Annotated in this window: 56 protein-coding genes and 4 pseudogenes (2 of these 60 only partly in view); 31 read left to right on the top strand and 29 right to left on the bottom strand. The window is 70.5% G+C overall.

The genetic code is table 11. The annotated features are described in order from the left end of the window. Positions 1-1325: the 3' portion of a relaxase/mobilization nuclease domain-containing protein gene (locus tag ABS735_RS08945; protein WP_016325349.1), read on the top strand. It extends 418 nt beyond the left edge of the window; only the last 1325 of its 1743 coding nucleotides appear in the window; its start codon lies off the left edge, out of view; it ends in the stop codon at positions 1323-1325. 32 nt (positions 1326-1357) lie between these two features. Here the strand turns inward: ABS735_RS08945 and ABS735_RS08940 are convergent. Further along, positions 1358-2172 (bottom strand): annotated as a pseudogene (locus ABS735_RS08940) (SDR family oxidoreductase). A 151-nt stretch (positions 2173-2323) separates the two neighbouring features. Here ABS735_RS08940 and ABS735_RS08935 point away from each other — a divergent pair. Together ABS735_RS08935 and ABS735_RS08930 are read left to right on the top strand one after the other, a co-directional pair. Next, on the top strand, positions 2324-2806 hold the full coding sequence (locus ABS735_RS08935) for a hypothetical protein (protein WP_016325353.1): 483 nt from the start codon (positions 2324-2326) through the stop codon (positions 2804-2806). Between the two features lie 79 nt (positions 2807-2885). Continuing rightward, positions 2886-3557, top strand: coding sequence for a hypothetical protein (locus tag ABS735_RS08930; protein ID WP_016325354.1), 672 nt, complete (start codon positions 2886-2888; stop codon positions 3555-3557). A 553-nt stretch (positions 3558-4110) separates the two neighbouring features. Here ABS735_RS08930 and ABS735_RS08925 read toward each other — a convergent pair. The 6 genes from ABS735_RS08925 to ABS735_RS08900 form a co-directional block, all read right to left on the bottom strand. Then, complete coding sequence (locus ABS735_RS08925) at positions 4111-4674, bottom strand: transposase (protein ID WP_159025378.1); 564 nt, start codon at positions 4672-4674, stop codon at positions 4111-4113. A 76-nt stretch (positions 4675-4750) separates the two neighbouring features. After that, on the bottom strand, positions 4751-4906 hold the full coding sequence (locus ABS735_RS08920; RefSeq protein ID WP_159025379.1) for a hypothetical protein: 156 nt from the start codon (positions 4904-4906) through the stop codon (positions 4751-4753). Between the two features lie 44 nt (positions 4907-4950). Further along, positions 4951-5772: an SPDY domain-containing protein gene (locus tag ABS735_RS08915; protein ID WP_016325356.1), complete on the bottom strand. Its 822-nt coding sequence runs from the start codon at positions 5770-5772 to the stop codon at positions 4951-4953. Between the two features lie 15 nt (positions 5773-5787). Further along, a complete protein-coding gene (locus tag ABS735_RS08910) occupies positions 5788-6078 on the bottom strand; it encodes a hypothetical protein (protein ID WP_042799363.1) in 291 nt (96 codons plus the stop codon). 106 nt (positions 6079-6184) lie between these two features. Beyond that, complete coding sequence (locus ABS735_RS08905; RefSeq protein WP_042799364.1) at positions 6185-6538, bottom strand: SPDY domain-containing protein; 354 nt, start codon at positions 6536-6538, stop codon at positions 6185-6187. Between the two features lie 322 nt (positions 6539-6860). After that, positions 6861-7199, bottom strand: a complete 339-nt coding sequence (locus tag ABS735_RS08900; RefSeq protein WP_042799365.1) for a hypothetical protein — start codon at positions 7197-7199, stop codon at positions 6861-6863. 50 nt (positions 7200-7249) lie between these two features. Between ABS735_RS08900 and ABS735_RS08895 the strand changes: the two genes are divergently transcribed. From ABS735_RS08895 to ABS735_RS08870, 6 genes are all read left to right on the top strand, one after another. After that, entirely contained in the window at positions 7250-8230 is a 981-nt protein-coding gene (locus ABS735_RS08895; protein WP_042799366.1) for a hypothetical protein, read from the top strand. A gap of 373 nt (positions 8231-8603) precedes the next feature. Next, positions 8604-8771: a hypothetical protein gene (locus ABS735_RS08890; RefSeq protein WP_186009680.1), complete on the top strand. Its 168-nt coding sequence runs from the start codon at positions 8604-8606 to the stop codon at positions 8769-8771. A gap of 656 nt (positions 8772-9427) precedes the next feature. Beyond that, the gene (locus ABS735_RS08885; RefSeq protein WP_016325358.1) at positions 9428-10540 is read left to right on the top strand and encodes a tyrosine-type recombinase/integrase; all 1113 of its coding nucleotides are present in this window, start codon (positions 9428-9430) and stop codon (positions 10538-10540) included. Continuing rightward, positions 10537-10863 carry a helix-turn-helix domain-containing protein gene (locus ABS735_RS08880; protein ID WP_016325359.1) on the top strand — a complete coding sequence of 109 codons (327 nt, stop codon included), beginning with the start codon at positions 10537-10539 and terminating at the stop codon, positions 10861-10863. Before ABS735_RS08885 ends, ABS735_RS08880 begins: the two co-directional genes overlap by 4 nt. Next, positions 10860-13148, top strand: coding sequence for a hypothetical protein (locus tag ABS735_RS08875; RefSeq protein ID WP_016325360.1), 2289 nt, complete (start codon positions 10860-10862; stop codon positions 13146-13148). Before ABS735_RS08880 ends, ABS735_RS08875 begins: the two co-directional genes overlap by 4 nt. 161 nt (positions 13149-13309) lie before the next feature. Next, positions 13310-13435, top strand: a complete 126-nt coding sequence (locus ABS735_RS08870; protein ID WP_019709288.1) for a hypothetical protein — start codon at positions 13310-13312, stop codon at positions 13433-13435. 423 nt (positions 13436-13858) lie between these two features. Here the strand turns inward: ABS735_RS08870 and merB are convergent, their stop codons facing one another. Both merB and merA read right to left on the bottom strand, forming a co-directional pair. Further along, on the bottom strand, positions 13859-14506 hold the full coding sequence (gene merB / locus ABS735_RS08865; protein WP_016325361.1) for an organomercurial lyase MerB: 648 nt from the start codon (positions 14504-14506) through the stop codon (positions 13859-13861). Between the two features lie 35 nt (positions 14507-14541). Beyond that, positions 14542-15966 (bottom strand): mercury(II) reductase, encoded by a 1425-nt coding sequence (merA, locus tag ABS735_RS08860; protein ID WP_016325362.1) that lies wholly within the window; start codon positions 15964-15966, stop codon positions 14542-14544. Between the two features lie 126 nt (positions 15967-16092). Here merA and ABS735_RS08855 point away from each other — a divergent pair, with 126 nt between their 5' ends. The 6 genes from ABS735_RS08855 to ABS735_RS08830 all read left to right on the top strand — a co-directional run bounded on the left by ABS735_RS08855 (position 16093) and on the right by ABS735_RS08830 (position 21062). Then, positions 16093-16470, top strand: a complete 378-nt coding sequence (locus tag ABS735_RS08855; RefSeq protein WP_016325363.1) for an ArsR/SmtB family transcription factor — start codon at positions 16093-16095, stop codon at positions 16468-16470. Continuing rightward, positions 16467-16769 (top strand): mercuric transporter, encoded by a 303-nt coding sequence (locus ABS735_RS08850; RefSeq protein ID WP_016325364.1) that lies wholly within the window; start codon positions 16467-16469, stop codon positions 16767-16769. The genes ABS735_RS08855 and ABS735_RS08850 overlap by 4 nt, the downstream gene beginning before the upstream one ends. A 126-nt stretch (positions 16770-16895) precedes the next feature. Then, the gene (locus ABS735_RS08845) at positions 16896-17465 is read left to right on the top strand and encodes a TlpA family protein disulfide reductase (protein ID WP_016325365.1); all 570 of its coding nucleotides are present in this window, start codon (positions 16896-16898) and stop codon (positions 17463-17465) included. Then, positions 17465-18424 carry a cytochrome c biogenesis CcdA family protein gene (locus ABS735_RS08840; RefSeq protein ID WP_019709287.1) on the top strand — a complete coding sequence of 320 codons (960 nt, stop codon included), beginning with the start codon at positions 17465-17467 and terminating at the stop codon, positions 18422-18424. Before ABS735_RS08845 ends, ABS735_RS08840 begins: the two co-directional genes overlap by 1 nt. A gap of 79 nt (positions 18425-18503) precedes the next feature. Next, the gene (locus ABS735_RS08835) at positions 18504-19139 is read left to right on the top strand and encodes a vitamin K epoxide reductase family protein (protein WP_016325367.1); all 636 of its coding nucleotides are present in this window, start codon (positions 18504-18506) and stop codon (positions 19137-19139) included. Between the two features lie 546 nt (positions 19140-19685). Continuing rightward, on the top strand, positions 19686-21062 hold the full coding sequence (locus tag ABS735_RS08830; RefSeq protein WP_016325368.1) for a dihydrolipoyl dehydrogenase family protein: 1377 nt from the start codon (positions 19686-19688) through the stop codon (positions 21060-21062). Between the two features lie 38 nt (positions 21063-21100). On the opposite strand, the pseudogene ABS735_RS08825 reads toward ABS735_RS08830, so the two are convergent. Then, positions 21101-21554: pseudogene (locus ABS735_RS08825) on the bottom strand (winged helix-turn-helix domain-containing protein); the annotation flags it as partial. Between the two features lie 140 nt (positions 21555-21694). On the opposite strand from ABS735_RS08825, the gene ABS735_RS08820 reads away from it, so the two are divergent. Beyond that, entirely contained in the window at positions 21695-21994 is a 300-nt protein-coding gene (locus ABS735_RS08820; protein WP_016325370.1) for a DUF6233 domain-containing protein, read from the top strand. Positions 21995-22210: 216 nt separating this feature from the next. Here the strand turns inward: ABS735_RS08820 and ABS735_RS08815 are convergent, their stop codons facing one another. The 3 genes and pseudogenes from ABS735_RS08815 to ABS735_RS08805 all read right to left on the bottom strand — a co-directional run bounded on the left by ABS735_RS08815 (position 22211) and on the right by ABS735_RS08805 (position 24170). Then, complete coding sequence (locus ABS735_RS08815) at positions 22211-22645, bottom strand: GFA family protein (RefSeq protein WP_042799368.1); 435 nt, start codon at positions 22643-22645, stop codon at positions 22211-22213. Positions 22646-23039: 394 nt separating this feature from the next. After that, a pseudogene (locus ABS735_RS08810) lies at positions 23040-23135 on the bottom strand (IS5/IS1182 family transposase); the annotation flags it as partial. Positions 23136-23528: 393 nt separating this feature from the next. After that, positions 23529-24170, bottom strand: a complete 642-nt coding sequence (locus tag ABS735_RS08805) for a DNA-3-methyladenine glycosylase (protein ID WP_373902314.1) — start codon at positions 24168-24170, stop codon at positions 23529-23531. A 147-nt stretch (positions 24171-24317) separates the two neighbouring features. On the opposite strand from ABS735_RS08805, the gene ABS735_RS08800 reads away from it, so the two are divergent. The 3 genes from ABS735_RS08800 (at position 24318) to ABS735_RS08790 (ending at position 26411) form a co-directional block, all read left to right on the top strand. Continuing rightward, positions 24318-25100: a sporulation protein gene (locus tag ABS735_RS08800; protein ID WP_373902313.1), complete on the top strand. Its 783-nt coding sequence runs from the start codon at positions 24318-24320 to the stop codon at positions 25098-25100. A 64-nt stretch (positions 25101-25164) separates the two neighbouring features. After that, positions 25165-25704, top strand: coding sequence for a YbhB/YbcL family Raf kinase inhibitor-like protein (locus ABS735_RS08795; protein ID WP_373902312.1), 540 nt, complete (start codon positions 25165-25167; stop codon positions 25702-25704). 200 nt (positions 25705-25904) lie between these two features. Continuing rightward, entirely contained in the window at positions 25905-26411 is a 507-nt protein-coding gene (locus ABS735_RS08790; RefSeq protein WP_007388340.1) for an HNH endonuclease, read from the top strand. A gap of 115 nt (positions 26412-26526) precedes the next feature. Here the strand turns inward: ABS735_RS08790 and ABS735_RS08785 are convergent, their stop codons facing one another. From ABS735_RS08785 to ABS735_RS08775, 3 genes and pseudogenes are all read right to left on the bottom strand, one after another. Continuing rightward, positions 26527-27486: an SPFH domain-containing protein gene (locus tag ABS735_RS08785; RefSeq protein ID WP_355565879.1), complete on the bottom strand. Its 960-nt coding sequence runs from the start codon at positions 27484-27486 to the stop codon at positions 26527-26529. 207 nt (positions 27487-27693) lie between these two features. Beyond that, entirely contained in the window at positions 27694-28125 is a 432-nt protein-coding gene (locus tag ABS735_RS08780) for an NfeD family protein (protein WP_373902311.1), read from the bottom strand. 321 nt (positions 28126-28446) lie between these two features. Then, positions 28447-28977: pseudogene (locus ABS735_RS08775) on the bottom strand (ABC transporter ATP-binding protein); the annotation flags it as partial. A 153-nt stretch (positions 28978-29130) separates the two neighbouring features. Between ABS735_RS08775 and ABS735_RS08770 the strand changes: the two are divergent. Continuing rightward, positions 29131-29919 (top strand): hypothetical protein, encoded by a 789-nt coding sequence (locus ABS735_RS08770; RefSeq protein ID WP_373902309.1) that lies wholly within the window; start codon positions 29131-29133, stop codon positions 29917-29919. Between the two features lie 170 nt (positions 29920-30089). Here the strand turns inward: ABS735_RS08770 and chpE are convergent, their stop codons facing one another. The 3 genes from chpE to ABS735_RS08755 form a co-directional block, all read right to left on the bottom strand. Next, a complete protein-coding gene (chpE, locus tag ABS735_RS08765) occupies positions 30090-30338 on the bottom strand; it encodes a chaplin ChpE (protein ID WP_328559682.1) in 249 nt (82 codons plus the stop codon). A gap of 155 nt (positions 30339-30493) precedes the next feature. Then, entirely contained in the window at positions 30494-31135 is a 642-nt protein-coding gene (locus ABS735_RS08760) for a response regulator (RefSeq protein WP_373902308.1), read from the bottom strand. Continuing rightward, positions 31128-32273: a GAF domain-containing sensor histidine kinase gene (locus tag ABS735_RS08755; RefSeq protein WP_373902307.1), complete on the bottom strand. Its 1146-nt coding sequence runs from the start codon at positions 32271-32273 to the stop codon at positions 31128-31130. Before ABS735_RS08755 ends, ABS735_RS08760 begins: the two co-directional genes overlap by 8 nt. Positions 32274-32491: 218 nt before the next feature. On the opposite strand from ABS735_RS08755, the gene ABS735_RS08750 reads away from it, so the two are divergent. The 3 genes from ABS735_RS08750 to ABS735_RS08740 all read left to right on the top strand — a co-directional run bounded on the left by ABS735_RS08750 (position 32492) and on the right by ABS735_RS08740 (position 35381). Continuing rightward, a complete protein-coding gene (locus ABS735_RS08750; RefSeq protein WP_373902306.1) occupies positions 32492-33187 on the top strand; it encodes an SDR family NAD(P)-dependent oxidoreductase in 696 nt (231 codons plus the stop codon). Then, entirely contained in the window at positions 33187-34311 is a 1125-nt protein-coding gene (locus ABS735_RS08745; protein ID WP_373902305.1) for an S-adenosylmethionine:tRNA ribosyltransferase-isomerase, read from the top strand. Before ABS735_RS08750 ends, ABS735_RS08745 begins: the two co-directional genes overlap by 1 nt. 353 nt (positions 34312-34664) lie before the next feature. Continuing rightward, positions 34665-35381 (top strand): transglycosylase SLT domain-containing protein, encoded by a 717-nt coding sequence (locus ABS735_RS08740; protein WP_373902304.1) that lies wholly within the window; start codon positions 34665-34667, stop codon positions 35379-35381. A 124-nt stretch (positions 35382-35505) separates the two neighbouring features. Here ABS735_RS08740 and ABS735_RS08735 read toward each other — a convergent pair whose 3' ends face one another. Next, positions 35506-38127, bottom strand: coding sequence for an ABC transporter ATP-binding protein/permease (locus tag ABS735_RS08735; RefSeq protein ID WP_373902303.1), 2622 nt, complete (start codon positions 38125-38127; stop codon positions 35506-35508). Positions 38128-38367: 240 nt separating this feature from the next. Between ABS735_RS08735 and ABS735_RS08730 the strand changes: the two genes are divergently transcribed. Next, the gene (locus ABS735_RS08730; RefSeq protein WP_373902302.1) at positions 38368-40413 is read left to right on the top strand and encodes a streptophobe family protein; all 2046 of its coding nucleotides are present in this window, start codon (positions 38368-38370) and stop codon (positions 40411-40413) included. A gap of 380 nt (positions 40414-40793) precedes the next feature. After that, complete coding sequence (gene serB / locus ABS735_RS08725) at positions 40794-42038, top strand: phosphoserine phosphatase SerB (protein WP_373902301.1); 1245 nt, start codon at positions 40794-40796, stop codon at positions 42036-42038. Positions 42039-42203: 165 nt separating this feature from the next. Here serB and ABS735_RS08720 read toward each other — a convergent pair whose 3' ends face one another. The 4 genes from ABS735_RS08720 to ABS735_RS08705 all read right to left on the bottom strand — a co-directional run bounded on the left by ABS735_RS08720 (position 42204) and on the right by ABS735_RS08705 (position 44711). Further along, positions 42204-42722, bottom strand: coding sequence for a SixA phosphatase family protein (locus ABS735_RS08720; protein ID WP_373902299.1), 519 nt, complete (start codon positions 42720-42722; stop codon positions 42204-42206). A gap of 93 nt (positions 42723-42815) precedes the next feature. After that, on the bottom strand, positions 42816-43022 hold the full coding sequence (locus ABS735_RS08715) for a hypothetical protein (protein ID WP_373902297.1): 207 nt from the start codon (positions 43020-43022) through the stop codon (positions 42816-42818). 179 nt (positions 43023-43201) lie between these two features. After that, positions 43202-43318, bottom strand: a complete 117-nt coding sequence (locus ABS735_RS08710) for an SGM_5486 family transporter-associated protein (protein WP_373902296.1) — start codon at positions 43316-43318, stop codon at positions 43202-43204. Positions 43319-43439: 121 nt separating this feature from the next. Beyond that, positions 43440-44711: a CynX/NimT family MFS transporter gene (locus tag ABS735_RS08705; RefSeq protein ID WP_373902336.1), complete on the bottom strand. Its 1272-nt coding sequence runs from the start codon at positions 44709-44711 to the stop codon at positions 43440-43442. A gap of 163 nt (positions 44712-44874) precedes the next feature. Here ABS735_RS08705 and ABS735_RS08700 point away from each other — a divergent pair, with 163 nt between their 5' ends. Then, positions 44875-45546 carry a FadR/GntR family transcriptional regulator gene (locus tag ABS735_RS08700; RefSeq protein WP_373902295.1) on the top strand — a complete coding sequence of 224 codons (672 nt, stop codon included), beginning with the start codon at positions 44875-44877 and terminating at the stop codon, positions 45544-45546. Positions 45547-45690: 144 nt separating this feature from the next. Here the strand turns inward: ABS735_RS08700 and fabI are convergent, their stop codons facing one another. Both fabI and fabG read right to left on the bottom strand, forming a co-directional pair. Next, entirely contained in the window at positions 45691-46458 is a 768-nt protein-coding gene (fabI, locus tag ABS735_RS08695; RefSeq protein ID WP_373902294.1) for an enoyl-ACP reductase FabI, read from the bottom strand. Positions 46459-46463: 5 nt separating this feature from the next. Continuing rightward, complete coding sequence (gene fabG / locus ABS735_RS08690) at positions 46464-47168, bottom strand: 3-oxoacyl-[acyl-carrier-protein] reductase (protein ID WP_052841913.1); 705 nt, start codon at positions 47166-47168, stop codon at positions 46464-46466. Between the two features lie 276 nt (positions 47169-47444). Between fabG and ABS735_RS08685 the strand changes: the two genes are divergently transcribed. The 3 genes from ABS735_RS08685 to tyrS all read left to right on the top strand — a co-directional run bounded on the left by ABS735_RS08685 (position 47445) and on the right by tyrS (position 51701). Continuing rightward, positions 47445-48968, top strand: a complete 1524-nt coding sequence (locus ABS735_RS08685) for a TldD/PmbA family protein (protein ID WP_373902293.1) — start codon at positions 47445-47447, stop codon at positions 48966-48968. Beyond that, positions 48965-50359 carry a metallopeptidase TldD-related protein gene (locus tag ABS735_RS08680; RefSeq protein ID WP_373902292.1) on the top strand — a complete coding sequence of 465 codons (1395 nt, stop codon included), beginning with the start codon at positions 48965-48967 and terminating at the stop codon, positions 50357-50359. The genes ABS735_RS08685 and ABS735_RS08680 overlap by 4 nt, the downstream gene beginning before the upstream one ends. A 73-nt stretch (positions 50360-50432) precedes the next feature. Continuing rightward, positions 50433-51701: a tyrosine--tRNA ligase gene (tyrS, locus tag ABS735_RS08675; protein ID WP_373902291.1), complete on the top strand. Its 1269-nt coding sequence runs from the start codon at positions 50433-50435 to the stop codon at positions 51699-51701. Between the two features lie 91 nt (positions 51702-51792). Here the strand turns inward: tyrS and ABS735_RS08670 are convergent, their stop codons facing one another. Continuing rightward, positions 51793-52074 (bottom strand): GlsB/YeaQ/YmgE family stress response membrane protein, encoded by a 282-nt coding sequence (locus tag ABS735_RS08670; RefSeq protein WP_373902290.1) that lies wholly within the window; start codon positions 52072-52074, stop codon positions 51793-51795. 263 nt (positions 52075-52337) lie between these two features. Here ABS735_RS08670 and ABS735_RS08665 point away from each other — a divergent pair, with 263 nt between their 5' ends. Together ABS735_RS08665 and ABS735_RS08660 are read left to right on the top strand one after the other, a co-directional pair. Continuing rightward, entirely contained in the window at positions 52338-52736 is a 399-nt protein-coding gene (locus tag ABS735_RS08665) for a DUF3099 domain-containing protein (RefSeq protein WP_373902289.1), read from the top strand. Positions 52737-52947: 211 nt separating this feature from the next. Continuing rightward, complete coding sequence (locus ABS735_RS08660) at positions 52948-53175, top strand: hypothetical protein (RefSeq protein WP_373902288.1); 228 nt, start codon at positions 52948-52950, stop codon at positions 53173-53175. Positions 53176-53185: 10 nt separating this feature from the next. Here the strand turns inward: ABS735_RS08660 and moaA are convergent, their stop codons facing one another. Both moaA and ABS735_RS08650 read right to left on the bottom strand, forming a co-directional pair. Next, entirely contained in the window at positions 53186-54175 is a 990-nt protein-coding gene (gene moaA, locus ABS735_RS08655; protein ID WP_373902287.1) for a GTP 3',8-cyclase MoaA, read from the bottom strand. A gap of 167 nt (positions 54176-54342) precedes the next feature. Then, positions 54343-55530, bottom strand: partial view of a solute symporter family protein gene (locus ABS735_RS08650; protein ID WP_373902286.1) — the 3' portion only. The gene runs 447 nt beyond the window's last position; 1188 of the gene's 1635 nt are visible here — the last part of the coding sequence; its start codon lies off the right edge, out of view; the stop codon is at positions 54343-54345.

The raw sequence follows: 55530 nt of genomic DNA, 5'->3' as shown, positions 1-55530 counted from the left end.
GCCGCCGCCCCGACGACTACCGCTCCGGCACCCGCGCCCAGGCCGAAGCCCGGCTCATCGAGAAGGAACTCGGCCTCCACCAGGTCGCGTCCGGCGACGGCACCGCCGCACAGCGGCCCACCAGCGCCGAACGCCACAAGGCCGAACGCCAGGGCCGCGAGCGCACCGCCCGCGAGGAGTTGCGCGAAACGGTACGGCGCGCGGTAACCGGCGCGAGCAGCGACGAGGAATTCTTCGACCGGCTCGCCGCCGCTGGCCTCCTGATCCGCACGCGCGCCGCGCCCTCCGGAGACCTCCTCGGATACAAGGTCGCCCTGCCCGATGACCTGAACAAGGACGGCGAGCCGGTGTTTTACCCCGGCGCGCGCCTGGCTCCCGACTTGTCGCTGCCCCGCATCCGCGAGCGCTGGTCCGGCAAGGGTGCCCAGGACGATCCGGCCCCCCGGCAGGAGGATGCGGTCCGTTGGGGGCCGGGCTCTCCGTCCGGTGCCCGCCGGGAGACGGCGTCAGCCGCGTGGCAGGCCGTGCTGCTTGTCGAGCTGGGCGACGACGCGGTGGCCGCCGCCCACATCGCCGCCGCCGGTGAGGTCCTGGACGCCCTTGCGAAGACGTCCGCCGCCCACACCCGCCGCGAACTACGAAACGCGGCGACGGTGTTCGAGCGGGCCTCACGTTCCCAGGTCCGCGCCGCACGCGGGCACGACCGCGCGCTGCGGCAGGCCGCCCGCGAACTCGTTCACGGTGGCACCGCCCTCGGCCGCGGCGAGGACGGTGCCACCACTGCGATGGCAATCGACATGCTGTTCTTCCTCATCACCGCTGCCGCGCACTGGCACGCGAAGAAGGGACACGCCCAGCAGGCCGAAGCCGCCGCGCGATCCGCCGAGCTGCTGCGCACTGCCTACCGGGTCGCCGCCGCCCAGCCCCTTGGCGTGCTCTACCAGCGGGGCCGGCGTCTGAGCCGGCCAATGCTCCAGCGGCAGAGCATGGTGCTGCGCGAGGCACTTCCGGGGCTGGCCGAACAGATTCTCGCCGAGTCTGGTTGGTACGCCCTGGCCGCCACCATCACCGACTCCGAAGCCGCCGGCCACGACCCAGCGGCTCTCCTGGCCCACGCGGTGGAGCGCCGCGAACTCGACACCGCGGACTCGGTCAGCGACGTCCTGGTGTGGCGACTGCGGCGCCTGGCCGATCTGCCAGCCGACGCTACCGGGATGCCGGAGAACAGCACCGCAGGACGCCCGACGACCGCCCGCCCGGCGGCGGCCCGCACCACCGCCTCGGGCCGCCGTTTCGGTGAAGAGGCGCCAGCCAATACACGATGAGCCCCCACCACAGGTCCGGCTGCGCTCGCACGTCAGAGGAACTCGTGGACGCCGCACAATCTGGTGCGCAGCTTGACCTGGGTTGCACGGCAGTCGAGCCGGACGTTGAGTGCCCCGGGCAGTGCGGCGGCTGCCCGAAGGCCCTCCGGCAGACGGGAAGCGTCGAGCCCGTCGCGCTGGGCGATGAGAACACCAAGGCCGTGACGACTCACGGCGTCGGGGCCTGCAAGGTGGTGGACGCCGCGCGCGTCAGTGGAGGCCAGCTCCAACAGGGCGGCGGCCCCTCACCGACATGCACCGGGCAGCGGATGTCGTCGGTGAACAGGGATCCGGTTCGGCAACCGGTCGCCAGATCATGTACAAGGCGTACATGCTCGGACTGGATGCCGCCGATGATCAGTGAGGTAAGGGCAATGGCGGCGTCCGGAGCCAACAACCGGATGCCGGTCTCCGCCGCCGCTTTCGCTGCGCCGTACGGGGAGAGCGGGTCGGGGAGACAGGACTCGTCGTAGTGGACGCGCGTGCCGGAGAACACGGCGTCACTGCTCACGTGAACGAGGCGGCAGTTGTGCTTCGCCGCAGTTACCGCCAGGCGGATGGGGCCTTCGGCCGTGACTGCCCAGTCGGCACTGCCGCTGCTCGCGTTGATGATCAGGCAGGGGGCGAGCTAAGCAACGACCTCTTCGACACGGCGTTCGTCCCGTAGGTCCAGGTCGTACCACGTGGCCTCCGCAACGCTGCCCGGCCTGGTCGCGTAGGTCGCGGCGGTGACATACCCGGCGGCAGACGCCTGGCGGACCAACTCGGTGCCCAGGAACCCGCTGCCGCCGACGATGAGGACAGTCATGACATGCCACGGTAGGCGGTCCTCATGCAGCTGCAAGGGCTTTACCCGGATATGGCCCGTGGCTCCAGATGACGGTTCAACGCCTCGTGACCTGCCGGAAAGTGACTGTAGCCCTTGTGAATTGAAACCACCGGAAGCGTCGGGCACGATCATGAAACGTGCAGGACGAGGTGCCGAGGTTGAGGAGGACGCCAGGGTGTTTCACCGGATACGCCGCCGGGCCAAGGAGCCGAGCGAGGCTCACAGGCAGATTACCGAGTGGCACGCGCAGATGCGAGGCCAGGTCCCGCACGCCATCGGAGTGCCTGAGCCGGAGCCCGTCGCGCCGGCCGGCGTCGTGGAGGGCTTCCTCCCGCCGGAACTGCGGCTGCCGAGCCACGATGAGGTCGAAGGCAAGATGATGCCGTGGAAGCAGCCTCTCGTCCTCGACGGCGAGATGGCTACCTGCGCCGAGTGCGGCGCGTACCGGGACTGGCTCATCCTCTCCACCCGCGGTGAGATCTGGCTACGCTGCCGGGCCGGACACCAGCAGCAGGAGACCTGCATCGACACCGCCTGGTACAACCGGCACTCCGGGCCGGCCGACGCGACCCACACCACGTTCGAGGACTGCCTGCGCCACCTCGGGCACTGACCACCACTCCTACGTCCCCACCGGGCCCCGCGGGCCCGCACTGACCACCCGTCGCCCAGATCAAGGGGTCAGTTCCGTCATGCGCGTTCGCATCGCCACCACCGCCCTCGGCATCACCGCCGCCCTCCTCGCCGTACCCGCCTGCTCCACCGACACCACCGGGTCCACGCACCAGACCTCCTCCTCCCGGACGGGACAGCCGACCGGCGCCGCCCACGAGCCGGCCGCGCTCACCTCGGCCGGGCTCGAGTCCCGCCTGCTCGACCCGAGTGACCTCGGCCGCGGCTACCTTCCCAAGCCGGCGCGCACGGCCCAGCACGAACACGTCACCGTCATCGGCTGCCCGGCCCTGAGCGCACTGGGCGGCGCGGCGACCGGCGGCACGCTCACCTTCCCGAACAACGCGAAGGCGGACTTTACCTACGGCAACAGCTCCTCGGATGTCTCCGAGGAGCTGTACAGCGACAGCGTGGAGCAGCTCTCCCGCGGCATCGACCGGATCTTCGACGCGATGACCGGCTGCCCGAACTATCAGGTCGTCGCGGGCGGCACCCCGGTCGAGGTGACCTCGCAGAAGCTGCCCGCCCCCCACGTCGGTGGTGACCAGCAGTGGAGCCAGCTCCTGACGTTCACCGCCCAGGGGCGGAGCAGCGTCGTGAAGCAGACCGCGGTCCGCGACGGCAACCTGCTGCTGATCGTCTCCGGCGCACCGGTCCTCGTCGACCGCCGCCTCGGCAGGGCCCTCGCCTAGGCCACCGCAGCCGGCTGATCCACGTACGACGCACTGCTGCCCCGGCCCTGGTGGTCGGGGCAGCCGTCATGGCCGGTCAGTGCAGTACAGACTGACGCAGAGAGGACCCCGATGCACCAGCTCTGTCGACCTGTGTGTCCACGTCATACCGTTTGCTGTCCCCCTGCTGTCCACGCGGCATGCCGGGATAGCCCCTCAGCCCCGCCGCGTCCCGTGCATTGCCGCGCACAGCCCTCGCTCGCGGGCTCGGACGTGCACAGCCTGCCTCATCCGGATGCTGCACGTCTGCCTTCTCCCCGAGTTAAGGACGGAAGACGGGCAACACGTCCGATGCCCGGCCTCCCTCGTGCGGGAGGCCGGGCATCGGACGTCGTGTCCAGCGAGGCGGGCGGGGTCTGTGGGCGCCATTCCCACGTCGGGGCTCAAGAGCCCGGGGACAGTTTCGGGCGTCCCACGGCCCGCCTGCCTCTCCCGCACTGGCCGAGAGCGGGGGTCTTCACCGCCGGGCGGTGAACACCTCCGCCCTCGGACGAAGCGGGTGCTACTGGCAAGGTCATCGGGTCCAGGGGCGGCTGAGGACGTGCCGGTAGATCGTCTGCGTGCTCACCCCGAGGGTTTGTGCCGTAGCGGTGACGGTGGCCCCGGGCGCGGCGAGCATGTCGCGGGCCTCTGCGATCTGCGCCTCGTCGAGCGGTATCCGCCGGGGACGGGCGGGAGCATCGTGGCTGGCGGGGTCGTAGCCAAAGACGATGGCGCCCTCGTAGGGCCGACCGGATGCCATGCAGCGGTAGAGACACAGGACGATCTTGCGTCCCAGCTTCCTCAACGCCGTGGCGTGGCTGTCGCCGTGGGAGCGCCGGACGGTGTAGTAGGCGTGGGCGCCGGGCGAGTGGCTGACCATGGAGAACGCCACTGCGTGCAGCGTGCTCCGCAGGTACGTGGAGGAGGCCCGTCGAAAGGCGACCCGCACGGTCTGGCCGGATGCCCAGGTGACCGGGGCAACGCCCGCGTAAGCGGCCAGGGAACGCCCACTGCCGAAACGCTCGACGGGCCGGTCCCCGATCTCCGCCAGGAGGTAGGAGCCGAGGACGGCGCCGACTCCTGGAATGCCGCGCACCAGGAGGTGAAACGGATGAGCGGTGTAGTGCCGCACCAAGGCCCGCTGCAGGTCATCAGCCCTCCGCACGGCATGGTCAAGGCCCCAGAGGGGCGAGGAACTCCCGGTAGCGGGCCACGGGATCAGGGGTCTTGGCGTAGACGATCCGGGTCTCACCGAGGACCGTGCCCGACCGGTCGACCACGGCGACGTCCAGCCACTGGTCCGACCAGTCGCATCCCGCGAACAGCAAGCAACCACCTCCGGTTGTCAAAGGAACAGGGACGCTCTCGGTGCCTAGCCGGCCGGAGCGCGCAGGAGGCGCTCGCGGGTGGCCTCGGGCAGCACCCGGCGCAAAACCGGCTCGGTCGAGCTGAGCGAGGCGACGAAAGCGGCGACGAGATCATGGGGGACGCTGGCGGCAAAGGAAGCCGCCCACAAGCACGGCGCACCGGGTTCCGGGTCGGCCCACGCCTGCCATCCGGCCGGTCCTGTCTCGTCCGCGCCGGTTACCAGGACCTGCGGGTCCCCGTCCTGGATGAGCGCCGGGACCTCGCCGAGGCTGATGTACGAGGTGAACGTCGGATCGGTGGCTGCCGCCTGGGGCTGGTCGACGTCGCGAAGCCAGCCGTGGGCGGCGACAGCGTCGAGAACTGGCCCGGGGCCGGCGAGCGTCGCGGTGGGCTGGTCGCGGGCATCGAGCGCGATGAGGAAGTCGGCCACCGCCTCCCCGGGGACATCGCGGGTGAAGTAGGCCGACCATCCAGCGAACGGACTGCCAGCCTCGGCGCGGGCGGAGATCTGCCAGGCGATCGGCAAGTCGCCCAAGTGGAACGGCTCGTCGGGCATAGTCCACTGCGCCCAGCGCAGGGCGTCGGGACTGATGTGCACAACGGTGCTGCGCAAGACCTGGCGCTCCTCCGAAGGCTCATCCGGCTCGCGCCGCCCGCGCACGATCGTCAGGCTCGTCCAGCCCAGGCCGCCGAGGGTGTCGGCGACGGCGTCGTAAAGGCGTCCGTCGTCACCGGCCAGATGGCGGGGGCCGACCCAGAACGCCGGCTGGGCGCCGCGCGGAGTGGGCGGGTCGGAAGGGAAGTCGGGGTACAGGGGCGCCTCCAAGGGCTCGGTGAGTCTCTAATTGCCGCCGGCGCGGCGGCGCGGGCGGCGCGGGGGTGCCTGAACGGGGCCCTGCCACGTCAGCGCGATGGCAACCTCCGGCGGCAGGTGGCCGAGCTGGGCACCGTCGTCCCGCCCTTCGGCGAGGTAGACGACGGTCCGACCGGTCTCGTCGACCGACTGCAAGACCTGCGCCATACGGTGCGCCATCGGGAAGAACGGGTTCACGGCCTGACGGACCAGAGCATTCGGGTCGCATCCGGACAGCGAGTCGATGAGATCGTGGACGGTCATCTCCGGGAACGTCACGAACAGCCTCCTGGCGGGCGGGTGAAATGACGAGCAGCGGAGCGAGCCGTCATTCGGACTACCGGATCGCCCACACGACGGGCACGATCTGACGGCGTCCGCGCCGTCAGAGGCGGCGCGACGTCTCCAGCACGCGTGCCACGACGGCGGCAACGATGTCGGCCGGCGTCTCGGTGTCGAACGACGCCTGGTAGCCGCGGACCGTGGCGGTGCCGGTGACGGCGATCTTCCATCCCTCGCCGTCCGTGCCGGGGCGTCCGAGCGGGAACCAGCCGAGGTAGAAGCACCCGTCCTTGCTGCTGACATGTACGTCCGCGCGGTCATCCACAACCATGTGGAAGTCCTCGGTGGAGAACTGGTCCATGACCTGGGTCGGCTGGCCGGGACCGAGCTGCCACTCCCGCAGACGCAGCGCTTCGACGGTGGTGGAGAAACCGGGGCCCACAGGGGCTACGGTCACAGGCAATCACCTCTCTGACCTGATGTTTCTTGCAAGGTCGTCTACGTTGACATGCCCTGGCGCACGTTGGCCAGTCTTTCCGTCGTCTTTCCTGTCTGCCCCCGGCGAACTACTTCCTTGTCATCCTGTGGGATCTCAGATCCCGTTGCCGGATCTCGTGAACCGTGGCCACTCGAAGACCACTTGGCTGGCACCGTTCGAGGCACTGACCGGTTGCGTGGGGGCCTGTGGATGGGCTGCCACGCGCCCGGATGCTGAAGGCGGCTCTCGCGAAATGGCCTGCCTGCTCGGGGCCAGGGTGGGCGACGCTCTACGGGCTGACTTACGGAAACACGTCGCCGCCGGTGATCGCTGCCGGTATGGTCACCCGGCACAGAGAGGGTTGCAGATGAGCAAGAAGGTCGTGAAGCTGCCGGACATCCCCGGGGCCGGCGAGGAGCTTGAGGACTACATCGCCGCCTTGTTCCAGGCGTCGGGCCACTTCGCGGAGAAACAGATCGTCGAGTCCGATCCGGCTGACCTTCTCGAACTCGACATCTTCGTCACCGACTACGCCCCCGAGGAGGTCGTGCAGCGGCTCATCGAGGTCAAGGGCGGGAAGTGGGGCTTCACAGACCTGTTCAAGGTGGTCGGATGGATGCGATACCTGGACCTCCAGCACGGAGCATTCTTCATCACCCGGTGGGAGGACCGTGAGTCCGCTCCACCAAGATGGAGCCTCTCGGCCTGGACGTCGTCTGCTTCGACGACTTCACAACCGCTCCGCAGCGGTTCGAGGCGAAAGGGTTCGGATCCTTCGTGGAGCCGAGACTCATCGACTTGTGGCGGCACTCGTACGGCGTTGAGCGCAAGTTCGTCAAGGTCATCAATGGCCGGGCAAGAGCCGGCGCCGACGGTGCCGTCGCAGCGAAGACCTACCACCGCCAGATCAACAACGGCACCTTCTTCGCCAGGGCGCCGGAGGAATCACTGGCGCTGCTTTACGAGGCGTACGGAGAACACCCAAGGCTGACCCTCGGCTACGCTCGCGAGATCGACAGGGGAAGCTTCGACCCGCACTCGGCCTCGACCGACAGCACGAGCTATCAGGCAATGCTCCGTGACGGCAAGCACCCTGAGCTTCAAGTGTGCATGTACTTCGAGCACCGTGCCCGTCTCGCCATCCTCAAGGCAGCCGTGGATTATGCGCTCGCGCACCCCGAGGGCCCGCCGGAGTTTGGCATGTCGGAGGACGGCAAGTCGTTCTTCTTCCAGGGGCTGACCTACCACGCTCTACCGATGACGTTCCATGACGGCATGAAGTGGCTGCGGGAACAACCGAACTTCCGGCGCTACGCGACCTTCTGGCAGCAGTTCCTGTGGGGTTGGGGAGGCTTCTACCTTCAGGGCAAGAAGGAGGAGGAGTTCGAGTGGATGGCGGAATACTCCGGTATCCCCGCTAACGAGATCCCCACAGCGCTTGAAGCGTTCGACCGGTTCTTCCCGATCCCGAACGGCTGGTTCACCACCCCGGGCTGGACGGACATCCACTTGCTCAAGATGGTGCCATTGATCTTCCAGGGAATCGGCGCCCACCAGCGCCGCATCCAGTACAACCTGGCCGACAACGTGTCCGCGCTCAACCCAAGTGCACCGTACACGCTCAGCGATCTAGGGAAGCGCATCAACTGCGCGGTCGACTTCCTGCTGTAGACGACGCCTCGCGCAGACCGCTCAGCATTCCAGGCAGGCCTCGTGATCTCCGGTTTCTCGCTGTTCCGCCTGACCGCGAATATCCCGCTGGGACCCAGGCGATTCGGCTCTTTGTTGCTCCTGCAAGACCTGATAGTGCTCGACGAGTGGCGGGGCACTCGTTCCATGCCAGGGCGAGGAGAACGCCCCATTCCCTCGAAGGGGGACGGGGCGAATCGTCGTGAGTGCCGCAGTTGGCGAAGTGAGCACTCTGAAGGAAGTGAGCACCGCAGATGGCAGAATTCGTCGAGCACGCGGGCGGCTGAGCATGGGCTCAACGAATCGTGGGTCCAGGACCGTGCTTGACGGCCCACGCCGACTCAACCGCTCAGCCGTGACTTCCCTGCACCACCAGGCCGTCCTCGCCAGCGACGACCTCGCCACCGCCAAACGGGTCGGCGGATCCATCCTGCTCGCGATCCACGCCTTCACCGACGCGGACAACCAGGACGCGTTGGCCCTGCTGCGCGCCCTGCGCATCGAGGCCCTCCGAGCTGGCTGACGGTGCTAGCCATACCAACAGGACTACAACCTCGCCTATCGCCTCACCTGCGAGTATGCGACGGAATTCGAACATGTGATGCAATGGCTGCTATGTGTTGCCCTGCTCTCCCCGAGGACCTGATCGCTGCGCAGTGTGCCTGGGAACGGACATATCGGGGCCTTGCCGATCCGGCCAACAGTCAGCGAACGACGGCCCTCCGCCGCCGCCTGCTGGAGCTGTCAGTCAAGGTGTGGTCGCACCCCTACTGGAAGCAGGCCGGCACCGGACGGTGGGCAGCGCTGCGCTCCTCGGCCCGCGAGCTGGAATCAAGGGCCCAGTAGGTGAGCGGCCCGCGCGGTGACCGGCGAGCGGCCGGATCCCTTCCGGCCGACATAGCGCTCACGCTGCCGGACGGACAGACCGTACGGGCCCGGCTCCACGCACGCCAGGAGGTCGCCGATTCCTACCCGTGGCGCTACCTCGTGGGGGTCCCCTCCTGGATCGGATGCACAAACAGGATGAATTGCATTGGTTGCAACAGTTCGTAGAGCCTCATCACGAACGTCCTGGCTGATCAGAGGCCCTGATGCGGGAACGCCCGGAGCTCCCGTACACGACTGACCAGCGCCGCTCGGTATGGACGCAACAATGATGCGTTTGATACAACGGCGGGCATGGTCGCTGAGGCACCCGGTTCGGTGCGTCTTGCCCTGGCCCCGAACGTTGTCCTTCTGGACCCGGAGCCAGCGGTTTCCTCTGCAATGAAGGAGGGATGGGCTCGGCAGCAGTCCGCGCGGTTTCTCCAGGCTTCGACGATCCAGCCCCGGCTGCGTCTGATCCAACGGTTCGAGGATTTCACGGGGTTGTACCCGTGGCAGTGGACTCCCGCCGATGGCGAGGCGTTCATCGTCCACCTTCGCAGCGGGGCCAAGCCGATCCAGTTGTCTACGGCTCGGTCCTACGAGGTGGTGATCGAGCTGTTCGTGGAGTTCCTGCTGGACCGCCGGTACGGGTGGGTTGAGACCTGCCAGGAACGGTTCGGCCTGTCACCGCAGGTGATCTTTCACGAGGGCAACTCTGTCCTGCACTCGGTGGAGTACGAGGGCGATCCCCGGCGTCGGCCTCTGACTTACGACGAGGTCCAAGCGCTGTTTGACGCCGCCGATGCCCGGCCCCGACGCATTCACGGGCAGGGCCGCAAGGGCGCACTCACCGCGCTACGTGATGCTGCCGCGCTCAAGACGATCTACGCGTACGGAACCCGGCGGACCGAGTCCTCGAAGGTCGACCTGGTGGATTTGCGGCGGCACAGGAAGGCGCCGCAGTTCGGGCAGGCCGGCAGCATGACCGTCCGGTACGGCAAGTCCTCCAAGGGGACACCGCCGAAGCGACGGACCGTGCTTCTGGTCCCTGAGATGGACTGGGTAGTCGACGTCCTCGACGAGTGGGTGCACGAGATTCGCCCGCGGCTCTCGCCGGACCGGCACCCGGCCTTGTGGGTGACCGAGCGGGTCGGACGGATGTCTCCCCGCTCGATCAACGAGGCGTTCGTGACGGCACGCCAGGACGCCGGCCTCGACGAGGACCTCGACCTGCACTGTCTGCGCCACAGCTACATCACGCATCTGACCGAGTTCGGCTACCCTGCCCGCTTCGTTCAAGAGCAGGTGGGCCATACCCACGCTTCTACGACGGCCATCTACATGGGCGTCTCTGACGAGTACCGGAACCAGCTCCTGGAGGCTTCGCTGAAGCGCCGGCTGGGTGACGACTGGGACCTTAAATGATCAAGAAGATGGGCTACGAGTGGTGTCTGCGGGCCACGATGGCCGAGCACCAGATGTTCCAGACCTCGGACCTGGTGCCGCTCCTGGCGGAACGTGGCGTGACCCTGTCGCGTGAGCAGGTCTACCGCTTGGTGACACAGCCGCCCCAGCGGATGAGCATGGACACCTTGGTCGCGCTGTGCGACATCTTCGAGTGCACACCGAACGATCTCATCAAGCCGAAGGTAGTCAACGCACAGGTCAAGAAGACCGCGGACGGACAGGCCGAGCCACTGCCGCTGAAGGAGCGGCGTACCACGATCCGGCGCCCGGGTCAGCCGTGAGGCCGCTGACACCGGACCAGATCCGCTTACGCGCCGAACTCGCCGCCGCGCAGGAGCAGATCGTCGCACTGCTGCGGTCAGCGGTGGGCGATTCCCTTGCCCCCGAACAGGCGCAGGCCGTGACGGAGGAGGCGCGGGCATGGCGTGGGGCGAACGCCTTCCGCCTGGTGCGCTATCTGTCCGAGCGGCCCGACGCGCTGAGCACGCCCAGTAGCGACTGCCCGACCTGTGTTGTGCGTTTGCTGGCTGCGCTCACCGCCGCCGGGCACGGTGACAAGGTCGCTCTGGTGGCCTGTGGCGACTGCGGACGGACTGACCCTCTTCCCGCCAACAACGGACCGGAGGGACGACTGTGTTCACGCTGCGCCAGCCGACGTGCCAAGAAGCCGTGCGCCCGCTGCGGCAAAGTGGCCAGCATCTACGCCCGCCGACCGGAGGGCGGCATCTGCAATCCGTGCAGGAACAAGGAGCCGGATGCCAAGGAGGAATGCGCCGACTGCCGCCGGATGATGATCTCGTACCGGCGCCTGCCCGACGGCACCAGCCTCTGCCAGACCTGTGCTCCCAAGAACACTCAGGCCTGTTGCCGTTGCGGACGACTACGCCGGGTCAACGCACTGACCTCCGACGGACCGGTCTGCGGCAGCTGCTACTCCAGCCCTGCCCGCCTGTGCGGTGTCTGCGGCCAGACCGTTCCCATCGTCGCCCGGGCCGACGGCACCAGGCCGGACACCTGCGACCGGTGCTACAAGCGACACGAGAAGACCTGCGCCATCTGTGAACGGGCCCGCCCAGGCCACCACATCAACGGTGGCCTGGGCCCGTTCCACTGCGACACGTGCCGCCCTCGCGAAGAGTGCGCATGCGCCCTGTGCGGCAAGGTCACGAAGGTCAAGGTCTTCTGGCCGCGAGGGCCAGTGTGCGACTCCTGCTACAGAGCAGCTCTGTCGACCCCTGCACCGTGCGCCACGTGCAGTCGACATCGCATCCTGATCGGTCAGACAGCCGAGGGAACCCTCCTGTGCAAGACGTGCTCGTTCCCCGACGAACCGGTCGAGCGGTGTTCGGCCTGCGGTGAACCGGCGGACCTCTACTCCGGCCACCGCTGTCCCTGCTGCACCCTGGCCGCCCGCGTGACCGATCTGCTCTCCGTAAACGGCACAAGCGTGGCCCAGCCACTTCAACCCCTCGCCGTCGTTCTGACCAGCGCGGAAAACCCCTACCGCGTCCTGCAGTGGCTGCGCCGAAGCCCCGCCGCCCGTCTCCTGGGGCGCCTGGTCCTCGATCCTGGAGCGCTGAACCATGAATCCCTCGACACGCTGCCACAACGGGCTGCCACCGCCTACGTGCGCGGGTTGCTTGTCACCGCCGGCATCCTGCCGCCACGCGATGAGAATCTCGCCCTGCTCACCAACTGGGTCGCGCGGACCGTGGCCGAACTCCCAGCGCGGCACGCCAATCTCATTCGTCCGTTCGCCGAGTGGCACATCATCCGCGACGCCCGCCGACGCTCAGCCCGAGGCCGTTACACCTACGCCGCGCACAAAGGCAACTGCGGCAACGTGCTCGCCGCCATCGACTTCCTGAACTGGCTCGACTCCCAGCACCTGAGCCTCCGTCGACTCCAGCAGCCGCATCTGGACGTCTGGGCGACCGACAGGCCAACCCTGCGCTCCCGTTCCATCCCCTTCCTCCGCTGGAGCACCGCACGACGCCTCTGCCCACCCGGTCTGAGCATCGAGCACCCAGCCTCGCAACTCCCCGGCCACTTCCAAGCCGAGGACGAGGCCCGAAACGAGCTGTTGCGCTGCTTCAACGACACCGCGTTGCCCTTGGACGTCCGCGTCGCGGCTGCTCTCGTCCGTCTCTACGCCCTTCCCCTGACCCGCATCGTCGAGCTCACCGAGGACCACATCAGCCGCGACCAGGAGCACACCTACCTGGCGGTCAACCAGCACCCCTTCGTGCTCCCGCCTAAGCTCGCCCGTCTCATCGACGATCAGCTCCGCCACAGCACGCCCCGGCACAGCACCACGGCCGGACGTAGGTACCTCTTGCCCGGCCAAAGTCCTGGACGCCCGCGTAACCCCCTCGGCCTCGCCGACACGCTGAGACAACACGGTCTGCCCGCCCGCGCAGCTCGGAACACCGCCATGGTGGACGCCTTGGCCGACCTGCCGCCCATGGTCATCGCTGACCTGCTCGGCATCCACCCCAAGACAGCCGAACGCTGGGCCACGCTCGCCGGCGAGAACTGGTCCGAATACTTGTCATCGCTGACGTGACCGGGCTGAGCTACGGGGCTGCTCACTCCGCGGGCGAATATGGCCTCGGGACTGGTGAGCTCGCATGTTCAGGTGTCGCGTATTCGCGGCTGAGCCCAGATGGGGTTCAGCCAAGGTGGGGCCAAAAGCCACAATGCCGCGATGAGCGCGATCCTGGGGGCATGAACATCGAGGTCTTGGTCGTGCCGGACTTCCCGAACGAGGAGCCCGCGGCCGACCTGCTGCTGTTGGACGACTCTCTGTATGAGTACGAAGGCGGGGGTTGGCGACACTCGCGGTGGACATGAGTGTCGATCTTGCTGGGCAGTCTGATCTTGCTTCGTCCACGACGACACGGTGTGCACGAGGTGGAGGTACGGAGTGCTCATCGTCGACACCGATGTCGTACGCGTGGAACGCCAGCTGCGGGCGGGTGAGTTGGCCTGTCCGTCGTGCTAGGCGGTCCTCGCGCCGTGGGGGCACGGCCGGCCGCGGGAAGTACGCGGTGATCTCGGGGCCCGTTTCTTCGTACGTCCTCGCCGATCCAGGTGCGCGGGAGAGGGATCACGGACGCCGTGCGGGCACCTCCGGCCGAGGTGACACAGAACGTTGCCGAGCCGCCTCGTCGGACGGAGCGGATCTGTCCAGGTCGCTCGGAGCGGCTCAGCCCATGTGTGACACAGAATACTTAATTCTGTGTCACACAGCCGTTGCCCGTCCGGGGACGGGATTCAGCAGCAGCCGGGCGGGGTGTCGCCGGTGAGGAGCGCCTCGGTGAGGGGTCGGCCGAGTTGGTAGGCATCGGCCACGGGCAGGACGGTGGCGACGGGGTGCTCCTCCAGCCAGCCCTTGCCCGCGTCGGGGGTGGCGAAGAAGTGGACCTGGTTGCAGAAGGCGGTGCGGATCGAGGCCGGGGCGTCGGGGGTGACGATCGAGACGACGGCGGTGGCCGGCTCCACGCTGGTGACCTGGTCCGGTTCGACGGTGAGGCGGACGGGGGTGCCGGTGGCGTGGCACGGGGACGTCACGTGGGCGGGGCGGCCGAGGATGGCGGGGAAGATCAGGGTGTCCAGCGCGCACCAGGTGTAGAGCTGCTGCCCGTCGACCTCGAAGTGGTGCGGGGTGGGGTTCTGGGTGAGGCCGCTGCCGGTGATCCGGCCCCTCTCGTCGTATTCGGTGTCGGGGTTGGCGGCGAGGGCCTCGCGGACCTGGTCGGGGGTGCGGTCGGTGGCCTGGGCGATCTGCTCGACGGTCACGGGTCGGCCCTGGGCGAGGAGTTGGAGTAGCGGGCGCCACAGCCAGGGGCGGGAGCTGGCGGCTCCGCCGCCGTTGAACGCGGTGGTCAGCCGGGTGGCGAGCTGCTGGGCCTGGGAGTCCATGGGCGCGGGTCCTTTGCGGTGGTGGGTGGGGTGGGTCAGCCGGCGCAGCAGGAGAGCTTGGCGACGTCGGAGGTGAAGGTCTGGGCGGCGAGCTTCAACGCTTCGGCCATGGTCAGGTAGGGGTGCCAGGTGCGGGCGAGCTGGTCGACGGTGAGGCCGGCGGTGATCGCGTAGGTGGCGGCGGTGATGACGTCGCCCGCTCCCTCGGCGAGGACGTGGGCGGCCAGCAGCTTCCCGGTGCCGCGTTCGGCGATGAGCTTGACCAGGCCGCGGGTGTCACGGTTGACCAGCGCCCGGGGCACGTTCTCCAGGGACAGGGTGCGGGTCTGGTGGGCGATACCGGCCTCGGTCAGCTGGGCCTCGGTCAGTCCGACCGAGGCGATGGCGGGGCTGGTGAAGGTGACCTTCGGCAGGGCGGTGTAGTCCAGGGTGCGCTCGGCGCCGTCCAGGGCGTTGTCGGCGACCAGGGTGCCGTGCGCGGCGGCGACGTACACGAAGTCCGGGTGGCAGGTGACGTCTCCGGCCGCCCAGATGCGGGGGTTGTCGGTGCGCAGGTACTCGTCCACCACGACCTCGCCGCGCTCGCCGGTCTTCACCCCGACCCGCTCCAGGCCGAGGCCGTTGGTGACGGACCGTCGTCCGGTGGCGATGAGCAGGTGGCTGGCGCGCACCTGCTGATCGCCGTCGGGGCCGGTGAGGGTGGCGAGGATGCCCTCGCCGTCGCGGCGGACCGCACGGAGCTGGGTGCGGGTGTGGACGGTGATGCCCTCCTCGCGGAAGATGTTCTCGATTCCGGCGGAGATCTCCGGCTCTTCCCGGGAGGCCAGGCGGGAGCGGACGGCCAGGGTGACCCGGCTGCCGAGGCGGGCGAAGAGCTGGGCCTGCTCCAGACCGACGTAGCCGCCGCCGAGGATCAGCAGGTGCTCGGGGAGCTGCTGGAGTTCCATGGCGGTGGTGGAGGTCAGGTAGTCCACCTGGTCCAGGCCGTCGATGTGCGGCGCGGTGGGGGCGGAGCCGGTGGCGATCAGGTAGTGGGCGGCCTCGACGGTGGCGGTGCCGCCGTCGTTCAGCGCGACCTCCAGCATGGGGCCGTCGGCGAAGGTGGCGGTGCCGTGCACGATCTGCCAGCCGTACTCGGCGGCCAGGTCGGTGTACTTCTCCGCCCGCAGCTGCCCCACCAGCGTGTCCTTGCCGCTGATCAGCGCGGGGAAGTCCAGCGCGGGCTCGGTGGCCTGTATGCCGGGGAACCGGCTCGCCGCCTGGGCGCCGTGACGGGCCTCGGCGGCGGCCAGCAGCGCCTTGGACGGCACGCAGCCGACGTTCACGCAGGTGCCGCCGGTGGTGCCGCGCTCGACCATCACCACACTCCTGCCCTTGTTGCGGGCCGCGATGGCCGCGGCGAATGCGCCGGCGCCCGAGCCGATGATCGCCAGGTCGTAACCGGTGTGTGCCTGGAGCACAGCACTACCTCCCTCAGTGGGGTCCAGCGCCGGACGCCGGACCCATTCCTATGCGGCTTGCCGTATTGCAGACCGCCACCTTACTATGCGGGCAGACGAATAGCTGCTGGTGGAAAGGCCCTGCCCATGAAATCCCCTGCCCTTGCCGGATCCCTGGCCACGGCCGAGGTGCCGTGCACGCACCTGGACACCACGGCCCGGTTCTTCCGCGCGCTGGCCGACCCCACCCGGCTGAAGCTGCTGCAGTTCATCCTGCGTGGCGAGCGCACCAGCGCGGAGTGCGTCGAGCACGCCGGTATCTCCCAGCCCCGGGTGTCGGTCCACCTGTCCTGTCTCGTGGACTGCGGCTATGTGAGCGCCCGCCGGGACGGCAAGAAACTGCGCTACTCCGTCGGCGACCCCCGCGTCGCGGATCTGGTCATGCTGGCCCGGTCGCTGGCCGCCGACAACGCCGCCGCCCTGGACTGCTGCACCCGCATCCCCGGAGAGGGGGAGCAGCGATGACGCCTCCGCCCACCCAGCCCGGTGACCGCCGCGGCGGCCTGCTCGGCACCCTCGCCGTCGTCGGCGTCGCCCTGCTGCCGATCATCTGCTGCGCCGGGCCGGTGCTGCTGGCCAGCGGCGCCCTGGCCGGACTCGGCGGGGTGCTGGTCAGCCCCTGGCTGCTGGCCCCGGCCGCGGTCCTGCTGGCCGGCGCTCTCACCTGGTGGCTGCGCCGCCGCCGCACCGGCAACGGCGATGCCTGCTGCCTCCCGGCCCCCCGCACCGACCAGCACGACCGCGACCTGCTCCGCAAGCAGTGACCCGGCCGGCGCCCGGCTCACGCCCCGCCCGCCGTTCTGCCGGTCACCGCCGCGCTCCCCCATTCGCTCCCTGCCGACCGGGACCGCCCGTCCAGTCCCGGACTTCGAGGAAGGCCCGCACCACCCATGACCTCACCGTCCCCCACCGCCCGCCGCACCCGCCTGCGCCGCCGTACCGCCCTGGCTCTGGCTGCGGCTGCCACCGCTGCGCTCACCCTGTCCGCCTGCGGTACCGACACCAAGGCGAACACCCCCGCCACGAGCGCTGGCAGCGGCAACGCCGCCGCTGCCAAGGCGGACACCGTCGCCCTCCTCGACGACACCACGCTGGCGGTGCCCGGGGACAAGCCCTCCGCCCTGTTCTTCTTCTCGGTGGGCTGCGGCGAGTGCGCCGGCGGGGCCAAGAGCCTGGACAAGGCCGCCCAGGCGTTCGACAAGGCCGGGAAGAAGGCCAACTTCCTCGCGGTGGACATGGACCCGAACGAGTCGAAGCAGACGATCATGCAGTTCCTCGACTACATCAAGGCCCCGGCTCTGCCCGCCACCATCGACAAGGGCGCCGCCCTCTCCCAGCGCTACCAGGTCGCCGCGCTGTCCACACTGATCGTCGTCGCCCCGCAGGGCAAGGTCACCTACCGGGCCACCGACCCCTCCGCCGACCAGATCCAGGACGCCCTGAAGAAGGCAGGCGCGTGATGAACGGCCTGCTCGCCCTCGCCTTCGCCGCCGGGATGCTCGCCCCGGTCAACCCCTGCGGCTTCGCCCTGCTGCCCGCCTGGATCACCGCCGCCCTGGGCGACAGCGACGCCTCCCCGCTGCCGGTACGCCTCACCCGCGCCCTGCGCTCCGGCGCCGCCCTCACCCTCGGCTTCGCCGGCACCCTCGCAGCCGCCGGACTCATCGTCAGCGCCGGAGCCCGCGCCCTGATCCAAGCCGCCCCCTGGCTGGGCCTGGCCACCGGCATCCTCCTGCTGCTCCTCGGCGCCGTCATGCTCACCGGCCGCACACCCAGCCTGCGGCTGCACCTGACCACCAGCACCCGCCGGTCGGCGGGCCCCCCGACCGCCCGGCGCATGGCGGCCTTCGGCGTCGGCTACGCCGCCGCGTCCCTGTCGTGCACCTTCGGCGTGCTGCTCGCCGTCATCGCCCAGGCCCAGGCCACCGCCAGCTTCGCCGGGCTCCTCGCGGTCTTCGCCGCCTACGCCGCCGGATCGGCCGCCGTCCTGCTGCTCGTCGCGGTCACCACCGCCGCCGCGGGCGCCGCCCTCACCCGCAAGATCACCGCCCTGGCCCGGCACGGCACCCGCATCACCGCCGCCGTCCTCGTCCTCACCGGCGCCTACCTGGCCTGGTACTGGTACCCCGCTGCCACCGGCGGCGCCACCACCGCCGCCCCCGGCGGCGGCCTCGCCACCTTCTCCGCCACCGCCACCGCCTGGATCCAGGCCCATACCACCGCCATCGCCGTCACCGCCGTGGTGGTCGTCCTCGCTGTGGCGGCCGCCGCCATCCGCCACCGCACACGGCAGCCGGCCCGCCACTCCACTCCCACCGGGACAGCCCCCTCCGCCGCCGCAGCGGACGACTGCTGCGCGCCCCAGCCCGTCCCCACACCGGCCTCAACCGACCGCGACAGCGACGGCCACTGCTGCTGACCGCGCCCACGCCCAGACCCGCTGCGGCCGGGAACAGACCAAGCCCCCGCCGCGGGCAACTGCCGGAACGGAACCCCACATGACCACGACAGCAGCCCGCGACACGGCCTCCCCGGCCGAGCGGAGAAGCCCGCACGCCCCGATCGGCGCCAACCGTGCCTTCGCGCTCCTGCTGCTCCTGGGCGGCTTGCTCGGCCTGCTCGCCTCGGCCGTGCTCACCCACGACAAGATGAAGCTGCTCGCCAACCCGAACTATGTCTCGGCGTGCAGCATCAACCCCGTCTTGTCCTGCAACAACATCATGAAGAGCTGGCAGGCATCCACCTTCGGCTTCCCCAACCCTTTCATCGGCTGGGTCGCCTTCCCCGCCGTCATCGCCATCGGCGCCGGACTGCTGGCCGGCGCCCGCTACCGGCGATGGCACTGGTGGGGCCTGCAGGCAGGCACCGTCTTCGGTATCGGCTTCATCACCTGGCTGCAGTACTCCTCGCTGTACGCCATCGGCGCGCTGTGCCTGTGGTGCACCCTCGTCTGGGCCGTGACGATCCTCATCTTCTGGTACACCACCGTGCACAACATCCGCCACGGGCTCATCACCGTCCCCGACCAGGTGCGCCGCACCGTGGCCGAGTTCCACTGGACGGTGCCCGTGCTGTGGATCGGCATCATCGCGATCCTGATCCTCACCAAGTGGGGCAGCGCCCTGTGGGCCTGACCCCTCCCCGATACCCCGGCCCCGCCCCCGTCGGGCCGGGAGGGCGGCCGGCTGCCGCATTCCCCCGAGCCGCAGCCGGCCACACCCTCACCCCGTCCGCCCAGCCCCCGAGTCCAGTCGATGCGCACGGCGCCCCCCAACGTCCTCAACCGGCTCCGTCGGATGCTCGGCCACCTCCTGACGGCCACCTTCGCCGCGCTCGGGACCTTCGGCGCGGCTCTGGGTGCCGGGCTGTCCTTGATCGGCCTGTGCTGCAGCGGCCCGGCGCTGGCCACCGCAACCGCGGGCGGCGCAGCCACCGGGGCCACTGCCACCGCTACCCCTGTGACCTGGCCGCTCTGGGCCAGCGGGGCCGTCTTGCTCACCGCCGCCGCGCTGTGGCATCGGCGCCACCGCACCGCAATCAGCCGTCGCTTGCCACCCCCATCCGCCGAACGGCCGCACCCCTCCGGCCCCACCGGCCCGTACGGCTGAGGATGCCTTAAGGCCCCTGTACGCACCGCCCGCACCGGATCGGCAAACAGAAGACGGAGAGGGAGTTTTCGCATGGTCGAGCGATATGACGCCTTGGTGATCGGCGGCGGCATGGCCGGACTGCCCCTGGCCCTGCGCGCCGCCCGGCACGGCCGGGTCGCCTTCGTGGAGAAGGAGAAACTCGGCGGCACCTGCCTCAACCGGGGCTGCATCCCCACCAAGACGATGATCGCCTCCGCCGCGGTGGCCCACCAGGTGCGCCGCGCCGCCGAGTTCGGCGTGACGACCACAACCCCCACCGTCGATCTCGCCGCGGTCGTCGCCCGCAAGAACCGGATCGTCGACACGATCCGCTCCGGCTCCTACAAGACGGTCGGCAAGGCCGATCAGCTCGACTTCTACCCCGCCGAGGGACGCTTCACGGCACCGAGGCGGCTGCGCGTGGATGGCACCGACCTGGAGGCCGACAAGATCTTCCTGGTCACCGGTCTGCGTACCACCATCCCCCCGATCGACGGCCTCGATGCCACCCCGTACTACACCTCGCGCACCCTGCTGGACCTCACCGAGCTGCCCGAGCACCTGATCGTGGTGGGCGGCGGCTACATCGGCTGCGAGTTCGCCCAGATGTTCGCCCGCTTCGGCTCCCGCGTCACCCTCATCCAGCGCGCGGACCGCCTGCTGCCCTCCGAGGACCCCGACATCTCCACCGCCGTCACCGACGGCTTCACCACTGACGGCATCACCGTCCTCACCGCAACGACCTGCACCGCCGTCGACGGCCGCCCCGGCAACATCCGGGCCGGCTGCCAGGGCAGCGAGACCGGCGAGATCACCGGCAGCCACCTCCTCATCGCCACCGGCCGCACCCCCAACACCGACACCCTGGGCCTGGAACACCTCGGCCTTGAGCCCGACGCCCGCGGCTTCCTGCCCGTCGACGACCTGCTGCGCACCGGGGCCGAGGGCGTGTGGGCGCTCGGCGACATCCGCGGCGGGCCGATGTTCACCCACACCGCCCGCGACGACGCCGACATCGCCTACCGCACCACCTACCGCGGCCAGGACCGCTCCACCGCCGGACGCGTCGTCCCGCACGCGGTGTTCACCGACCCCGAGGTCGGCTCCGTCGGCCTGACCGAACCCGCCGCCCGCGCCACCGGATATGACGTCCTCATCGGCCGCCAGGACTTCACCGGAGTCGTCAAGGCCCGCGCCATCGGCAACACCCGCGGCCTGATCAAATTCGTCGTCGACGCCGCCACCGACCGCATCCTGGGCTGCCACATCGCCGGACCCGACGGCGGCAACCTCGTCCACGAAGCCGTCATCGCCATGACCTGCGGCGCCACCTACAGCGACATCGCCCGAGCGATCCACATTCACCCCACCCTCGCCGAGGGCGTCAACACCGCTGCCGGCGGCGTCCACCGGGAGATCGGCACCTGACCCGCGCGCGTCAATGTAGGGAACCGCTCAGGATCGCGAGCTCTCCACAGCCAGGCGTCCCGGTCCCTCACCGTCTTTCCACCCGTGGCCACGTCTCCTTGACCCACGTGGCCACGGCCTCCTCGTCGCGTTCGGCAGCCCGCCGCACCGGCACCTGAACCGTCCAGCCCATCTCGCGCAGGATGCGCCAGGTCTGGACCTGGATGAAGCACACGTGGAAGCGCCGGGCGATCACGGTGGCCACCCGGGCCAGCGTCCAGCGCTGATCCTCCGTCCAGCCGTGCGCGGCGGGTCCCTTCTCCAGTTCCGACGGCAGCCAGGCCCGCACTCGGGCTTCATCCGCGACGGACGTCCGGACGACCCCTTGGACCGCAGCCCCTCAACGCCGTCTTCTCGCCAGCGGGCATGCCAGGCATAGGCGGACTTCCGTGAGACCCGCAACCGCCGTGCTAGCTGCGGCGGCGTCACCCCTTGCGTGAATAACTCGGCAGCCAGCGCGAGTCCCATCTGGGCTCAGCCGCGAATACGCGACACCTGAACATGCGAGCTCACCAGTCCCGGAATACTGCAACTCTCGAATACCGACACTTCACCAGTGGGGCGGGGTCGAGGCGGCCGAGTACACCGTCTGGGTGACCGACCGGCAGCTGACGCCCATCGAAGGAGTGGACCTGTCCGGCGTGCCGACCCGTCGTCTGCCCGGCCCCCTACCGCGGCCGGCTCACGGCTGGGTGGTCCGTCCCGCGCCTGGACGCCGCGGCCCGACAGTCGTGCACGACGCCACGTGCCGTCACGCCGTAGGCGGTGGGACGGAGCTGGGCACGCTGGAGGCCCTGGACGCTCTGATGCGTGAGGGCGCTCGCGCCTGCACCGACTGTGACGCGGCGGCTGTACTGGTCCCGGCACTCGAACTCGGTCAAGGGCACGTATAGCAGCGCCTGCGGCTGCCCTCCCCCTGCCGCGGAGATTCCGGGAGCCCGCAGGTGGAGGCCCTGTGCGGAAGTTCTGCGTCGCAGGTCAACGTATACGGACGGGAGTCCCCGGAGACACATTGTGAGGAAGTCGAGAACGCAGAGTCAGCGGTTTGAGCATCCCCCGGGGGCCGTGCGGCTCTCGCAGCCCTTCCCTCATCCTGGGTGGATGGGCGGTTAGCCGACCGCGCTGTGCGGGGTCTGGAGCATCGGGGGCAGCCAGTGTACGGCGTTGTCGTGGGAGGACGCGTGGATCGGTACGAGGTCTATGCTGCTGGTGTCGTCGAGAGCGGTGGCGTTGATGCCAATCTCGGGAATGTCGCTGTCGATCGCTGCGAGGCGGCTGCCGCAGGTCGGGCAGAAGCCGCGTTTCGCCTCGCCTTCGAAGGTTTCGTACCAGGTTGGCTCGTCGCCCTCACCGCTCCAGGTGACGGTCTCGAATCCCACCCACCACATCACTGGTGTTCCGCCGAGCTGTTGGCAGTGGCGGCAGGCACGGGTGTGAGGGAAGACGGCCGGGCCTCGGGCGGTGAAGCGGATCCGGCCGCACAGGCAGCCGCCGGTACGTTCCCCGGTGGTCTCGGCTCCCTGGGCGGCGGGGGCAGCGTTCATCAGGTGGTCTCCCGAGCGGAATGGGAAAGTTGCGTCCATCAGTTTGCCATCACCCCATTGATCGCCAGGACGCTCTTGGCGTGACGGCACCCGCTCCGGGGCTGGGTGAACCTACCGTCCTCGGGTCTCGGCGACCGCGGCTGTCAGCTCGTCCGGGCCCTCGGTGTAGACGATCACGTCCTTGTCAGCGACAGGGATCGAAGTGGGGCGAAGCCGTCGTCAAGGGGCCCGTGGGGTAGCAGTCGCACTCGCGTCCTCGCGTGCGTTGCGTTCGGCCCGGTGCTGCCAGGGCCACGCTTCCGGCCTCGAAAGGCAAAGCCCCCAGAATTCGCCTTGCGGTCGGGCGGATTCTGGGGGCTTCGTGCCCTAGAGGTTGTCCCGTATGGGGTTCGAGTTATCCAGTGAGGGCCAGGTTGTGCAGTCGGGCGATGCCGAGCATGGCCTGGTGAACTCCGTCGCCCTTGAGCCGGCAGTCCCGCAGGATCTTCCAGTNCATATCTGGCGTTGACTTTTGGCACGCTGTTGAGTTCTCAAGGAACGGACGCTTCCTTTGTACTCACCCTCTCGGGCTTTCCTCCGGGCGCTTCCCTTCGGTCTTGCGTTTCCGACTCTATCAGATCCTTTTCGATCCGATTCCCTGTCGGCGGGATTTGCCGTCGGCTTCGGGCTTTCGCTCGTCGGCCTTTCGACATTCACTACGTTAGCCGATTTCCCCGTGGACTCATAATCGAGTCCCGCGAGTTCGAATTCGGGCATGCGGACATGCCGAAATCGCTCCCGCTGAGGGAAGTCGTAGGTAGTGGGTTGGCCGCTTCCGGCTGCAGGCGATTGCCGTACCCGGGTCAAGCGGCTCGGGCTACATTACGCGGCTCCCAAAGGAGAGTCAACTTCGGCGCTTCCTCGGGACATGGGCCCGATACGGACTGACCGTCGGGTCGTCGGCGACCCAGTAGCGCCAGGGGTGCACGCCGCCTTCGCCGGCCACACCGGTGCGGGGGCCGTTGCGTACCTGGTCACCAGGTACGGGGGCGCCCGTCAGGATGCGCAGCGGGGTGTCCTCGGAGGTGCACGCGTCCGTGCCGTTCAGTGCGCGGTCCACGCCCAGGGCGGTGGCAAGACGGGCCGGGCCTTTGGCCAGTTCCTTGTCGTTGCGGGCGGAGAGCCGACGGGTCCGGGCCAGCTCGGCGCCCTCGATGATCTCGCCGGCTCGGAGCAGGACTGCGCTCGCCCGGCCCTCGGGACCGCACACCAGGTTCATGCAGAACCACATGCCGTAAGTGAAGTAGACGTACACGTGGCCGGGCGGGCCGAACATCACGTCGTTGCGGGGGGTACGACCGCGGTAGGCGTGGGAGCCGGGGTCGTTCTGACCGTCGTATGCCTCCACCTCCGTCAGGCGGAGGGCGATCGGACCGTCCGGGGTGTTGCGCACCAGGATGCGGCCCAGGAGATCGGGCGCCACCTCGAGGATGGGGCGGTCGAAGAATTCCCTGGGCAGGGGCGTACGGTCAGGGCTCGCGATCATGCCGTCCGAGCGTAACGCAGCCGGGACCGTGCACGGGGTGGTCAGGGGGGCGTCCGCCTTGCCAGGGTGTGGGGCGCGGAACCGGCCACGGCCGGATCGCGTTTGTATGGATCGAGGATCCACACGTAAGCCTGGAGAGGGAGAGACATGGCGTTCAAGAAGCTGCTCGCGAGCCTGGGGGCCGGCGGGGCTTCGGTCGAGACCGTGCTGAGCGAGGTCAACGTCGTTCCGGGGGGTGTCGTCCAGGGCGAGGTGCGGATCCAGGGAGGGTCCGTCGACCAGGAGATCGAGGGGCTGTCGGTCGGGCTCCAGGCCAAGGTCGAGGTCGAGAGCGGCGACCAGGAGTACAAGCAGGACATCGAGTTCACCAAGGTGCGGCTCGGTGGTGCCTTCGAGCTGAAGGCCGGTGCGGTGCACGCGGTGCCGTTCGGGCTCGAGATTCCGTGGGAGACGCCGATCACCATGATCGACGGACAGTCGCTGCGCGGGATGAACATCGGCGTCACCACGGAGCTGGAAATCGCGCGCGCCGTGGACTCCGGTGACCTGGACGCGATCAACGTGCATCCGCTGCCGGCGCAGAAGGCGATCCTGGACGCGTTCATCGGCCTGGGCTTCCGCTTCAAGAGCGCGGACATGGAGCGCGGCCACATCCGGGGGACGCGGCAGCAGCTGCCCTTCTACCAGGAGATCGAGTTCTTCCCGCCGCAGCAGTACCGCGGGCTGAACCAGGTCGAGCTGAGCTTCGTGGCCGACGCGCAGGCGATGGACGTCGTACTGGAGATGGACAAGAAGCCCGGGCTGTTCAGCGAGGGCAGCGACACGTTCCGTTCCTTCAAGGTGGGGCTGAACGACTACCAGGGCACCGACTGGACGGCTTACCTCAACCAGTGGCTGTCGGAGGTCGGCAGCAAGCGCAACTGGTTCTGACGGATCCGGCGGGGAAACCCGTAGGCTCGGTCATCTCTGCACCAGAACATCAGGAGGTACCGAGGTGACCGAGCTGAAGCGGCGTCCGCTCCCCCATGACTTCCACCCGCCCGTTCCGTCATTCACCGTCACGAGTGAGGACGTGCAGGAAGGCGGGACGCTCAAGGACGCTCAGGTCTACGCGGCCGGGAACACCTCCCCGCACCTGCGGTGGGAGGGCTTCCCCGCCGAGACCAAGAGCTTCGCCGTGACGTGCTACGACCCGGACGCCCCGACGGGCAGCGGGTTCTGGCACTGGGTGGTGTTCGACATCCCGGCCTCGGTGACCGAGCTGCCGGCGGGGGCGGGCAGCGGCGCGTTCGAGGGGCTGCCTCAGGGTGCCGTACAGGCGCGCAACGACTACGGCAGCAAGGAGTTCGGCGGTGCCGCGCCGCCGGCCGGGGACGGCCCGCACCGGTATGTGTTCACGGTGTACGCCGTTGACCAGGAGAAGCTCGGTCCGGACGCGGACGGCACCCCCGCCTTCGTCGGCTTCAACCTGCGGTTCCACACGATCGCGCGGGCCCAGCTGATCGGTGAGTACGAGGTGCCCGCGGACAGCTGAGTGTTCCGAGCGTTCATGGAACGTTTGCCCGCCCCCGGTCTTGGAATGGATCAGGGGCGGGCATTTTTGTTGCCGGGGGTGGCGAGGGGGGCACCCCTCGTTGGAGCAGCAGATATTGCGTTGTCCATCCCGGCGTGCCCGGCCAGAGTTGTTCCCAGCCCGCCAGGGGGTGGGCCGGTGCGCACGGGAGGTGGGCTGGTATGCGGGACACGCTGGTGCTGAACGCGAGCTTCGAGCCGTTGTCGACGGTGACGTTGAATCGAGCCGTCGTTCTGGTGCTCCAGGACAAGGCCGTCGTCGAGCAGGCCCACCCCTCGCTGCGGATGCGCGGAGCCGCGCTCGACATACCCGCGCCGCGGGTGATCAGGCTGTGCCAATACGTACGGGTGCCGTTCCGAAGACGCGCTCCCTGGTCGAGGCGGGGTGTGCTGGTCCGGGACCGGCACCGGTGCGCGTACTGCGGGCGGCGGGCGACGACCGTCGACCACGTGGTGCCGCGGTCGCACGGCGGTCAGGACACGTGGCTGAACACGGTGGCCTCGTGTGCGGAGGACAATCACCGCAAGGCGAACCGGACGCCGGAGCAGGCGGGGATGCCGTTGCTGCGGGAGCCGTTCGAGCCGACTCCCGCCGATGCGATGCTGCTGGCGCTGGCCCGGGACGACTTCGCTGCGCTGCCGGAGTGGTTGGTTCTGGACGCCGCCTGACTCTGCGCCGCAGGGGGTGAGGTGCGTCGCTGACTGCGGGTTCGTCGTGGTTGATCGCGCAGTTCCCCGCGCCCCCGAAGGGCGCGGGTGCCACCCGGCGCCATCACCGTATTCGCTAGTCGATCGACGGCTTCTCGCGGCGTTCCTGGGCCGGGACGCTTGCGCCGCCGTTGCCGCTCCCGCTGCCCGAACCGCCGCCCAGGCCTCCGAGGTTGCCCATGGCGCCCGAGAGGCCCTTGAGGGCGTCGCCGATTTCGCTGGGGACGATCCAGAGCTTGTTGGCGTCGCCCTCGGCGATCTTCGGGAGCATCTGGAGGTACTGGTAGGAGAGCAGCTTCTGGTCCGGGTCGCCGGCGTGGATGGCCTCGAAGACGGTGCGGACGGCCTGGGCCTCGCCCTCGGCGCGCAGGGCCGCGGCCTTGGCCTCACCTTCGGCGCGCAGGATCTGGGACTGCTTCTCACCCTCGGCGCGCAGGATTTCGGACTGCCGGACACCTTCGGCCTGGAGGATCGCGGCGCGCTTGTCGCGGTCGGCGCGCATCTGCTTCTCCATCGAGTCCTGGATGGAGGTGGGCGGTTCGATGGCCTTGAGCTCGACGCGGTTGACGCGGATGCCCCACTTGCCGGTGGCCTCGTCGAGGACGCCGCGCAGGGCCGCGTTGATCTCCTCGCGGGAGGTCAGGGTCCGCTCCAGGTCCATGCCGCCGATGATGTTGCGCAGGGTGGTGACGGTGAGCTGCTCGATCGCCTGGATGTAGCTGGCGACCTCGTAGGTCGCGGCGCGGGCGTCGGTCACCTGGTAGTAGATGACGGTGTCGATGTTGACGACCAGGTTGTCCTGGGTGATGACCGGCTGCGGCGGGAAGGGGACGACCTGTTCGCGCAGGTCGATGCGGTTGCGGATGGTGTCGATGAACGGGACCACGATGTTGAGGCCCGCGTTGAGGGTCCGCGTGTAGCGGCCGAAGCGCTCGACGATCGCGGCGCTGGCCTGTGGAATGACCTGGATGGTCTTGATCAGGGCGATGAAGACCAACACCACCAGGATGATCAGGACGATGATGACCGGTTCCATCGTGGGTGTCCGTCCCCTTCTCCGCCTCGGCGCTCCGGCAGATCCTATTGACCAGGTCTTGTTGAACAGTTCCTGTCGAGCAGATCCTGTTGACCTGACTGACCCTGACTACTGCTGATCCTACGGCTGTTGAGGATCTTGCTGGTCGAGTCTGACAGACCGTCGCACGACTCGGGGGTCGTTCGGGCCACTTGCGGCACGGCGGGGTCACATGACGACGGCCGTGGCCCCGTCGATCTCCACGACGTCCACTTCCTCGCCCGGCTCGAAGGCGCGCCCGGTGTCCAGGGCGCGTGCCGACCAGATCTCCCCGGCGAGTTTGATCCGGCCGCCGGAGCCGTCGACCCGCTCCATGACGACGGCCTGTCTGCCTTTCAGCGCGTCCACGCCTGAGGCCAGTTGGGGCTGTTGGGCGCGGTGTCGGGCGGCGACGGGCCGTACGACTGCGATGAGGGCGACCGAGACGATGACGAAGACGAGGACCTGGACGACCAGGTCCGCGCCCAGCCCGGAGGCGACGGCGGCGGCGACGGCGCCGACGGCGAACATCCCGAACTCCGGCATCGCGGTCACGACGAGCGGGATTCCGAGCGCTGCCGCGGCGACGAGCCACCACACCCATGCGTCGATGTCGTTCACGCTGTCATGGTAGGTCCGTTGGGGACGCCGGGGACAGGGCGCACGGGGGGCGGGTCAGGACAGCGGGAGCCCCTTCGCGGTCCACCGGTCCCCCGCCTGCTCGACGATGAGCGGGAGTCCGAAGCAGAGGGACAGGTTGCGGGAGGTGAGTTCGAGCTCCAGCGGCCCGGCGGCCAGGACCTTGCCCTGACGGATCATCAGGACGTGGGTGAAGCCGGGGGCGATCTCCTCGACGTGGTGGGTCACCATGATCATGGAGGGCGCGATGGGGTCGCGGGCGAGCCGGCCGAGACGGCGGACGAGGTCCTCGCGGCCGCCGAGGTCGAGGCCGGCGGCCGGCTCGTCGAGGAGGAGCAGCTCGGGGTCGGTCATCAGGGCGCGGGCGATCAGGGTGCGCTTGCGCTCGCCCTCGGAGAGGGTGCCGAACCTGCGGTCCAGGTACTCGGTCATGCCGAGGCGGTCGAGGAAGGCGCGGGCGCGCTGCTCGTCCACGTCCTCGTACTCCTCCTGCCAGCCGGCGGTCATGCCGTACGCGGCGGTCAGGACGGTCTGCAGGACGGTCTGGCGCTTGGGCAGCTTGTCGGCCATGGCGATGCCGGCGACGCCGATGCGCGGGCGCAGCTCGAAGACGTCGGTGCCGGGCTTGCCGAGGGTCTCGCCGAGGATGGTGGCGGTGCCGTTGCTCGGGTAGAGGTAGCTGGACGCGACATTGAGGAGGGTGGTCTTGCCGGCGCCGTTGGGGCCGAGGATGACCCAGCGCTCGCCCTCCTTGACCGACCAGGAGACCTGGTCCACCAGAGCCCGGCCCTCGCGGACCACGGATACGTCCTGAAGCTCCAGAACATCGCTCATGAGCGCGTTGTCTCCCCTTGCATTGTGGCCGGTCTCGGCTGTCGCGTACACCTGTGACTCGGGCCGCGGCGCCGGTGGGCGCAGGCCCCTCCAGGAAATCTACGCCACCGGTCGGCTTCACCGTTCCATCGGTCCGGTCCTTAGGGTGGGGGCATGCTCTCGGAACCACGCGCAGGGCGCCTTGCCGCCTGGGGAAATGCCCTTATTGCCCACATGGTCTCGCCGGACGACGCCGCGGTCGCGATCGTCGGCGGGGACGCGGTGCACCGGGTGGAGGGGCTGCCGGGTGAGGACGCGCCGGTCGGTCTCACGCTGGCGCTGGGGAGGCTGCGGGCGCTCGGGGCGAGTGGGCTGCGGATCGCGCTGCCCGCGCCGGGGCATCCGCTGGGGCTGAGCGGGCCGCCGGAGTTCAACGCGCGGGCGCTGGAGGTCGAGGAGGCGGTGATCTGTGAGGGCGCGGCGCTGGGGCTGGTGCCGGAGGTGCACGAGGCGGGGCCCGAGGGTGACGTGCACGTCGAGGTCGTGTGGCACTGCCTGCCGGTGCGGGAGGCGCCGCCGGCGGACGTGCCCTCGCTCGGGGAGGCGGAGCGGGAGCTGGCGGAGGCGCTGCGGGACGCGACGGACGTGCTGACGCGGCTGGACGTCGCCGGATCGGGTCCGGTGGCGGAGGCGGCGGTCGCGGCGTACCGGGCGCGGGCGGAGCGGTCGTCCGGGCGGGAGGTGCTGGCGCCGGGGTATCCGCCGCGGGCGGTGCGGGTGCTGGAGTTGGCGCAGCGGGTGGGGATGCTGGTGTCGCTGGCGTCGGAGAACGGGCACGGGGGTGCGGTGAGCGCGTCCGAAATGGTGGCGCGGGGGGAGGCGCTCAGGCCGGTGGAGCGGGTGGCTCGGCGGGCGCAGGTCGCGGCGTACAACTCCGTTGTGGTGGAGCGGGGGATGCGGTGACCGTTTCTCCGGCTGGTGCTCCGTGCTGGTGTGACCGTCTCGGGGGCTGCGCCCCCGGACCCCCGCTTTCGGCCTGAACGGCATCGTCCTCGAACGCCGGACGGGCTGTTTGATGCCGATGCGGCCTCCCAGTGGCCCGGGGAGGCCGCAGGCATCGTTTGCGACCGACGTCAGTGGTTGACGCCCAGGTTGCCGAAGGCCGGGTTCAGGAGGCCGATGACGTTGACGCTGTTGCCGACGGCGTTGACCGGGATGTGGATCGGCGCCTGGACCAGGTTGCCGGAGGCGACGCCCGGGGAGCCGATGGCCTCGCCGTGGGCGTGGGAGCCGCCGTCGGTGGCGGAGGCCATGCCCGCGCCGGCGGCGATCAGCCCGCCGGCCACCATCGTCACGGCCGCTGCCTTCTTCAGGTTCTTCACTTACAAGCCCTCCTTGCGATCACCGGGGCAGTCGCCGCGGTGCGCACTGAAGAACGGCCGGACCCCTCGAAGGATGCGCCATATGGGGGACATTCCCACGACGGTATGAATCTCCGACCGGAGGGGAACCCTCCGCCGTGTCGCCGCGTACGCGGTCAGCCGGTCACGCCGTGGCGTACGGCCCACAGGGCGGCCTGGGTGCGGTCCGCGAGGTCGAGCTTCATCAGGATGTTCGAGACGTGGGTCTTCACGGTCTTCTCGGAGAGGACCAGCGCGCGGGCGATCTCCCGGTTGGAGCGCCCGTCCGCGATCAGGCCCAGCACCTCGCGCTCCCGCTCCGTGAGGGACCCCGCTCTGCCCGGTCCGGAGCTGCTCTCCTCCTGGCTCAGCAGGGCGCCCGCGACCTCGGGCTGGAGCAGGATGTGCCCGGCGTGGACGGAGCGGATGGCGCCGGCCAGCGCGTCGGGGTCGACGTCCTTGTAGACGTAGCCGGCGGCGCCCGCGCGCAGGGCCGGGACCACGGTGCGCTGCTCGGTGAAGCTCGTGACGACCAGCACGCGCGCGTGGTTGTCCAGCTCCCGGAGCCTGCGCAGCGCGTCGACGCCGTCCATGCCCGGCATCTTGACGTCCATGAGGATCACGTCGGGTTTCAGCTCCTGGGCGCGGTCGACCCCCTCGGCGCCGTCCGCGGCCTCACCGACCACCTCGATGTCGTCCTGTACCTCCAGGAAGGTGCGCAGTCCCCGGCGGACCACCTGGTGGTCGTCGACGAGCAGCACCTTGATCGCTTCAGCCACCGGGAACCTCCATCTCGATCGTGGTGCCCTCGCCGGGCGCTGACCGCACGGTCAGCCGGCCGCCGGTGCCGTTCGCCCGGTCGCGCATCGAGACCAGGCCCAGGTGGCGTCCGGCTCGGCGGACCGTGCGCGGGTCGAAGCCGGTGCCGTCGTCGGTGATGCGCAGGACGGTTGCGGTGTCCCGCCGGTGCAGGGTCACCTCGACGTGCTCCGCTCCGGAGTGGCGCAGTGCGTTGTGCAGTGCTTCCTGGGCCACGCGCAGCAGCGCCTCCTCCTGGGCGGCGGGCAGGGCCTTGACGCCGCGGCCGGTGAAGGTCACGCGGGCGGTGTGGGCGCGGTCGAGGACCTGGATCTGGGTGCGCAGGGTGGCGACGAGGCCGTCCTCCTCCAGGGCGGCGGGGCGCAACTCCACGACGGCGGCGCGCAGTTCGTCGGCGGCCTCGGCGGCCAGGGTGGCGACCTGGTGCAGCTCGCCCTTGGCGCGCGCGGGGTCGCGGTCGACCAGGGCGGTGGCGGCCTGGGCGGTCAGGCGCAGCGAGAACAGCTTCTGGCTGACCGCGTCGTGCAGCTCGTGGGCGAGGCGGGAGCGCTCCTCGGCGATGGTCAGCTCGCGGCTGCGCTCGTACAGGCGCGCGTTGGTGAGGGCGATGGCGGCGTGCTGGGCGAGGATGCCGAGCAGTTCCTCGTCGTCCTGCGTGAAGCCGCAGCCGCCCTCGGGCTTCGGGCAGTTCTTGTTGGCGAGGAACAGGGCACCGAGGACCTCGTCGCCGTCGCGGATCGGCAGGCCCAGGAAGTCGACCAGGTCGGGGTGGGCGGAGGGCCAGCCCCCGAAGCGGGGGTCCTTGCGGACGTCGCCGAGGCGCTCGGGGGTGGCCTCCTGGACCATCGCGGCGAGGATGCCGTGCTGGCGCGGCAGGGGGCCGATGGCCTTCCACTGCTCGTCGCTGACTCCGTCGACCACGAACTGGGCGAAGCCGCCGTGGTCGTCGGGGACGCCGAGGGCGGCGTACTGGGCGTCGAGCAGCTCGCGGGCCGAGGCGACGATCGTCTTGAGGACGTCGCGCACCTCGAGGTGCCTGCTCATGGCCAGCAGCGCGGAACTCACCGCGGTGAGGCCGGACCGGGGGCCGTGACTCATGTCCTCACGGTACCCGCGGGGGGTGGGGGCGGGATCGGCCCGGTGGAGGGCATCGCCTAGGGCGGTGGGACTAGGTCCGGGGTCCCGCCCGTCGGTCCTAGGGCGAAGGGCCCTGGCCGGCTGGGGCCCGTGCCCGAGGCGGCCGGTGCGGGTCGGTTCCTACGTTGAGGATCACGCCGGCCGAACGGACGGCGGGGACGACGAAGGGGACGTGTGTCATGCCGGTTGCGATCATCACGGGGGCGTCGAAGGGGCTGGGCCGGGCCCTCGCCGAGGCCCTGGCGGCACGTGGGTGGGACCTGGTGCTGGACGCCAGGAATCCCGAGGTGCTCAAGGAGACGGCGACGGCGCTGGAGGCATACGGCACGCGCGTGACGGCGTTGCCCGGCGACGTCACCGACTCCTGGCACCGGACGGCGCTGGTCACGGAGGCCCGCGGACTGGGCGGCGTGGATCTGCTGGTCAGCAACGCGAGCGCGCTGGGCGCCGAGCCGCTGGTGCGGCTGGAGGAGCTGCCTCTGGACGGACTGCGGCGGGCCCTGGAGGTGAACGTCGTGGCCGCGCTGGGCCTGCTCCGGGAGGCGCTGCCGTTGCTGCGTACGGCCCCTGCGGGCGCGGTGGTGACGGTCAGCTCGGACGCGGCCGCCGAGGCGTACGAGACGTGGGGCGGCTACGGGGCGTCCAAGGCAGCCCTGGACCAGCTGGCGGCGGTACTGGGTGCCGAGGAGCCTGGGCTGCGGGTGTGGGCGGTCGACCCGGGGGACATGGCCACGGACCTGTATGCCGCGGCCGTACCGGACGACGACGATCCGCGGCCGGATCCGGTGAGCGTCGTGCCGGCGCTGCTGCGGCTGCTGGACGAACGGCCGGCGAGCGGGCGCTACGGGGCTCCGGCGCTGCTGGAGGCGCGGTGATGTCGTCGCTGGCGATGAGGGTTCCGGAGGAGTTGTCGGCCCGGGTGCCGGTGGAGCAGCGGGGGCCGGGCCTGGACCGGGACGGCGTACGGCTGCTGGTGTCGCGCGGCACCGAGGTGTCGCACCACGCGTTCGGGGAGCTGCCGGGGCTGCTGCGGGCCGGTGATCTGCTGGTGGTCAACACGTCTCCCACGCTGGCCGCCGCCGTGGACGGCCGGGTCGGGCACGCGCGCGTGGTGGTGCATTTCTCCACGCGCGGGGACGACGGCCGGTGGGCGGTGGAGCTGCGGGTACCGGACGGGAGGGGCACCACGCGCGCGCGTGCGGAAGCAGCGCGTGCGGAAGCAGGGGGACGCGGGGCGTTTTCTCCGGCTCCTTCGGCTCCTTCGGCTCCTTCGACGGCCGGTGGCCCGGCGGGGACGAAGGTGCGGCTGCCGGGCGGTGCGCGGCTGGTGCTGGAGGAGCCGCTGAGTGCGCGCGGGGAGCGGTTGTGGTGGGCGCGGGTGTCGCGGGCCGAGGTGCCCGCGCTGCTGCGGGAGCACGGGCGGCCGATCCGTTACTCCTACACGGAGCGCGACCAGCCGCTGTCCGTCTACCAGACGGTGTTCGCGTTGCCTTCCGGGGACGGGACGGGCAGTGCGGAGATGCCGAGCGCGGCGCGGCCCTTCACGGCGCGGCTGGTGGCGGAGCTGGTGAGCCGTGGGGTGCAGTTCGCGCCGGTGACGCTGCACACGGGGGTCGCGTCGGCGGAGTCGCACGAGCCGCCGTACCCGGAGCGGTTCGCCGTGCCGGAGGCGTCGGCGCGGCTGATCAACGCCGTGCGCGCCGGTGACGGGCGGGTGGTGGCGGTGGGGACGACGGCCGTACGGGCCGTGGAGTCGGCGGCCGGTGCCGACGGGGTCGTACGGGCGCGGGCCGGGTGGACCGATCTGGTGGTGACTCCGGAGCGCGGGGTGCGGGTGGTGGAGGGGCTGCTGACGGGGCTGCACGAGCCCGAGGCCTCGCATCTGCTGATGCTGGAGGCGGTGGCGGGGCGGGCGGCGATCGACCGCGGGTACGACGCGGCGGTGCGGGGGCGCTACCTGTGGCACGAGTTCGGGGACGTCCATCTCCTCCTGCCGTAGGAGAGCGTCGCCAATCCACTCACACATCGCATTGCTTCAGCAACCAAAAGTGAGAACGGCGGGGGGCCGATGTGAGCCCGCGCATAGGGCGCACGTCACGTACGAAGGGGAGTAGGAGAACGACTCGTCCGTTTTGAGCGGGGCAGATGGTCCAATCTGCCCCGCTTTGCCGTTCCCTGATCCACTATCCCGGATCGTAGGTCACACCTTTGCCTCCGGATTTTGCGGTCGCTAAGAATTGCACTCGTCGCTCAGCGCCGTGGGTTCTCCCCCGCGGCGTTTGTGCCGGAAGCACCAACTGTCCCCACCGGACGAGAGCGACCTCCGCGCTATTCGAAGAGGTCTATCCCGCCATGCTCAAGAACATCCTTCCCCGTGGTCGCAGTCGTTCCCTGAACCGCACGCACAAGATCGCGATCGCCGGTGTCGGCACGCTCGGCGCCGCCGCCGTCGCCTTCACCGCCGTCCCGGCCAGCGGTCAGACGACCACGAGCGAGGCCGCTCCCACGGCCAAGGTGGCGTACAGCACCAAGCAGATCCAGGACGTCCACGCCGGTGTCACCGGCCAGCTCGCCGGCGCGAGCCAGAAGGTCTCCGCCATCGAGGCCAAGAAGGAGGCGGCCGCCAAGAAGGCGACCGCCGAGAAGAAGGCGGCTGCCGAGAAGGCCGCCGCCAAGCGTGAGGCGAAGGAGACCACCAGCCGGTCCGCCAAGCGCACCGAGGTCAAGAAGGCCGCGCCGAAGTCCTACCCGAACAACCTCGACGGCTGGATCCGCGAGGCCCGGGCCATCCTGGCCAAGCACGACATCCCGGGTACCTACGACGGCATCCACCGCAACATCATGCGGGAGTCGTCCGGCAACCCGAAGGCCATCAACGACTGGGACATCAACGCCATCAACGGCATCCCGTCGAAGGGCCTGCTCCAGGTCATCCCGCCGACGTTCAAGGCGTACCACGTGCCCGGTACCTCCTGGAACATCTACGACCCGGTCGCCAACATCGCCGCCGCGTGCAACTACGCCGCGGACAAGTACGGCACCATGGACAACGTCGACAGCGCGTACTGAGGTCGGCGCGGACCTCTTCACGACGTCGCCGACGCCGCACCGTACGCCGAAGGGCGGCACCCTCCTGACGGGGTGCCGCCCTTCGGGGCGTTGGGGCGGGGCTTCGGGCCCGCCGGACCTCGACCTACTTGCGCATGACCTCGGGCTCGTGCCGGCGCAGGAAGCGGGCGACGAAGAAGCCGCAGATCACACCGAGGACGATCAGTGCGGCCATGTCCAGGCCCCAGGCGCCCACGGTGTGCTCCCACAGCGGGTCGGCCTCGGCCCCCTTCTCGGGCGGGCTGATCTTGTTGAAGTCCAGCGTGGCACCGGCCGCCGCGACCGCCCAGCGCGAGGGCATCAGGTACGAGAACTGGTTGACGCCGACCGCGCCGTTCAGGGCGAAGAGGCAGCCGGTGAAGACGACCTGGATGATCGCGAACATCACCAGCAGCGGCATGGTCTTCTCGGCGGTCTTCACCAGCGAGGAGATGATCAGGCCGAACATCATCGAGGTGAAGCCCAGCGCCATGATCGGCAGGGACAGCTCGACCAGCGTCGCCCCGCCCAGGACCAGTCCCTCGTCGGGGATCTCGCGGGTGGCGAAGCCGATCACACCGACCAGGAGACCCTGGAACACCGTGATCATGCCGAGCACGAAGACCTTGGACATCAGGTACGCGGACCGGGACAGGCCGGTCGCGCGTTCCCGCTCGTAGATCACCCGTTCCTTGATCAGCTCACGGACCGAGTTCGCGGCGCCGGCGAAGCAGGCGCCGACCGCGAGGATCAGCAGGACCGTGGTGGCGGTGCCGTTGGGAATGATCCGGCCGGTCTGCGGGTTGGCGGGGTTGGGCAGCAGGCCCTTGTCCGCGTCGATGAGCAGGCTCACCGCGCCCAGCACGGCCGGCAGGATCACCATCAGGGCCAGGAAGCCCTTGTCGGAGGCGATCACCGACACGTAGCGCCGCACCAGCGTCACGAACTGGGACATCCAGCCCTGCGGCTTCGGCGGCTTCATCGCCTGCATCGGCGGGACCTGTACGGACTGCGGCGCGACGGCGTCGAGGTCCGCGGCGTACATCTGGTAGTGCTGCGAGCCCTTCCAGCGGCCCGCCCAGTCGTAGTCGCGGTAGTTCTCGAAGGCGGAGAAGACGTCGGCCCAGGTGTCGTAGCCGAAGAAGTTCAGCGCCTCCTCCGGCGGGCCGAAGTAGGCCACGGAACCGCCCGGCGCCATCACCAGCAGCTTGTCGCAGGTCGCCAGCTCGGCCACCGAGTGGGTGACGACGAGGACGGTGCGCCCGTCGTCGGCGAGGCCGCGCAGCAGCTGCATCACGTCACGGTCCATGCCCGGGTCGAGGCCGGAGGTCGGCTCGTCCAGGAAGATCAGCGACGGCTTGGTGAGCAGCTCCAGGGCGACGGACACACGCTTGCGCTGACCGCCGGACAGGGACGTGACCTTCTTGTCCTTGTGGATGTCCAGCTTCAGCTCGCGCAGCACTTCGTCGATGCGGGCGTCGCGCTCGGCGGCCGTGGTGTCGGCCGGGAAGCGGAGCTTGGCCGCGTACTTGAGCGCCTTCTTGACGGTCAGCTCCTTGTGCAGGATGTCGTCCTGCGGGACCAGACCGATGCGCTGGCGCAGCTCGGCGAACTGCTTGTACAGGTTCCGGTTGTCGTAGAGGACCTCGCCCTGGTCGGCGGGCCGGTATCCGGTGAGCGCCTTGAGCAGGGTCGACTTGCCGGATCCCGACGGACCGATGACCGCGATCAGCGACTTCTCGGGCACGCCGAAGGAGACGTCCTTGAGGATCTGCTTGCCGCCGTCGACCGTGACGGTCAGGTGACGGGCGGAGAAGGAGACCTCACCGGTGTCGACGAACTCCTCGAGCCGGTCGCCGACGATCTGGAACGTCGAGTGGCCGACACCGACGATGTCGGTCGGGCCGAGCAGCTGGGTGCCGCCCTTGGGGATCGGCTGGCCGTTGACGTACGTGCCGTTGTGCGAGCCCAGGTCGCGGATCTCCATGCGCCCGTCGGGCGTGGCGTGGAACTCCGCGTGGTTGCGGGAGACCTGCAGGTCGGAGACGACCAGGTCGTTCTCCAGGGCGCGGCCGATGCGCATCACGCGGCCGAGCGAGAACTGGTGGAACGTGGTCGGGCTGCGGTCCCCGTAGACCGGTGGCGCCCCCGCCGCGCCGCCGGGTCCCTGCTGCTGGGGGAAGTGCGGCGCGGCCTGCTGGGGCTGCGGCGCGGCCTGCTGCGGCTGCTGCTGCCAGCCGGCCTGCTGGCCCTGGTGCGGCTGGTGCGGCTGGTGCGGCTGGTGCGGCTGCCCGTGCTGCGGGACCTGCTGCGGCGGGGCCTGCTGCTGGAGCGGCTCCTGCGCCGGCGGTGCCTGCTGGGCCCAGCCCGCGTTCGCGCCCTGCGCCGCGTACGGCTGCTGCTGCGGCTGGGCCTGCGGCGTGCCGGCCGGGGACTGCGCGCCGGTCAGACTCACGCGCGGGCCGTCGGTCGCGTTGCCCAGGTTCAGCACCGTGCCGACGCCGAGCTCCATCTGCTGGACCCGCTGACCGTGCACGAACGTGCCGTTGGTGCTGCCGTGATCATCGACCACCCAACTGCGGCCGTTGAAACTGATCGTGGCATGCCGCCAGGAGACCCTGGCATCGTCGAAAACAAGCTCCCCCTGCGGATCGCGTCCTAGCGCGTATGACCGGGACGGATCGAGCGTCCAGGTCCGTCCATTGGATTCCAGTACGAGTTCCGGCACTCCATGCCCCACTGAGTTGTCCCCCGATGTGCTCCCGTCGCGGGGAGTCTAGGGATGTCGAACATCGTGGGGAACTATTTCAGGCTCGCCCCCCTGACCGAAAGTCGGGCCTTGTGAAAACTGCGTAGGCGCCCATCGGCCGTTCCCGTTGACGGGGTTGAAACCTGCCCGGAGAGTGGTATTCCACGCGAGGGGGACATGCGCGGCAACCTGACCGCGCAGCGGATCGGGGGGTCTGCCATGAGCGCGTCCGCAAGCGTCAAAACCGAGGGCTGCGGCACCCGTGTGCCGTGGGGCGACGTACTGCTGTCCGCGATCGCCTCCGTGAGCTGGGCGTTGATCGGCATGGCGGGGACGGCGGCGCTCGGCCTGCGTCTGCTGGACGCGGACGCGGCGGGCTCGCTGGGGCCGATGACCGCGGCGGTCGTGGCACTCGGGGCGGGTGGTTCGGTCACGCCGGCCGGTGATGTGTCCGCGTTCGGACTGAAAGGGGCCGAGGCGCACACGGCCATCGAGATCACGCCACTGGGAGTGAGCCTGGTCGGCGCGCTGTTCCTGTCGTTCTTCTTCCTGCGCTCCCTGCGGGCGGCCGGAGTTGTCGTCTCCCCCGCCGAACTCCTCGCGCGGGCGGGCGCGGTGCTCGCTCTTTTCGTGGCGATGACGGGCGGGCTGGCGTGGGCGGGCCACGACGTCATCACGATCGACGGCGCCTCGCTCGGACTCGACGACCTGCCCGGCGGGGGTGACGGCGGTGGTGGCGGCGGGCTGGAGATTCCGGGGCTCGGTGACGTGGGCGACATCGGCGGGCTGCTGCCCGACCGGATCGGTGACCTCGTCGACGCCCGGGCCGCCGTCGGGTTCACCGTCGACACCGCGCCGACGTTGCTGGGCGGTCTCGTCTGGTCCGCCGGGGTGCTGCTGATCGCGTTGCTCGCCTCGCGCCGCACTCCGCTGCCGCGTGGGTGCGAGGTCGTGCACCGGGTGGTGCGGCCGGCCGTGTCCGCCCTGGTCACGGTGGCGCTGACGGCGGTGGCGGCCGGTTGCGCGGCGGCGGCCTACGCGGCGATCGGCGACGACCATCCCCGGCGGATCGCGGGAGCCGCGCTGCTGGGCGCGCCCAACGGGGTCTGGCTGGGCATCCCCATCGGCCTGTTCGTGCCGTGGGACGGGCGGGCCACCGGTGCGCTGGCCGGCGTTCTCCCGGCCCCCCTGGACGACCTGCTCGGCTCCGGCGCCGAGGAGCCGGTCACGCTGGGGCGGCTGGCGGAGCTGGACGGGCGGGTGTGGCTGCTGGGGGTGAGCGCGGCACTGATGATGCTGCTGGCCGGAGTGCTGACGGCGGTACGGACGCCCTTCGACACGCGGTCGTCCCTTGCCTTCTGCGGGCGCTGTGCGCTGCGGCTGGGTGTCGCCGGGGCGCTGACGCTGCCGCTGCTGGTCCGGCTCACGGAGGTGTCCGTGGACGCCTCCCTGTCGGTGCTCGGCATCGACGCCTTCGGCGCGGGCCTCGACCTGCGCGGACATCTCGGCGCGGCCGTGCTGCTGGGTGCCGTGTGGGGCGCGGGTGCGGGGGCCGCCGGGGCGCTGCTGGCGCGGGTGAGCGGGGCGGCGGGGGCACGGGCGTCGGGCTTGGCACTCAGTGCCGGGGCGGTGACGGTGGGCGTCGGTGCGGACAGTGCGGTGTACGCGGGGCCGCCCGCGGGACCGTACCGGCCGGGTACGCCGCACCGGCCGCCCGACCCGGGTACCAATCCCTACCTGTGGTCGCGGGAGGGGGCGGCGGGGCCGGGATCCGGCACAGCACCAGGAGCGGGAGAACCCGAAGACGCACGGCCGCGCGAGGCGGGACCGCTGCCGGAGCCCTGCCGTACGCTGCCCGGCTCGCAGCCGCCCGACGGCACGGGGCGGGGGCAGGCGGGCCCGGCGCGTCGGGGAGAGAGGGGAGGGAGTAGCCAGGGCCGTCGGGGCGGTGACCCTGGCCAGTACGGCCACGAGGCAGGACAGGAGCAGGCACGGCAGGGAGGAAGTGGCGCGGCCCGTCCGGACCGTGGCCCTGGCCAGTACGGCCACGAGGCAGGACAGGAGGCCGGCGGGGCGGACCCGCAGGCCGACGAGGACGTGTACGGGGCCCCTACGGTCGCCGGGCCGCTCGCCCCGCCGCCGGGAACGCCGCGACGGCCGCCGCGGCCGGGGGAACGGCCCCCGTCCCGGCCCTGGGGCGAGGGCCCTCCGCCCCCGCCTCCCCCGCCTCCCGCACCACCGCGGCGGCCCCGGGACGGGCAGTGAAGGACTGCCGCGGCCGGGGAGACCATTCCCCTGCCTCCACGCCCGAAGCACGAACGCCGACGCCACACCACGCGGGCGCGCAGACCGCACCACGAACGCCGACGCCACACCGCGCGGGCGCACGGACCGACGCGCGAACGCCGACGCCACACCGCGCGGGCGCGCAGAGGGACCGTGCGGCCGGCTCCGGTCGGCCCACGCGTACGGCCACCGGGGCGGCCGCCCCGGCCCGCTCCACAGCGTCCCCGCACCGAGCACCCCGGCTGCCACCCGTCAGTGCGGCCCCCCGCGCACCACCTCGCTCGCGTCCCCGCACCGGCTGTCCGTCAGGCGGACCTCAGAGGCGGGCGGCACCGGGTGCCGGATACGGTGGGAACACCATGAGCGCTACGCAGACCTCTGACGTTCCCACGCTTCTCGTCAAGATCTTCGGCAAGGACCGGCCGGGCATCACGGCCGGCCTGTTCGACACCCTCGCCGCCTACTCCGTCGATGTCGTCGACATCGAGCAGGTCGTCACCCGTGGCCGGATCGTGCTGTGCGCGCTCGTGACCGAGCCGCCCCGCGGCCTGGAGGGCGATCTCCGGGCGACCGTCCACAGCTGGGCGGAGTCGCTGAAGCTGCAGGCGGAGATCATCTCCGGCATCGGCGACAACCGGCCGCGCGGACTCGGCCGCTCCCTGGTCACGGTGCTGGGGCACCCGCTCACCGCGGAGGCGGCCGCCGCCATAGCGGCCCGGATCACCGAGTCGGGCAGCAACATCGACCGTATCTTCCGGTTGGCCAAGTATCCGGTGACCGCCGTCGAGTTCGCGGTGTCCGGTGTGGAGACCGAGCCGCTGCGTACCACGCTGGCCACCGAGGCGGCGGCACTGGGCGTGGACATCGCGGTCGTCGCGGCGGGGCTGCACCGGCGGGCGCAGCGCCTGGTCGTGATGGACGTGGACTCCACGCTGATCCAGGACGAGGTCATCGAGCTGTTCGCCGCGCACGCCGGCTGCGAGGACAAGGTCGCCGAGGTGACGGCGGCCGCGATGCGCGGGGAGCTGGACTTCGAGCAGTCGCTGCACGCGCGCGTGGCCCTGCTGGCGGGGCTGGACGCCTCGGTGGTGGAGAAGGTGCGCGCCGAGGTGCGGCTGACGCCCGGTGCCCGCACCCTGATCCGCACACTGAAACGGCTCGGCTACCAGGTGGGGGTTGTATCCGGCGGCTTCACCCAGGTCACCGACGCCTTGCAGGAGCAGCTGGGGCTGGACTTCGCGCAGGCCAACACGCTGGAGATCGTCGACGGCAGGCTGACCGGCCGGGTCACCGGAGAGATCGTGGACCGGGCGGGCAAGGCGCGGCTGCTGCGCCGGTTCGCCGCCGAGGCCGGGGTACCGCTGTCGCAGACCGTGGCGATCGGCGACGGCGCCAACGACCTGGACATGCTGAACGCGGCCGGGCTCGGGGTCGCCTTCAACGCCAAGCCGGTGGTACGCGAGGCCGCGCACACGGCGGTGAACGTGCCGTTCCTGGACACGGTGCTGTATCTGCTGGGCATCACCCGCGAGGAGGTGGAGGCCGCGGACACGCTGGACGAGGGTCTCGGCGAGGGCCTCGGTCTGCCCCCCGAGCGGCTCTGACCCGGCGGAACAGCGGAGCGGGACGGGACGGGACGGAGCGGACGGGACGGGACGGGACGGGACGGACGGGCTGGGACGGACGAGCCACCGGAAGCACGGGCGGGTGCCCGGCGCGGCGAGGGCCCGGACCGCGAAGGTGCCGGGCCCCTGTGCCGTGGGTGCGGATCAGTCGGTCGGCGCCCAGTAGTCGACCAGGGCGGCCGTGCCGGGCTCCACGTCCTTCCAGGAACCCGTGAAGGTCAGTACGGCGAAGGCGGCCGTCGGGAAGCCCCGGCGGTTGATCCGCTCACGGACCTCGTCCTCGGCCGAGCCGGCCAGGATCTCGGTCAGTGCCTCCATGCCCGGGTTGTGGCCGATCACCAGCACGTTCCGCAGGTCGTCGGGGGTCTCGTTGAGCACGGCGATCAGCTCGCCGGGCGAGGCCTCGTAGATCCGCTCCTCATAGACGGTTTTCGGCCGGTGCGGGAACTCCTGGACAGCGAGCTTCCAGGTCTCCCGGGTCCGGACCGAGGTGGAGCACAGGGCCTGGTCGAAGGGCACGCCGGTATCCGCCAGCCGACGCCCGGCCTCCGCGGCGTCCATGCGGCCCCGGTCGGCGAGCGGCCGCTCGTGGTCGCTCACCTGTGGCCAGTCGGCTTTCGCATGCCGGAAGAGAACAATCCTGCGGGGTTCTGCGACGCTCATGGCATCCAGCTTCGCATGAAACAGGCCACAGGGCTCTGGGAGTTGACATGCGGATTCACCGCCGGGACGCGCGTGGGAGAGCGCGGTCGGCGCTCAGCGTGCGGTCAGCTGCTCCACCCGCTCCAGCAGGTGGGCGATCGCGGGCTGCTCCGCGGCCGCGTGGGCGTCGGCGGGATTGAGTATGAGCAGGAGCAGCGCGACGAAGGCGAGCACGGGCAGGGCCAGGGCCCACCAGGGCAGCCGGATGTCGACGCCGCCCCGGGTCGCCTGGAGAGGCCGGGTGTGGGTAGGGGCCGACATGAGTGCCTCCGCTGGTCTTCGGGCGTGGTCCGTGCTCCGCGGCCCGCCTGCCGCGGACACATCTCGAAGTTACGGAATCCTCGGGGCCCGGCCCATCCGGAGGTCCACCCACTCGACCCTGACCCTCGCCCCCTAGGGGACGGGGGGTTAACCCCACCCTCCGGTCGACGAGGGCGGCGTCACGGCGAGGCGATCGTCGCGATGACGCCGATGATCACGAAGATCACGAGGAAGGCGCCGAAGACGATCAGCATCTTCTTCTGGCCGTGCTGGGGGTTCGGATCGAGGACTGGCATACGGCAAGTCTCGCATCCCCGGCAGGGACCGCTCCCGGCGGGCCACCGGCCTGCCGGGCCGGCGGGTCGGCCACCGGGACCGACTCGCCGCCCAACGGGACCGACGCGCCGCCCGCCGGGGTCAGCGGGCCGCCTCGTCCTCCACCGTGCGGTCGCGCCCCGCCATGACGCCCACCACGATCTGCGGCACCATCAGCGCGCTCATCAGCGCGATCGGCAGCCCCCAGCCGCCGCTGTGCTGGTAGAGCACGCCCACCAGGAGCGGACCCGGGATGGAGATCAGGTAGCCGGTGCTCTGCGCGAAGGCGGACAGCTGGGCGACGCCCGCTCCCGTCCTGGCCCGCATGCCGACCATGGTCAGCGCGAGCGGGAAGGCGCAGTTGGAGACGCCGAGCAGCAGGGCCCAGGCCCAGGCCCCGCCGACCGGGGCGAAGTACAGACCGGCGTATCCGGCGAGCCCGCACACGCCCAGGACCAGCACGATCGGGCCCTGGTGGGGCAGGCGGGTCGCCACGCGCGGGATGACGAAGGCGAGCGGCACGCCCATCACCATGATGACGGCGAGCAGCAGCCCGGCGGTGCCGGCGGACACGCCCGAGTCACGGAAGATCTGCGCCATCCATCCCATCGTGATGTAGGCGGCGGTGGCCTGGAGGCCGAAGAAGACGGCGAGCGCCCAGGCCGTACGGCTGCGGGTGATCCGCAGCGGGGGCTGCTCGGCGGGCTTCTCGGCGGCCTGCTCGCTCTCCCGCCGCGGCGACGGCGCGGACGACGCGGTGGACGTCGGCGCCTCGCGGTTCCGTACGAAGGGGATCCACGGCACGACGGCCAGCGCCGGCAGCACGGCCCAGACCGCGAGACCGGGCTGCCAGTGACCGCCCAGCGCGTTCGTCACCGGCACCGTCGCCGCGGCGGCGACGGAGGTGCCGACGGCCAGGGCCATCGAGTACAGGCCGGTCATGGAACCGACGCGGTCGGGGAAGTAGCGCTTGACGATGACCGGCATCAGGACGTTGCTGACCGCGATGCCCATCAGCGCCAGGGCGGTGGCGGCCAGGAAGCCGCCCGTGCCGCCGGCGTACGGGCGTATCAGCAGGCCCGCCGTGATGGCGACCATGCCGGCGCAGACCACCGCACCGGGCCCGAAGCGGCGGGCCAGCCGGGGGGCGGTGACCCCGAAGACGGCGAAGCAGAGCGGGGGCACGGAGGTGAGCAGGCCGGCGATGCTGCCGCTCATGCCGAGCCCGTCGCGGACCTCTTCCAGGAGTGCGCCCAGGCTGGTGATGGCGGGGCGCAGGTTCACCGCGGCCAGGACGATGCCGAGGATGAGGAGCCGGGTCGTCCACGTCGTCCACGCGCGCGTGGCGGGCGCCTCGCCGGGTACCTCGCGCATGCCGCCCCCCGCGCGCGCGTGGGTACGCGTCTCGGCACGCGGCTCCGTGCCGGTCGCCGTCTCCGTTTCCGTCCGGGTTTCCGTCCGGGTTTCGTCACTAGCCATGAGACCCATCATAGAATCATGGGATGATTGGTGGTCCACTCGTGTGCGAAGGTGAGCCATGCCACTGAGCCATCCCCGTCGTTCGGCACTGTCCGAGCAGGTCATCGCGGCGCTGCGGCAGCAGATCGCCTCGGGCGAGTGGCCGGTCGGCTCCCGCATCCCCACGGAGCCCGAACTGGTCGAGCAGCTCGGCGTCGCCCGGAACACGGTCCGTGAGGCGGTCCGCGCGCTCGCGCACAACGGACTGCTGGACATCCGCCAGGGCTCGGGCACGTACGTCGTGGCGACCAGTGAACTGGCCGGCGTCATGCAGCGCCGCTTCGCCGACGCCGAACCCCGGCACATCGCCGAGCTTCGTTCCACGCTGGAGTCGGCCGCCGCACGCCTGGCCGCCGAGCGGCGTACGGAGAAGGACCTCAAGCAGATCGACGCCCTGCTGCTGCGCAGGGAGGAGGCCTGGGAGTCGGGTGAGGCGGAGGCGTTCGTGGCGGCGGACGCCACGTTCCACCTGGCGGTCGTGGCCGCCTCGCACAACGACGTGATGACCGCGATGTACGCGGACCTGAGCGAGGTGCTGCGGGACTGGCTGCGCGGCGACGTGGGCGAGGGCATGTCCCCGGCGATGCACATGGACCACGGCCGGCTGGTGGACGCGATCCGCGCGGGTGACGCGGCGACGGCGGCGGAGGAGGCGGCCGCCTATCCGTTCGTGTGCCGTCCGGGGCTGTAGGGTCCGCCCTCGGGCGACTGACCCGCGCCGCCCCGGCCGCGTCGGAGGGCCGCTGCGGTGAGCCGCCTCCGGTGAACTGCCTCCGGTGACGACGCGAGGGCCCGCACTCCCGTACGGGATGCGGGCCCTCGGCGAGGTGTCCGGTCAGGCGCCGATGGCGTGCAGACCGCCGTCGACGTGAACGATCTCGCCCGTGGTCTTCGGGAACCAGTCGCTCAGCAGCGCGACGATGCCGCGGCCGGCCGGCTCCGGGTCCTTCAGGTCCCACTCCAGCGGGGAGCGGCTGTCCCACACGGAGGCCAGCTCGCTGAAGCCCGGGATGGACTTGGCGGCCATGGAACCGATCGGGCCCGCCGAGATCAGGTTGCAGCGGATGTTCTGCTTGCCGAGGTCACGGGCCATGTAGCGGCTGGTGGCCTCCAGCGCGGCCTTGGCCGGGCCCATCCAGTCGTACTGCGGCCAGGCGAACTGCGCGTCGAAGGTGAGGCCGACGACCGAACCGCCGTTCTGCATCAGGGGCAGGCAGGCCATGGTCAGCGACTTCAGGGAGAACGCCGAGACGTGCATGGCGGTGGCGACCGACTCGAACGGCGCGTTGAGGAAGTTGCCGCCGAGGGCGTCCTGCGGGGCGAAGCCGATGGAGTGCACGACGCCGTCGAGGCCGCCCAGCTCCTCACCGACGATGTCGGCGAGCCGGGCGAGGTGCTCCTCGTTCGTGACGTCCAGCTCGATGACCTTGGCGGGCTTCGGCAGCTTCTTGGCGATGCGCTCGGTCAGGGTGGGCCGCGGGAACGCGGTGAGGATGACGTCGGCGCCCTGCTCCTGGGCCAGCTTCGCGGCGTGGAAGGCGATGGAGGACTCCGTCAGCACTCCGGTGATCAGGACGCGCTTGCCCTCGAGAATTCCGCTCATGGTGATCAGTGACCCATTCCCAGTCCGCCGTCAACGGGGATGACGGCTCCAGTGATGTACGAGGCGTCGTCCGAGGCGAGGAACCGCACCGTCGCGGCGATCTCCTCCGGCCGCGCGTACCGCCCCAGCGGCACCTGCGACACGATGTTCGCCCGCTGCTCGTCGGTGAGCACCTTGGTCATGTCGGTGTCGACGAAGCCCGGCGCGACGACGTTGAAAGTGATGTTCCGCGACCCCAGCTCACGGGCGAGGGAACGCGCGAAGCCGACCAGACCGGCCTTGGAGGCGGCGTAGTTCGCCTGCCCCGCCGAGCCGAGGAGCCCGACCACCGACGAGATGAGGACGACGCGGCCCTTCTTGGCGCGCAGCATGGCGCGGTTGGCGCGCTTGACGACGCGGAAGGTGCCGGTGAGGTTGGTCTCGACGACGGAGGTGAAGTCCTCCTCCGACATGCGCATCAGGAGCTGGTCCTTGGTGACGCCGGCGTTGGCGATCAGGACCTCGACGGGACCGTGGGTTTCCTCGATCTCCTTGTAGGCCTGCTCCACCTGCTCGCTGTCGGTGATGTCGCACTTGACGGCCAGGAAGCCCTCCGGCGGCTCACCCGAGCGGTACGTGATCGCGACCTTGTCGCCGGCGTCGGCGAAAGCGCGGGCGATGGCGAGGCCGATGCCCCGGTTTCCTCCGGTGACGAGAACCGAGCGGCTCAACGGATCACCCTTTCCCTAGCGGTCGTCCACCCGTCCGGTCACCCGTGCGGCGGGCGGCGACGGCAGGCGGCTTCCTCGAAAATCTATCGGTCCCCGGCCTCCGTCAGAGACTCGGGCACCCACAGTGGCTTACGGGGCTGTCTGTCGGGTCCCTACAGAACCGGTCCCCGGGTGCGACCGGAAAGGTGTGGTCGCCGGACCGCCGACGCGACATGATGCGGCGCAGCCCCCGGTGTCGCGGCAGACGACCGGTCACGTCGACAGAAAGAGACGCAGGTGCCTCACAGCATCGACCAAGCCTTCACGGCACTCCCCCTACGCGCCCTCGCCGACGCCGCCCTCGCCCGTGCGCGTGCCCTCGGTGCGGAGCACGCCGACTTCCGTCTGGAGCGGGTGCGCAACGCCTCCTGGCGGCTCAGGGACGCCAGGCCCGCCGGGTCCTCGGACACCACCGACCTCGGCTACGCGGTGCGGGTGGTGCACGGCGGTACGTGGGGCTTCGCGTCCGGCGTGGACCTCACCCTGGACGCCGCCGCCAAGGTCGCCTCGCAGGCGGTGGCGATGGCGAAGCTGTCGGCGCAGGTGATCAAGGCGGCCGGGTCGGACGAGAGGGTCGAGCTGGCCGGTGAGCCCGTGCACGCCGACAGGACCTGGGTCTCGGCGTACGAGATCGATCCCTTCACCGTGCCGGACGCGGAGAAGTCGGCGCTGCTGGCCGACTGGAGCGCGCGACTGCTGGCGGCCGACGGGATCGACCACGTGGACGCCTCGCTGCTCACCGTGCACGAGAACAAGTTCTACGCCGACACCGCGGGGACGGTGACGACGCAGCAGCGGGTGCGGCTGCACCCCGTGCTCACCGCCGTGTCGGTGGACGACTCCAGCGGCGAGTTCGACTCCATGCGCACGCTGGCGCCGCCGGCCGGGCGGGGCTGGGAGTACCTGACCGGGACCGGCTGGGACTGGGACGCGGAGCTGGCCGGGATCCCGGAGCTGCTCGCCGAGAAGATGCGCGCGCCGAGCGTCGAGGCGGGGCTGTACGACCTGGTCGTCGACCCGTCGAACCTGTGGCTGACCATCCACGAGTCCATCGGGCACGCCACCGAGCTGGACCGCGCGCTCGGCTACGAGGCCGCCTACGCCGGGACCTCCTTCGCCACCTTCGACCAGCTCGGCAAGTTGCGCTACGGCTCCGAGCTGATGAACGTCACCGGCGACCGCACCGCCGAGCACGGCCTGGCGACCGTCGGGTACGACGACGAGGGCGTCGAGGGCCAGTCCTGGGACCTGGTGAAGGACGGCACGCTGGTGGGCTACCAGCTCGACCGGCGGATCGCGAGGCTCACCGGGTTCGAGCGGTCCAACGGGTGCGCCTACGCCGACTCCCCCGCGCATGTACCGGTGCAGCGCATGGCCAACGTGTCGCTGCGGCCGGATCCCGCCGGGCTGTCGACCGAGGATCTGATCGGGAGTGTCGATCGCGGGATCTACGTCGTCGGTGACCGGTCGTGGTCCATCGACATGCAGCGCTACAACTTCCAGTTCACCGGTCAGCGCTTCTTCCGGATCGAGAACGGGCGGCTCGCCGGGCAGCTGCGGGACGTGGCGTACCAGGCGACGACCACCGACTTCTGGGGGTCCATGGCGGCCGTCGGCGGCCCGCAGACGTATGTCCTGGGCGGCGCCTTCAACTGCGGCAAGGCCCAGCCGGGCCAGGTCGCGGCCGTCTCGCACGGCTGCCCGTCCGCCCTCTTCAAGGGAGTCAACATTCTGAACACCACCCAGGAGGCCGGTCGATGAGCGTCCGCACCAACAAGCCGCACGAGATCGTCGAGCGGGCGCTGGAGCTGTCCCGGGCCGACGGGTGCGTCGTCATCGCCGACGAGGAGTCCACCGCCAACCTGCGCTGGGCGGGCAACGCGCTCACCACCAACGGCGTCACGCGCGGGCGCACGCTGACGGTCGTCGCCACCGTCGACGGGCAGCAGGGCACGGCGTCCGGGGTCGTCTCGCGCTCGGCCGTGACCGTGGAGGAGCTGGAGCCCCTGGTGCGTGCCGCCGAGGCCGCCGCGCGGGGTGCCGGTCCGGCCGAGGACGCGCAGCCGCTCGTCACGGGCGGGCCGGCGTCACCGGACTTCACCGACGCGCCCGCCGAGACCTCGTCGGCCGTCTTCGCCGACTTCGCGCCCGCGCTCGGGGAGGCGTTCGCACGCGCGCGTGCGGGTGGCCGGGAGCTGTACGGGTTCGCGAACCACGAGATGACCTCGACGTACGTCGGCACGTCGACGGGGCTCAGGCTGCGGCACGACCAGCCGAACGGGACGCTGGAGCTGAACGCCAAGTCGCCGGACCGGACCCGGTCGGCGTGGGCGGGGCACGCCACGCGGGACTTCAAGGACGTCGACCCGGCGGCACTCGACGCCGAGCTGGCCGTACGGCTGGGCTGGGCCGAGCGGCGGGTGGAGCTGCCGGCGGGACGGTACGAGACGCTGCTGCCGCCCACCGCGGTCGCGGACCTGCTGATCTACCAGTACTGGTCGGCCTCCGGGCGGGACGCGGTCGAGGGGCGCACGGTGTTCTCCAAGCCAGGCGGCGGCACCCGGCTCGGCGAGCGGATCGGCGCGCTGCCGCTGACCCTGCGCAGTGATCCGCACGAGCCCGGTCTGGAGAGCGCGCCGTTCGTGGTCGCGCACTCCTCGGGCGGGGACCAGTCGGTGTTCGACAACGGGCTGCCGGTGGCGGCGACCGACTGGATCCGGGACGGTGAGCTGCACCGGCTGACGACGACCCGGCACGGCGCCGAGCTGACCGGGCTGCCGGTGGCGCCGGCGATCGGCAACCTGATCCTGGACGGCGGCGGCGACCGCTCTCTGGACGAGATGGTGGCAGGCACCGAGCGCGGGCTGCTGCTGACCTGTCTCTGGTACATCCGCGAGGTCGACCCGGCGACGCTGCTGCTGACCGGACTGACCCGGGACGGCGTCTATCTCGTCGAGCAGGGCGAGGTCGTCGGCGAGGTGAACAACTTCCGGTTCAACGAGTCGCCGGTGGACCTGCTGGGGCGGGCCGCGGAGGCCGGGCGCACGGAGAAGACGCTGCCCAGGGAGTGGGGCGACTGGTTCACCAGGGCCGCGATGCCGGCGCTGCGGGTCCCCGATTTCAATATGAGCTCTGTCAGTCAGGGCGTATAACCTCGTAGTCGGCCGTCACCCGACTGCCCGAAGATCGTCAAGCCCCCATGAGCACGTAGGAGACACGAGAACCGTGACGGACATCGTCGACGAGCTGAAGTGGCGCGGGCTGTTCGCCCAGTCCACCGACGAGGACGCTTTGCGCAAGGCGCTCGCGGACGGTCCCGTCACGTTCTATTGCGGTTTCGACCCGACCGCGCCGTCCCTGCACGTGGGGCACCTGGTGCAGGTGCTCACGGTGCGCCGGCTCCAGCAGGCCGGGCACCGGCCGCTGGCGCTGGTCGGCGGGGCCACGGGTCAGATCGGCGACCCGCGCCCGACCGCGGAGCGCACGCTGAACTCGCCGGAGACCGTCGCGGGCTGGGTGCAGCGGCTGCGCGGCCAGATCGAGCCGTTCCTGTCCTTCGAGGGCGAGAACGCCGCGGTGATGGTCAACAACCTCGACTGGACCGAGGGCCTGTCGGCGATCGAGTTCCTGCGGGACATCGGCAAGCACTTCCGGGTCAACAAGATGCTGACCAAGGACTCCGTCGCCCGGCGCCTGGAGTCCTCCGAGGGCATCAGCTACACGGAGTTCAGCTACCAGCTGCTCCAGGCGATGGACTTCCTCCAGCTCTACCGGAGGTACGGCTGCACGATGCAGCAGGGCGGCAGCGACCAGTGGGGCAACCTCACGGCCGGCCTGGACCTGCTGCACCGCCTCGAGCCGGACGCCACGGTCCACGCCTACGCGACGCCGCTGATGACCAAGGCCGACGGCACCAAGTTCGGCAAGACCGAGGGCGGCGCCGTCTGGCTCGACCCGGAGATGACGACGCCGTACGCGTTCTACCAGTTCTGGCTGAACGTGGACGACCGGGACATCTCGGCGTACATGCGCATCCTGTCCTTCCGCTCCCGCGAGGAGCTGGAGGAGCTGGAGCGGCAGACCGAGGAGCGTCCGCAGGCACGGGCCGCGCAGCGTGCGCTGGCCGAGGAGCTGACGACGCTGGTGCACGGCGCCGGCCAGACGGCCGCCGTGATCGCCGCGTCCAAGGCCCTCTTCGGCCAGGGCGACCTGGCGGAGCTGGACGAGCGGACGCTGTCCGCGGCCCTCTCCGAGCTGCCGCACGTCCAGGTCGCCGAGCCGGCCCCGGTCGTCGACCTGCTCGCCGAGGTCGGCCTGGTGGCCAGCAAGTCCGCCGCGCGCCGCACGGTGAAGGAGGGCGGCGCCTACGTGAACAACGCCAAGGTCACCGGCGAGGACGCCGTCCCCGCCAAGGAGGACCTGCTGCACGGGCGCTGGCTGGTGCTGCGCCGCGGCAAGAAGAACCTGGCCGCGGTGGAGATCACCGGCGCCTGAGCGGGCGCGCACGCGCGAGGGGCGGTCTCCGGCGCCGCACGGCTGCCGGAGACCGCCCCTTCACCGTGCCCGATGCCCGTCCGGGGCCGGGTCAGGCCCGTTCGCGCCGCTTGTTGCCGCGTACCGCCGTGTAGGCCGCGTCACCGAGGCCGACGACGATGATCGCCGCCACGAGCTGGAACAGGTGGCGCCACCAGTCGATGCCGGAGGTCGCCTCGACGCCGGCCGCGCGGGCGATCGCGTTGCCGGCGATCGCGCCGATCATGCCGCAGATGGTGGTCAGCCACAGCGGCATGTGTTGCTTGCCGGGAATGATCGCCTTGGCGATCAAGCCGAGCACGAATCCCACGATGATCGCCCACAACCAGCCCATGGCTGCCTCCTCGTCCGGCTCTACGCGAGCATTGCCACCAGTGTTCGGCCGTACCGCGTACGGCGCATGCCGCGTACGGCCGAACGGGTTACCGGTGCCTGCGCCGTGCGGCGCACACGGTGCGGTCGGACCGGGGGTGCCCCGGTCTCGTGAGCGGCGCAGACGCGGCGTAACGTGGTGAGTTGTCCGGGACCTGCGTCCCCGAGCGGCCGCGGACGAGAGCGGGGCGGGGAGAGTCCGATGCGGGCGGATGGTGGAACCAGATGCGGAAGCAGAGTGCCGGCGGCAGTGCCGAGGTGTTCCGGATCACCGGGGCCCGGACGGGCCTTCAGGAGGACGTGCGCGGGCGGCAGCGCCGGTACGTCATCTCGATGGCGATCCGTACGGCGTCGGTGATCCTCGCGGTCTGCCTGTGGAACGTGGAGCGGCACGTCGCGATCGCGGCGCTGATCCTCGGGGCGGCGCTGCCGTACATCGCCGTCGTGATCGCCAACGCCGGGCGTGAGAATGCGCCATCCTTGCCGTCGACGTTCGTGACGGCGCCGACCCCGCCGATGATCACGCCGCCACGGGCCGGGAACGGTGCGGCGGAATCCGTCCCGGAGGGCGCCACGGCCGATCCGGGGCCGGGCGCGGCCGGTGAGTCACGCGGTCGGCCGTGACCGTGGCGTCCCCCTTCGGGACGGCGTCGATTCCACGCCAGGCCGAAGAAATGCTCAGATGAATTCGTGTTGTTCCGGGCCCCGCGAAGGGTGGGCCGTGACATACTTCGTACGCGCTCCGCATCCCCCGTCGGAGCGACGGACCGACGCCGGGCAGCTCCCCCCGTGGCTGCTCGGCGTCGCCTTGTGTGGGGACCTGTGAGAAGAAACCGTGAGTGACGAAACCACCCCGATCTGCTCCGCCAAGGGCTGCCGCACCCCCGCCGTGTGGGTGCTGGCGTGGAACAACCCGAAGATCCACACCCCGGAGCGCCGCAAGACGTGGATCGCGTGCGACGAGCACCGCGAGCACCTGTCCCAGTTCCTCGGTGTGCGGGGCTTCCTGAAGGACGTGGTCCCGCTGGCGGACTGGGAGTCCCAGGACTCCGGCGGCAGCTAGCCGTCCGTCGCTAGCCGCCGATCGCCGACATCGGACGGTCGGGCTGCACGAACGTCGGGTCGTCCAGGCCCGCGCCCGCCTTCTTGCCCCACATGGCCAGGCGCCAGATGCGGGCGATCTCCTCGTCGGGGGCGTCGGAGCGCAGGGCCGCGCGCAGGTCGGTCTCCTCGCGGGCGAACAGGCAGGTGCGTACCTGGCCGTCAGCGGTCAGGCGGGTGCGGTCGCAGGCCGAGCAGAACGGGCGGGTGACGGAGGCGATGACGCCGACGCGGTGCGGGCCGCCGTCCACGAGCCAGCGTTCGGCGGGGGCCGAGCCGCGCTCCTCGGCGCCCTCCGCGGTCAGCTCGAAGCGGGTACGCAGAGAGGACAGGATGTCACCGGCGGTGACCATGCCCTCGCGCTTCCAGCCGTGCTGGGCGTCCAGGGGCATCTGCTCGATGAAGCGCAGCTCGTAGTCGTGCTGGACGGCCCAGGCGAGCAGGTCGGGGGCCTCGTCGTCGTTGAGCCCCGGCATCAGGACGCTGTTGACCTTGACGGGGGTGAGTCCGGCCTCGCGGGCGGCCTCCAGGCCCTCCAGGACGTCCTTGTGGCGGTCCCGGCGGGTGAGGGTCTTGAAGACGTCCGGGCGCAGGGTGTCCAGGGAGACGTTGACCCGGTCCAGGCCCGCCGCCTTCAGGGCCGCGGCCGTGCGCCTGAGGCCGATGCCGTTGGTGGTGAGGGACATCTGCGGGCGCGGGGCGAGGGCGGCGACGCGCTCGACGATGCCGACCAGGCCGGGGCGCAGCAGCGGCTCCCCGCCGGTGAAGCGGACCTCCTCGATGCCGAGGGAGGTGACCGCGATGTCGATGAGCCGGACGATCTCGTCGTCCGTGAGCAGATCGGGCTTGGCGAGCCACTGGAGGCCCTCTTCGGGCATGCAGTAGGTGCAGCGCAGGTTGCAGCGGTCGGTGAGCGAGACCCTCAGGTCGGTGGCCACTCGGCCGTAGGTGTCGATGAGCACGTGGGCCCCCTCCCTCGACGCGGATCGGCGGAGCACTTCTCTCCTCCGACACCGTCGAGCCTACGTGACCGGTCCGACATCGACAGCCGCCCGATCCCACGACGCGGGACGCGGCCGCGTCGTAGGGATCTACGAGCGGCCGCGTCGGTACCGGTCGGGCGGGGGCGTCAGTGCGCGCCGGTGCCGGTCAGGGACCGGACCTCCAGCTCCGCGTACTTCGCCTCGTCGGGCTCCTCCTTCGACAGGACCGTGCCGAGCCAGCCCATCAGGAAGCCGAACGGGATCGAGATGATGCCCGGGTTCTTCAGCGGGAACCAGGCGAAGTCGACGTCCGGGAACATCGCCTTCGGGTCGCCGGAGACGACGGGCGAGAACAGCACCAGGCCGACGGCGACGATCAGGCCGCCGTAGATCGACCACAGGGCGCCCTGGGTGGTGAACCTCTTCCAGAACAGGCTGTAGAGGATCGTCGGCAGGTTGGCGGACGCGGCGACCGCGAAGGCCAGGGCGACCAGGCCGGCCACGTTCAGGTCGCGGGCGAGGGCGCCGAGCGCGATGGAGACGATGCCGATGAAGACGGTCGCCCAGCGGGCCGCCCGCATCTCCTCCTTCTCGGTGGCCTGGCCCTTGCGGATGACGTTGGCGTAGATGTCGTGCGCGAAGGACGAGGACGAGGCGAGGGTGAGACCCGCGACGACGGCGAGGATGGTGGCGAAGGCCACCGCCGAGATCGTGGCGAGCAGGATCGCGCCCCAGGCCGAGTCGACGCCGCCCACGTGCAGTGCGAGCAGGGGCGCGGCCGTGTTGCCTGACGGGTTGGACGCGACGATCTCGTCCTTGCCGATGAGCGCCGCCGCGCCGAAGCCGAGGGCGATGGTCATCAGGTAGAAGGCGCCGATGATGCCGATCGCCCAGTTCACGGACTTACGGGCGGCCTTGGCGTTGGGCACCGTGTAGAAGCGGATCAGGATGTGCGGCAGACCGGCGGTGCCGAGCACCAGGGCGATGCCCAGGGAGATGAAGTCGAGCTTGGTGGTGCCGCTCGCGCCGTACTGAAGGCCGGGCTCCAGGAAGGCCGAGCCCGCGCCGCTGTTCTCCGCGGCCTTGCCGAGCAGGTCGGAGATGTTGAAGTCGAACTTCAGCAGCACCAGGAAGGTGATCAGGATGGTGCCGCCGATCAGCAGCACGGCCTTGACCATCTGGACCCAGGTGGTGCCCTTCATGCCGCCGATGGTGACGTAGACGATCATCAGGACGCCGACGAGGGCGACGATGAGGATCTTGCCCGCGTCGGAGGTGATGCCGAGCAGCAGCGAGACGAGGATGCCCGCGCCCGCCATCTGGGCCAGCAGGTA

Source organism: Streptomyces sp. MMCC 100, from assembly GCF_041538145.2.
Lineage (GTDB): Bacteria > Actinomycetota > Actinomycetes > Streptomycetales > Streptomycetaceae > Streptomyces.
This window is presented reverse-complemented; position numbering and strand designations above follow the sequence as displayed.

Coding starts and splice junctions, on each gene's coding strand:
- ABS735_RS08935 (WP_016325353.1), top strand. CDS start 2,324: ATGAAACGTGCAGGACGAGGTGCCGAGGTTGAGGAGGACGCCAGGGTG.
- ABS735_RS08930 (WP_016325354.1), top strand. CDS start 2,886: ATGCGCGTTCGCATCGCCACCACCGCCCTCGGCATCACCGCCGCCCTC.
- ABS735_RS08895 (WP_042799366.1), top strand. CDS start 7,250: ATGGAGCCTCTCGGCCTGGACGTCGTCTGCTTCGACGACTTCACAACC.
- ABS735_RS08885 (WP_016325358.1), top strand. CDS start 9,428: ATGGTCGCTGAGGCACCCGGTTCGGTGCGTCTTGCCCTGGCCCCGAAC.
- ABS735_RS08880 (WP_016325359.1), top strand. CDS start 10,537: ATGATCAAGAAGATGGGCTACGAGTGGTGTCTGCGGGCCACGATGGCC.
- ABS735_RS08870 (WP_019709288.1), top strand. CDS start 13,310: ATGAACATCGAGGTCTTGGTCGTGCCGGACTTCCCGAACGAGGAGCCC.
- merB (WP_016325361.1), bottom strand. CDS start 14,506: ATGGACTCCCAGGCCCAGCAGCTCGCCACCCGGCTGACCACCGCGTTC.
- ABS735_RS08855 (WP_016325363.1), top strand. CDS start 16,093: ATGAAATCCCCTGCCCTTGCCGGATCCCTGGCCACGGCCGAGGTGCCG.
- ABS735_RS08850 (WP_016325364.1), top strand. CDS start 16,467: ATGACGCCTCCGCCCACCCAGCCCGGTGACCGCCGCGGCGGCCTGCTC.
- ABS735_RS08845 (WP_016325365.1), top strand. CDS start 16,896: ATGACCTCACCGTCCCCCACCGCCCGCCGCACCCGCCTGCGCCGCCGT.
- ABS735_RS08840 (WP_019709287.1), top strand. CDS start 17,465: ATGAACGGCCTGCTCGCCCTCGCCTTCGCCGCCGGGATGCTCGCCCCG.
- ABS735_RS08835 (WP_016325367.1), top strand. CDS start 18,504: ATGACCACGACAGCAGCCCGCGACACGGCCTCCCCGGCCGAGCGGAGA.
- ABS735_RS08830 (WP_016325368.1), top strand. CDS start 19,686: ATGGTCGAGCGATATGACGCCTTGGTGATCGGCGGCGGCATGGCCGGA.
- ABS735_RS08815 (WP_042799368.1), bottom strand. CDS start 22,645: ATGAACGCTGCCCCCGCCGCCCAGGGAGCCGAGACCACCGGGGAACGT.
- ABS735_RS08805 (WP_373902314.1), bottom strand. CDS start 24,170: ATGATCGCGAGCCCTGACCGTACGCCCCTGCCCAGGGAATTCTTCGAC.
- ABS735_RS08800 (WP_373902313.1), top strand. CDS start 24,318: ATGGCGTTCAAGAAGCTGCTCGCGAGCCTGGGGGCCGGCGGGGCTTCG.
- ABS735_RS08790 (WP_007388340.1), top strand. CDS start 25,905: ATGCGGGACACGCTGGTGCTGAACGCGAGCTTCGAGCCGTTGTCGACG.
- ABS735_RS08785 (WP_355565879.1), bottom strand. CDS start 27,486: ATGGAACCGGTCATCATCGTCCTGATCATCCTGGTGGTGTTGGTCTTC.
- ABS735_RS08770 (WP_373902309.1), top strand. CDS start 29,131: ATGCTCTCGGAACCACGCGCAGGGCGCCTTGCCGCCTGGGGAAATGCC.
- ABS735_RS08755 (WP_373902307.1), bottom strand. CDS start 32,273: ATGAGTCACGGCCCCCGGTCCGGCCTCACCGCGGTGAGTTCCGCGCTG.
- ABS735_RS08750 (WP_373902306.1), top strand. CDS start 32,492: ATGCCGGTTGCGATCATCACGGGGGCGTCGAAGGGGCTGGGCCGGGCC.
- ABS735_RS08745 (WP_373902305.1), top strand. CDS start 33,187: ATGTCGTCGCTGGCGATGAGGGTTCCGGAGGAGTTGTCGGCCCGGGTG.
- ABS735_RS08740 (WP_373902304.1), top strand. CDS start 34,665: ATGCTCAAGAACATCCTTCCCCGTGGTCGCAGTCGTTCCCTGAACCGC.
- ABS735_RS08730 (WP_373902302.1), top strand. CDS start 38,368: ATGAGCGCGTCCGCAAGCGTCAAAACCGAGGGCTGCGGCACCCGTGTG.
- serB (WP_373902301.1), top strand. CDS start 40,794: ATGAGCGCTACGCAGACCTCTGACGTTCCCACGCTTCTCGTCAAGATC.
- ABS735_RS08720 (WP_373902299.1), bottom strand. CDS start 42,722: ATGAGCGTCGCAGAACCCCGCAGGATTGTTCTCTTCCGGCATGCGAAA.
- ABS735_RS08715 (WP_373902297.1), bottom strand. CDS start 43,022: ATGTCGGCCCCTACCCACACCCGGCCTCTCCAGGCGACCCGGGGCGGC.
- ABS735_RS08710 (WP_373902296.1), bottom strand. CDS start 43,318: ATGCCAGTCCTCGATCCGAACCCCCAGCACGGCCAGAAGAAGATGCTG.
- ABS735_RS08705 (WP_373902336.1), bottom strand. CDS start 44,711: ATGCGCGAGGTACCCGGCGAGGCGCCCGCCACGCGCGCGTGGACGACG.
- ABS735_RS08700 (WP_373902295.1), top strand. CDS start 44,875: ATGCCACTGAGCCATCCCCGTCGTTCGGCACTGTCCGAGCAGGTCATC.
- fabI (WP_373902294.1), bottom strand. CDS start 46,458: ATGAGCGGAATTCTCGAGGGCAAGCGCGTCCTGATCACCGGAGTGCTG.
- ABS735_RS08680 (WP_373902292.1), top strand. CDS start 48,965: ATGAGCGTCCGCACCAACAAGCCGCACGAGATCGTCGAGCGGGCGCTG.
- ABS735_RS08670 (WP_373902290.1), bottom strand. CDS start 52,074: ATGGGCTGGTTGTGGGCGATCATCGTGGGATTCGTGCTCGGCTTGATC.
- ABS735_RS08665 (WP_373902289.1), top strand. CDS start 52,338: ATGCGGAAGCAGAGTGCCGGCGGCAGTGCCGAGGTGTTCCGGATCACC.